Source organism: Geothermobacter ehrlichii (assembly GCF_008124615.1).
In the GTDB taxonomy this organism is placed as follows: domain Bacteria; phylum Desulfobacterota; class Desulfuromonadia; order Desulfuromonadales; family Geothermobacteraceae; genus Geothermobacter; species Geothermobacter ehrlichii.
The window spans coordinates 113613-170055 of record NZ_VNIB01000006.1 but is presented as its reverse complement, the minus strand read 5'-3'; the positions used below and the strand labels follow the sequence as shown (position 1 = coordinate 170055).

Annotated in this window: 50 protein-coding genes, 1 tRNA gene and 2 riboswitches (2 of these 53 only partly in view); of the genes, 26 read left to right on the top strand and 25 right to left on the bottom strand. The window is 63.3% G+C overall.

Annotated elements, in window-relative coordinates; all coding sequences use genetic code 11:
- The 4 genes from lspA to EDC39_RS08360 form a co-directional block, all read right to left on the bottom strand.
- A protein-coding gene (gene lspA, locus EDC39_RS08375; RefSeq protein ID WP_407925435.1) for a signal peptidase II crosses the window boundary here: on the bottom strand, positions 1-460 show its 5' portion. Its footprint begins 50 nt before the window's first position; only the first 460 of its 510 coding nucleotides appear in the window; the start codon lies at positions 458-460; its stop codon lies beyond the left edge, outside the window.
- The gene (gene ileS, locus EDC39_RS08370; protein ID WP_148895925.1) at positions 457-3240 is read right to left on the bottom strand and encodes an isoleucine--tRNA ligase; all 2784 of its coding nucleotides are present in this window, start codon (positions 3238-3240) and stop codon (positions 457-459) included. Before ileS ends, lspA begins: the two co-directional genes overlap by 4 nt.
- Before the next feature lie 253 nt (positions 3241-3493).
- Complete coding sequence (locus tag EDC39_RS08365) at positions 3494-3661, bottom strand: plasmid mobilization protein (protein WP_148895924.1); 168 nt, start codon at positions 3659-3661, stop codon at positions 3494-3496.
- Positions 3662-3950: 289 nt separating this feature from the next.
- Positions 3951-4664, bottom strand: a complete 714-nt coding sequence (locus EDC39_RS08360) for an endonuclease III domain-containing protein (protein ID WP_148895923.1) — start codon at positions 4662-4664, stop codon at positions 3951-3953.
- 226 nt (positions 4665-4890) lie between these two features.
- Here EDC39_RS08360 and EDC39_RS08355 point away from each other — a divergent pair, with 226 nt between their 5' ends.
- Together EDC39_RS08355 and EDC39_RS08350 are read left to right on the top strand one after the other, a co-directional pair.
- Positions 4891-6570, top strand: coding sequence for a methyl-accepting chemotaxis protein (locus EDC39_RS08355; protein WP_187426717.1), 1680 nt, complete (start codon positions 4891-4893; stop codon positions 6568-6570).
- A 96-nt stretch (positions 6571-6666) separates the two neighbouring features.
- Positions 6667-7620, top strand: coding sequence for a chemotaxis protein CheV (locus tag EDC39_RS08350; protein WP_148895921.1), 954 nt, complete (start codon positions 6667-6669; stop codon positions 7618-7620).
- 138 nt (positions 7621-7758) lie between these two features.
- Here EDC39_RS08350 and EDC39_RS08345 read toward each other — a convergent pair whose 3' ends face one another.
- From EDC39_RS08345 to EDC39_RS08330, 4 genes are all read right to left on the bottom strand, one after another.
- Positions 7759-10242 carry an EAL domain-containing protein gene (locus EDC39_RS08345; protein WP_148895920.1) on the bottom strand — a complete coding sequence of 828 codons (2484 nt, stop codon included), beginning with the start codon at positions 10240-10242 and terminating at the stop codon, positions 7759-7761.
- A 154-nt stretch (positions 10243-10396) separates the two neighbouring features.
- Entirely contained in the window at positions 10397-11293 is an 897-nt protein-coding gene (locus tag EDC39_RS08340; protein ID WP_148895919.1) for an SEL1-like repeat protein, read from the bottom strand.
- Between the two features lie 139 nt (positions 11294-11432).
- Positions 11433-11633 (bottom strand): DUF1059 domain-containing protein, encoded by a 201-nt coding sequence (locus EDC39_RS08335; RefSeq protein ID WP_148895918.1) that lies wholly within the window; start codon positions 11631-11633, stop codon positions 11433-11435.
- Positions 11634-11886: 253 nt separating this feature from the next.
- Positions 11887-11963: transfer RNA gene (locus tag EDC39_RS08330), tRNA-Met, on the bottom strand.
- Between the two features lie 190 nt (positions 11964-12153).
- Here EDC39_RS08330 and mnmH point away from each other — a divergent pair.
- Together mnmH and EDC39_RS15335 are read left to right on the top strand one after the other, a co-directional pair.
- Positions 12154-13245, top strand: a complete 1092-nt coding sequence (gene mnmH, locus EDC39_RS08325) for a tRNA 2-selenouridine(34) synthase MnmH (RefSeq protein WP_148895917.1) — start codon at positions 12154-12156, stop codon at positions 13243-13245.
- Positions 13246-13276: 31 nt separating this feature from the next.
- Positions 13277-13453, top strand: a complete 177-nt coding sequence (locus EDC39_RS15335; RefSeq protein ID WP_187426716.1) for a hypothetical protein — start codon at positions 13277-13279, stop codon at positions 13451-13453.
- Between the two features lie 17 nt (positions 13454-13470).
- Here the strand turns inward: EDC39_RS15335 and metX are convergent, their stop codons facing one another.
- Positions 13471-14619 carry a homoserine O-acetyltransferase MetX gene (gene metX / locus EDC39_RS08320; protein ID WP_148895916.1) on the bottom strand — a complete coding sequence of 383 codons (1149 nt, stop codon included), beginning with the start codon at positions 14617-14619 and terminating at the stop codon, positions 13471-13473.
- Between the two features lie 97 nt (positions 14620-14716).
- Positions 14717-14841, bottom strand: a riboswitch (SAM riboswitch).
- A 169-nt stretch (positions 14842-15010) separates the two neighbouring features.
- Between metX and EDC39_RS08315 the strand changes: the two genes are divergently transcribed.
- Together EDC39_RS08315 and EDC39_RS08310 are read left to right on the top strand one after the other, a co-directional pair.
- The gene (locus EDC39_RS08315) at positions 15011-15577 is read left to right on the top strand and encodes a TRAP transporter small permease subunit (protein WP_148895915.1); all 567 of its coding nucleotides are present in this window, start codon (positions 15011-15013) and stop codon (positions 15575-15577) included.
- On the top strand, positions 15570-16889 hold the full coding sequence (locus tag EDC39_RS08310) for a TRAP transporter large permease (RefSeq protein WP_148895914.1): 1320 nt from the start codon (positions 15570-15572) through the stop codon (positions 16887-16889). The genes EDC39_RS08315 and EDC39_RS08310 overlap by 8 nt, the downstream gene beginning before the upstream one ends.
- A 390-nt stretch (positions 16890-17279) precedes the next feature.
- Here EDC39_RS08310 and EDC39_RS08305 read toward each other — a convergent pair whose 3' ends face one another.
- The 13 genes from EDC39_RS08305 to EDC39_RS08245 form a co-directional block, all read right to left on the bottom strand.
- On the bottom strand, positions 17280-18371 hold the full coding sequence (locus tag EDC39_RS08305) for a TRAP transporter substrate-binding protein (RefSeq protein WP_148895913.1): 1092 nt from the start codon (positions 18369-18371) through the stop codon (positions 17280-17282).
- Between the two features lie 146 nt (positions 18372-18517).
- The gene (locus tag EDC39_RS08300; RefSeq protein WP_148895912.1) at positions 18518-19672 is read right to left on the bottom strand and encodes a trans-sulfuration enzyme family protein; all 1155 of its coding nucleotides are present in this window, start codon (positions 19670-19672) and stop codon (positions 18518-18520) included.
- 208 nt (positions 19673-19880) lie between these two features.
- Positions 19881-22256, bottom strand: coding sequence for a methyl-accepting chemotaxis protein (locus EDC39_RS08295; RefSeq protein WP_148895911.1), 2376 nt, complete (start codon positions 22254-22256; stop codon positions 19881-19883).
- Between the two features lie 42 nt (positions 22257-22298).
- Positions 22299-23258: an ABC transporter substrate-binding protein gene (locus tag EDC39_RS08290; RefSeq protein ID WP_148895910.1), complete on the bottom strand. Its 960-nt coding sequence runs from the start codon at positions 23256-23258 to the stop codon at positions 22299-22301.
- A 21-nt stretch (positions 23259-23279) separates the two neighbouring features.
- Positions 23280-25367 carry a porin family protein gene (locus tag EDC39_RS08285; protein WP_148895909.1) on the bottom strand — a complete coding sequence of 696 codons (2088 nt, stop codon included), beginning with the start codon at positions 25365-25367 and terminating at the stop codon, positions 23280-23282.
- Between the two features lie 35 nt (positions 25368-25402).
- Positions 25403-26395 (bottom strand): DmsE family decaheme c-type cytochrome, encoded by a 993-nt coding sequence (locus tag EDC39_RS08280; RefSeq protein WP_246140215.1) that lies wholly within the window; start codon positions 26393-26395, stop codon positions 25403-25405.
- 384 nt (positions 26396-26779) lie between these two features.
- Positions 26780-27928, bottom strand: a complete 1149-nt coding sequence (locus tag EDC39_RS08275; RefSeq protein WP_148895908.1) for a trans-sulfuration enzyme family protein — start codon at positions 27926-27928, stop codon at positions 26780-26782.
- Positions 27929-28034: 106 nt separating this feature from the next.
- Positions 28035-28144: riboswitch (SAM riboswitch) on the bottom strand.
- Positions 28145-28378: 234 nt separating this feature from the next.
- Positions 28379-29332, bottom strand: a complete 954-nt coding sequence (cysK, locus tag EDC39_RS08270) for a cysteine synthase A (protein WP_148895907.1) — start codon at positions 29330-29332, stop codon at positions 28379-28381.
- 73 nt (positions 29333-29405) lie between these two features.
- Positions 29406-30713, bottom strand: coding sequence for a nitrite/sulfite reductase (locus EDC39_RS08265; RefSeq protein WP_187426715.1), 1308 nt, complete (start codon positions 30711-30713; stop codon positions 29406-29408).
- A gap of 91 nt (positions 30714-30804) precedes the next feature.
- Positions 30805-32607: a sulfate adenylyltransferase subunit CysN gene (gene cysN / locus EDC39_RS08260; RefSeq protein ID WP_148895905.1), complete on the bottom strand. Its 1803-nt coding sequence runs from the start codon at positions 32605-32607 to the stop codon at positions 30805-30807.
- A gap of 55 nt (positions 32608-32662) precedes the next feature.
- Positions 32663-33556, bottom strand: coding sequence for a sulfate adenylyltransferase subunit CysD (gene cysD, locus EDC39_RS08255; protein WP_246140214.1), 894 nt, complete (start codon positions 33554-33556; stop codon positions 32663-32665).
- A gap of 98 nt (positions 33557-33654) precedes the next feature.
- On the bottom strand, positions 33655-34383 hold the full coding sequence (locus EDC39_RS08250; RefSeq protein WP_148895903.1) for a phosphoadenylyl-sulfate reductase: 729 nt from the start codon (positions 34381-34383) through the stop codon (positions 33655-33657).
- Positions 34384-34393: 10 nt separating this feature from the next.
- The gene (locus tag EDC39_RS08245) at positions 34394-34615 is read right to left on the bottom strand and encodes a DUF2061 domain-containing protein (protein ID WP_148895902.1); all 222 of its coding nucleotides are present in this window, start codon (positions 34613-34615) and stop codon (positions 34394-34396) included.
- 311 nt (positions 34616-34926) lie between these two features.
- Here EDC39_RS08245 and EDC39_RS08240 point away from each other — a divergent pair, with 311 nt between their 5' ends.
- Together EDC39_RS08240 and EDC39_RS15330 are read left to right on the top strand one after the other, a co-directional pair.
- Complete coding sequence (locus EDC39_RS08240) at positions 34927-36141, top strand: ammonium transporter (protein WP_148895901.1); 1215 nt, start codon at positions 34927-34929, stop codon at positions 36139-36141.
- Between the two features lie 476 nt (positions 36142-36617).
- Entirely contained in the window at positions 36618-37058 is a 441-nt protein-coding gene (locus tag EDC39_RS15330) for a DUF4019 domain-containing protein (protein ID WP_187426714.1), read from the top strand.
- 38 nt (positions 37059-37096) lie between these two features.
- Here EDC39_RS15330 and EDC39_RS08230 read toward each other — a convergent pair whose 3' ends face one another.
- Positions 37097-37555 (bottom strand): RrF2 family transcriptional regulator, encoded by a 459-nt coding sequence (locus EDC39_RS08230; protein WP_148895899.1) that lies wholly within the window; start codon positions 37553-37555, stop codon positions 37097-37099.
- A 413-nt stretch (positions 37556-37968) separates the two neighbouring features.
- The gene (locus tag EDC39_RS08225) at positions 37969-38742 is read right to left on the bottom strand and encodes a substrate-binding domain-containing protein (RefSeq protein ID WP_148895898.1); all 774 of its coding nucleotides are present in this window, start codon (positions 38740-38742) and stop codon (positions 37969-37971) included.
- 188 nt (positions 38743-38930) lie between these two features.
- Here EDC39_RS08225 and gluQRS point away from each other — a divergent pair, with 188 nt between their 5' ends.
- The gene (gene gluQRS, locus EDC39_RS08220) at positions 38931-39857 is read left to right on the top strand and encodes a tRNA glutamyl-Q(34) synthetase GluQRS (protein WP_148895897.1); all 927 of its coding nucleotides are present in this window, start codon (positions 38931-38933) and stop codon (positions 39855-39857) included.
- Here gluQRS and EDC39_RS08215 read toward each other — a convergent pair whose 3' ends face one another.
- Positions 39858-40661: a hypothetical protein gene (locus tag EDC39_RS08215; protein WP_148895896.1), complete on the bottom strand. Its 804-nt coding sequence runs from the start codon at positions 40659-40661 to the stop codon at positions 39858-39860. It lies immediately after the preceding gene.
- Between the two features lie 232 nt (positions 40662-40893).
- Between EDC39_RS08215 and EDC39_RS08210 the strand changes: the two genes are divergently transcribed.
- From EDC39_RS08210 to EDC39_RS08130, 17 genes are all read left to right on the top strand, one after another.
- Positions 40894-41667, top strand: a complete 774-nt coding sequence (locus EDC39_RS08210; RefSeq protein WP_148895895.1) for a hypothetical protein — start codon at positions 40894-40896, stop codon at positions 41665-41667.
- 456 nt (positions 41668-42123) lie between these two features.
- Positions 42124-43371: a transcription termination factor Rho gene (gene rho / locus EDC39_RS08205; RefSeq protein ID WP_148895894.1), complete on the top strand. Its 1248-nt coding sequence runs from the start codon at positions 42124-42126 to the stop codon at positions 43369-43371.
- A 107-nt stretch (positions 43372-43478) separates the two neighbouring features.
- The gene (gene rpmE / locus EDC39_RS08200) at positions 43479-43682 is read left to right on the top strand and encodes a 50S ribosomal protein L31 (RefSeq protein ID WP_148895893.1); all 204 of its coding nucleotides are present in this window, start codon (positions 43479-43481) and stop codon (positions 43680-43682) included.
- A gap of 109 nt (positions 43683-43791) precedes the next feature.
- Positions 43792-44478 (top strand): FAD-dependent thymidylate synthase, encoded by a 687-nt coding sequence (gene thyX, locus EDC39_RS08195; protein ID WP_148895892.1) that lies wholly within the window; start codon positions 43792-43794, stop codon positions 44476-44478.
- A gap of 7 nt (positions 44479-44485) precedes the next feature.
- Positions 44486-45553, top strand: coding sequence for a peptide chain release factor 1 (prfA, locus tag EDC39_RS08190; RefSeq protein WP_148895891.1), 1068 nt, complete (start codon positions 44486-44488; stop codon positions 45551-45553).
- A complete protein-coding gene (prmC, locus tag EDC39_RS08185; protein ID WP_148895890.1) occupies positions 45554-46414 on the top strand; it encodes a peptide chain release factor N(5)-glutamine methyltransferase in 861 nt (286 codons plus the stop codon).
- Between the two features lie 67 nt (positions 46415-46481).
- Positions 46482-47735, top strand: coding sequence for a UDP-N-acetylglucosamine 1-carboxyvinyltransferase (gene murA / locus EDC39_RS08180; RefSeq protein WP_148895889.1), 1254 nt, complete (start codon positions 46482-46484; stop codon positions 47733-47735).
- 94 nt (positions 47736-47829) lie between these two features.
- Entirely contained in the window at positions 47830-48492 is a 663-nt protein-coding gene (gene hisG, locus EDC39_RS08175; protein ID WP_148895888.1) for an ATP phosphoribosyltransferase, read from the top strand.
- Positions 48493-48520: 28 nt separating this feature from the next.
- A complete protein-coding gene (gene hisD, locus EDC39_RS08170) occupies positions 48521-49813 on the top strand; it encodes a histidinol dehydrogenase (protein WP_148895887.1) in 1293 nt (430 codons plus the stop codon).
- Positions 49814-49958: 145 nt separating this feature from the next.
- Positions 49959-50549 carry an imidazoleglycerol-phosphate dehydratase HisB gene (gene hisB / locus EDC39_RS08165; RefSeq protein ID WP_148895886.1) on the top strand — a complete coding sequence of 197 codons (591 nt, stop codon included), beginning with the start codon at positions 49959-49961 and terminating at the stop codon, positions 50547-50549.
- Positions 50550-50722: 173 nt separating this feature from the next.
- Complete coding sequence (hisH, locus tag EDC39_RS08160) at positions 50723-51346, top strand: imidazole glycerol phosphate synthase subunit HisH (RefSeq protein WP_148895885.1); 624 nt, start codon at positions 50723-50725, stop codon at positions 51344-51346.
- A 135-nt stretch (positions 51347-51481) separates the two neighbouring features.
- Positions 51482-52210, top strand: a complete 729-nt coding sequence (hisA, locus tag EDC39_RS08155) for a 1-(5-phosphoribosyl)-5-[(5-phosphoribosylamino)methylideneamino]imidazole-4-carboxamide isomerase (protein WP_148895884.1) — start codon at positions 51482-51484, stop codon at positions 52208-52210.
- A gap of 132 nt (positions 52211-52342) precedes the next feature.
- On the top strand, positions 52343-53122 hold the full coding sequence (gene hisF, locus EDC39_RS08150; RefSeq protein WP_148895883.1) for an imidazole glycerol phosphate synthase subunit HisF: 780 nt from the start codon (positions 52343-52345) through the stop codon (positions 53120-53122).
- Positions 53123-53125: 3 nt separating this feature from the next.
- Positions 53126-53458, top strand: coding sequence for a phosphoribosyl-ATP diphosphatase (locus tag EDC39_RS08145; RefSeq protein ID WP_148895882.1), 333 nt, complete (start codon positions 53126-53128; stop codon positions 53456-53458).
- A gap of 138 nt (positions 53459-53596) precedes the next feature.
- Positions 53597-54043: a GatB/YqeY domain-containing protein gene (locus EDC39_RS08140; protein WP_148895881.1), complete on the top strand. Its 447-nt coding sequence runs from the start codon at positions 53597-53599 to the stop codon at positions 54041-54043.
- A gap of 13 nt (positions 54044-54056) precedes the next feature.
- Entirely contained in the window at positions 54057-54545 is a 489-nt protein-coding gene (locus EDC39_RS08135; RefSeq protein WP_148895880.1) for a CvpA family protein, read from the top strand.
- Between the two features lie 15 nt (positions 54546-54560).
- Positions 54561-56443: the 5' portion of an endonuclease MutS2 gene (locus EDC39_RS08130; protein WP_246140213.1), read on the top strand. The gene runs 490 nt beyond the window's last position; the window shows 1883 of its 2373 coding nt (coding positions 1-1883); the start codon lies at positions 54561-54563; its stop codon lies beyond the right edge, outside the window.

Genomic DNA, 56443 nt, shown 5'->3' with positions numbered 1-56443 from the left:
ACATGTCGAGCAGCAGCAGGCCGACCCCGACGCAGATGGCCGAGTCGGCGATATTGAAGGCCGGCCAGTGGTGCTGGTACCAGTGTACGTCGATGAAATCGATCACCTCGCCGAGGCTGACACGGTCGATCAGGTTGCCGATGGCGCCGCCGAAGATGAGGGCCAGGGCCGTCGCCGCCAGTTTCCGGTCGTCCGCCAGCCGGTGCAGGTAGCCGACGATGATGCCGCAGGCGACCAGGGTGACGCCGATGAAAAATGGCACCCTGAGCGGGCTGTCGGCCAGCATGCCGAAGGCGGCTCCCCGGTTGCGGACATAGGTGATGTGGAAGAAGTTTTCCACCACCGTCAGTGACTGGTAGAGGTCGAAACTGCCGACGATGACCTGTTTGCTCCACTGGTCGAGCCCGACCACGAGCGCGCCGATGACGGCCAGGATGCGGTAGCGCAGGGGGGGCATCAGCCGGCCAGGGCCTCGGTGCAACGTTGGCAGATGCCCGGGTGGCTCTCATCCTGCCCGGTGCTCGGGCTGTAGTTCCAGCAGCGCTGGCACTTCTCGCCCTGCGCCCTGTCCACCCGGACCTTCAGCCCGGGGATGTCGCCGGCGGCTTCGGCGTCCTCCAGCCCTTCCGCCATCTCGACCTGGGAGACGATGCACAGGGTCGGGAGCTGGTCGAGATACCGCTCCACCAGCTCGCGCCACGGCCCTTCCGGCGCCTCGATCCGTACCCGGGCGTCGAGCGAGTGTCCGATCAGTTTGGCGTTGCGGGCCACCTCCAGGGCTTTGGAGACGGCGGAGCGCAGTTGCAGCAGACGCTCGTACCGCTCCTCGAGTTCGGGGTTGCGCAGGGCGGAAATCTCGTCGGGAAAGAGGGCCAGGTGCACGCTCTCTTCCCGCTGGCCCGGCATGTGCCGCCAGATCTCTTCGGCGGTGAAGGAGAGTACCGGCGCGATCAGCCGGGTGAGAGCGTCGAGGATACGGTAGATGGCCGTCTGTGCGCTGCGCCGCGCCGTCGAGGCCGCCGGCGCGGTGTAGAGGCGGTCCTTGAGGACGTCGAGGTAGAAGGCGCTCATGTCGACGGCGCAGAAGTTGTGCACCGCGTGGTAGAGGATGTGGAACTGGTAGTCGTCGTAGGCCTTGCGCACCCGCGCCTCCAGGTCGGCCAGGCGGGAGAGTGCCCAGCGGTCGAGCTCGAGCAGCTGATCAAGCGGCACGCTGTGGGCGGCCGGGTCGAAGCCGTGCAGGTTGCCGAGAATGTAGCGGGCGGTGTTGCGGATGCGCCGGTAGGCTTCGGAAACCTGGCGCAGGATGTCTTCGCCGCAACGGGTGTCGTTGCGGTAGTCCTGGGTGGCGACCCACAGTCGCAGGATTTCGGCCCCGTACTTGTCGATCACCTCGAGCGGCGAGACGACGTTGCCCAGGGACTTGGACATCGGCCGCCCCTTGGGGTCGAGGACGAAGCCGTGCGTCAGCACCGCCTTGTAGGGGGCGACGTCGCGGGTGCCGACCGCCGCCAGCAGCGAGCTGTGGAACCAGCCGCGGTGCTGGTCGCTTCCCTCGAGGTAGAGGTCGGCGGGGTAGCTCAGGCGCGGGTTCGGTTCGATCACCGCCGCCTGGGAGACGCCGGAGTCGAACCAGACGTCGAGGATGTCCATCTCCTTGCGGAAGCTGTCGCCACCGCATTTGGGGCAGACGGTACCCTCTGGCAGCAGTTCGCTGGCCTCCTTTTCGAACCAGATGTCCGAGCCGCCCTTTTCGAACAGGTCGGCGACATGGTGCATGGTCTTGCCGTCGGCCAGGGCGTGGCCGCACTTCTCGCAGTAGAAGACGGTGATCGGCACGCCCCAGGTGCGCTGGCGGCTGATGCACCAGTCGGGGCGGTTGGCGATCATGTTGTAGATCCGCTCCCGCCCCCAGTGGGGAATCCACTCGACGTCATTGATGTGCTCCAGCGCCTTGCGTCGCAGGTCGTTGGCTTCCATCGAAATGAACCACTGTTCGGTGGCGCGGAATATGACCGGCTTCTTGCAGCGCCAGCAGTGGGGATAGCTGTGCGAGACCTCGCCGGCCTGAAGCAGGGCGCCGACCTCGGCCAGCTTGTCGTTGACGGCGACGTTGGCCTCCTTCAGCTTCATGCCGCCGAAGAACTCGAGGTCCTGCAGGTAGCGGCCGTAGTCGTCGACCGGATTGTAGACTTCGAGGCCGTATTTCAGGCCGACCAGGTAGTCGTCGGTGCCGTGGCCGGGCGCGGTGTGGACGCAGCCGGTACCGGCCTCGAGGGTGACGTGGTCGCCGAGAATGATCAGCGAGTCGCGGTCGTAGAAGGGGTGGCGGCACTTCTTGCGCTCGAAGTCGGCCGCCCGGAAGCGGGCGATGATCCGGCCGTCTTCGCGTCCGATGGCCTGCATCACCTGCTGCCACAGCCCCTCGGCCATCACCAGCAGGTCGGCGCCGGTTTCGACGACGACGTAGTCGAGATCGGGATTGAGGCAGATGCCGAGGTTGGCCGGAATGGTCCAGGGAGTGGTGGTCCAGATGACGAAGTCGAGGGGGCGCTCGCCGACCGCCTCCTGCAGGCTTGCCGGCAGCTCGCCGTTGAAGCGGAAGCGGACATAGATGGAAGGTGAGGTGTGATCGGCGTACTCGACCTCGGCTTCGGCCAGGGCGGTGACGCAGGACGAGCACCAGTGTACCGGCTTCTTGCCCTTGAACAGGCCGCCCCGCTCGGCGAAGCGGGCCAGCTCGCGGGCTGTGGCCGCCTCGTAGTCGTCGGTCATGGTCAGGTAGGGATGCTGCCAGTCGCCGAGCACGCCGAGGCGGATGAATTCGCGGCGCTGGATGTCGATCCATTCCTCGGCGTAGCGGCGGCATTCCTTGCGGATCTGCGCCTTGGTCATCTCGCGCTTCTTCTTGCCCAGCTTCTGGTCGACCTTCAGTTCGATGGGCAGGCCGTGGCAGTCCCAGCCGGGGATGTAGGGCGCATAGTATCCCTGCATCCGCTTGCTCTTGACTATGATGTCCTTGAGGATCTTGTTTAGGGCGTGTCCGATGTGAATGTGGCCGTTGGCGTAGGGGGGGCCGTCGTGCAGGGTGAAATTCGGCCTGCCCCTGCCGGCCTCCTCGAGCTTTGCCTCGAGCCCGATCTCTTCCCAGTGCCTGAGGATTTCGGGTTCGCGCTTCGGCAGGTTGCCCCGCATGGGAAAGTCTGTCTGCGGCAGATTGAGAGTCTCTTTGTAGTCCATGGACCGCTCCTTGCTGACCGGTGGGATTCGATCGCCGACCGGGACGGAGCACGGTGTCCCGGCGGTGTGCCCCGGCTGGAAATCAAGTGCATTAAGGTAGCAGAACAGGCAGGTAACCGCAAGAAAAAGGCTTTGCTGACAGGGGTCTGAAGGTGGAGAGTCGAGGAGGGGGGGAGAAGGGGGACGAGCGCCAGCTCTCAGGCGGCCGTAGCCGCCTGGTGAGCTGTTTGCGCCCGTGTGTCGCCGCGCAGGCTCAGACGGCCTGGCGCTGGTTCATTCGGTCGATTTCGAGGCTGGCCCGCAGCAGGTTGGAGATGTTGGTGCCGGCCTCTCTTGCCCGTTTCTGCAGCAGCTTCATCTCTTCATCGTTGACGCGGCAGGAGATGATGAACCGTTTCGGATTCTTGACCGTTTTGCCCATTGCATCGACTCCTTGAAAGAAAAGATTTTCGTCCGCCCGAAAACGTGCGGCCATTTCATTGTATACGTTTGCAATGGGGTTGCCAAAAATCGAGTCAAACGATTGGGAATTGAAAACACAAATAAAATCAAAAAGTTGCGTCGGTGTTCGATCCGGATGAAAAAATTGCTCCACGAGCATCGAGGACAAAATGTCCCACAACTGGGCCAATTGGGTCAAATTGTCACATTTGTCGTGCCGTCTACGGCACAGATGGCAGAAGTCATGGGGTGCCTGCCTGTTGTTCGGGTCAACGTCGTTTTTTGCCTTCCGTCAACGGGTGGGCGGATTCGGGATAGCGGCAGAGCCCGATCAGCGGACAGCTTTGGCAGCGCGGGTTTCGTTTTCGGCAGTAATCCTTGCACAGAATCACGATCAGGGCGTGGTACTCGTTGAACAGGGCGGCGTCGACGGGCAGGTTGCGCATGAAGAAGGTACGTATCTCGTCGTAGGTCCCCCGGCCGGGGAGCAGGTCGAGCCGCTGCAGCAGGCGACGGGTGTAGGCGTCGACCACGAAGCTGGCGTGGTTGCCTCCATAGAGCAGGATCGAGTCGGCCGTTTCCGGGCCCACCCCTTTCAGTTCCAGCAGTTCGAGGCGTGCCACCGCCGTCGGCGCCGCCAGCAGGCGTTCGAGGTTGCCGTCGTGATGGTCCCGCAGGTGGCGGCAGAAAAGGTGCAATCGTTCGCTCTTCTGGCGGAAAAAACCGGCCGGCCGGATCATCTCTTCGAGCTGTTTTCGCGGCGTTTTCAGCAACGCTTCGCAACTCAGGGCATCGGCGCGACGCAAGTTGGCGATGGCCTTTTCCACGTTGGTCCAGGCGGTATTCTGGGTAAGGATGGCGCCGACGGCGGTTTCGAAGGGGCTGTCGGCGGGCCACCAGTTCTGTGGTCCGAAGTGATCGAACAGTCGCTGGTAGAGGGCGAGAAGCGTCGTGCCGGGATCGCGAGGCGGTGACTGGTGCATGGTGGCTGTTGTAGCACGCGATTCCGGGAAAAGACAAGATTGGCATGCGTAAAGGGCGCCGAAAAAGGTAAAGAATTGCTGCTGGCGGCCGATTTGAAGCTAAGAGGCTCTTTGCGGTCCGAATCTTCCCGGGAGGACGTTCATGTCTCTGCATGCCGGTAATGATAGTCGTCACATCGCTCTCGCACGCAGGCTGGTTCACAAACGCTGGAACACGAGCTGGAAAATGGCTGCCATCGGGACCATCGGCTTTGTCGGGCTGGTGATTCTTGGTGGTCTCGGTTACTGGGCCAGTCAGACCATGGCCCGTTCGGCTCAGGATGTTCTGGCACGGGAGCGGGTGGCCCGTTCCGTCGAGGTGCTGCGCCGGGACATGGCCGTTCTCAACCTGCAGATTACCGAAATTTTCGCTTTTCCCGAAAAGGGGGAGGGACACATCGCTTCGCTCAGGCGCCAGATCGGCGACCTGATCGCGCGGGGGCGGAGGCTCGAGCCCTACGCCGACAACGAGGAAAAGGCCCGGCTGATCAAGCAGACGGTCGGCAACCTGGAAGATCTCGGCATGTTTCTCGAGTATGACCTCCCCGAGGTGCTGACGCTCGATCCCAGTACGGCCGAAGGCAGGGCACGGCGTCAGGAGCTGAACAAAAGCCGCACTCTGTTCTACAGCTTCGCCGGTCGCACCATGAACCGGCTCGTCGAGCTGATCATCGCCGACGCCTCCAGGGCACAGGCTGCCATGGTCACCACGGGCCGTACCGTGCGGATGGCGCTGGTGGTCGCCTCGATCGTGACCGTGTTGATTCTCGGGCCTGTCTTCTATCTGTTTCGTCGTTCCATTGTTCATCCCCTGGCGGCAGTCGTCCGCATGGCCGACGAACTGCGCCGGGGCAAGGTCGACGCCCGGGTGGATGTCGGTTTCCGCAACGACGAGTTTGGCGACATGGCCGCCGCCCTGAACGACTTCGCCGACAGCCTGGAACACGAGGTGGTCGATTACCTGCAGAAACTCGCGGCGGGCGACCTGACGGAACAGATTGAGCCGGTTGCCGCCGACGATCGCCTGCGAAGCGCCCTGAAGAAAGTCGGTACCGATCTGCACCAGCTGCTGCAGGCCCTGCAGCAGACCGGCCTCAGCCTGGGCAGCAGCGCAGAGCTGGTCCGGGAGGGGAGCCAGGCGCTGTCGAGCCAGGCGGCGGCCCAGGCGGCCTCCCTGGAGGAAATTGCCGCTTCGATCAACGAGATGACCGGACGCATTCAGGCCAATGCCGAACATGCGGAAGAAGCCAATACCCTGTCCGACAAGGTGCAGGCGCAAGCCGTGGCCGGCAACGACCAGATGACCAGGTTGCTCGAGGCGATGGAGAAGATCAGTGCGGCCGGCCAGGACGTGTCGCGCATCATCAAGGTCATAGACGAGATCGCCTTCCAGACCAACCTGCTGGCCCTGAACGCCGCTGTCGAGGCGGCTCGTGCCGGCGAGCACGGCAAGGGTTTCGCCGTGGTCGCCGAGGAGGTTCGCAACCTGGCGGCCCGCAGTGCCAAGGCGGCCCGGGAGACGGCGGAACTGATCGAGAATTCCGTCGAACTGACCGGCCAGGGGAGCGAACTGGCGCGTCAGACCGCCGAGGGATTGCAGGAGGTGGTGGAAGGAATTACCCGGGTTTCCGGACTGGTGGGTGAGATATCCTCCGCCACCCGGGAGCAGAGCTTGGCCATCTCGCAGATCAAGCAGGGTCTGGCGCAGATCGATCAGGCGACCAAGACCAATGTCGCCGAGGCGCAGGCAAGCGCCGAGGCGGTGGCACAACTGACCCGCCTGGCCGAGGATGTCCGACAGCTGCTGCGCCGGTTCCGGCTGAAGGAAACGGCGGATGTAGCGGGGAGCCGAAAGGCAGGAGCATGAATGACTGGCCCGTGCATTCGGAAACAGGCGGGTCACGACAGACTTTGAAAAAGCGGAAGATCAACAATTCGAGAAAAGATAGAGACGGGGATTGCCATGGAAAACGTGAAACGCCAGGAAATACTGTTGGAAAGCGGCAGCAACGAGATGGAGATCATCGAGTTCTATCTCTGCGGCCAGTCTTTCGGCATCAATGTGCACAAGTTGCGCGAAATCATCACCTATGATCCGGAGGTGGTCACCCATCTGCCCGACACCCATCCCTCCGTCCTCGGCACCCTGCTGCTGCGCGGCCGCACCATTCCCCTGATCGATACCCGCAAGCACGTCGAGATCAAGCACCGGGACGAGAGCGATTCCAGCAATCGCCAGGTGGTGCTGGTCTGTGAATTCAACAACCTGGTCAACGGTTTTCTGGTCGACGGCGTCAACCAGATTCACCGCGTTTCCTGGGAGCAGGTGCAGCCGTTTTCCGTCTTTCTCGACCAGTTCAAGCCGCGTTTCACCGGCAGCATCCACATTGACGACCGGGAAATCCTGATCCTCGATCTCGAATACGTCATCGCCGAAATCAATCCCGAAGCGTCCATGGCCTACGATCGGTCGCCGGGCGCCACCGAATACGCCACGCCGGAGGCCCGCCGGCAGAAAAAGCTGATGCTGGCTGAGGATTCGGCCCTGATTCGCGCCGGCATCGCCAGGGTGCTGGCCGGTTCCGGTTACGAAAACCTCGAAATCTTCGACAACGGCAAAGACTGTTTCGACCGCATCTACGAGCTGTACAAGCAGTACGGTCCCTCACTGGGAGATGAGCTGCACCTGGTGATTTCCGATATCGAAATGCCCAAGATGGACGGCCTGACCGTCTGCCGCAAGGTGCGCGAGCAGCTCAACCTCAAGGACCTGAAGATGGTCATGTTTTCCTCCCTGATCAACAAACAGATGGCTGAAAAGTGCGATCTGGTCGGAGCGGACGGTTACGTCACCAAGCCGCAGATTCCGGAACTGGTCGAGATGCTCGATGGCATGCTCTTCCCCAAGAACGAGTGAATCCGGTTCGAGTTCTGTAGGCTGACGTCCGGTTTGTCAACAAGCAACGCCCCGCGGTGATGGCCGCGGGGCGTTGCTTGTTGAGTATCGCTCGGAAAGACGAAGGGCGCCGGCTGGCACCTGTCACTTGTCGCCGTTTCAGCCGATGCCGACCGCCTGCAGGCGGCGACCGAAGGTGAAGCGCGGAATCCAGTCCTGAGCCATCTCCGCCAGTCCGGCAGCCGGCAGCGGGCGGCTGAAGAGGAAGCCCTGACCGTGGTGGCAGCCGCGCTTCTTCAGGTAGCGGAGCTGATCCTTCGATTCGATCCCCTCGGCGACGACCTCCAGGCCGAGGCTGCGGGCCAGGGCGATGATCGCCTGGGTGATGGCGGCGTTTTCGCCGCCCAGGGTCAGGTCGCGGACGAAGCTGCGGTCGATTTTCAGCTTGGAGATGGGAAACTGCTTCAGGCAGCTCAGGCTGGAATAGCCGGAGCCGAAGTCGTCGATGGCCAGATGGACGCCCATCTCCCTCAGGGCGCGCATGGTGGCGATGGCCGAACCGACATCGTTCATGATCGAACTTTCGGTAATCTCCAGTTCCAGATACTCCGGCGGCAGGCCGGTTTCATCGAGAATGGCGCCGATCATCTCGATCAGATTGGCCTGGCGGAACTGGCGGCGCGAGAGGTTGACGGCCACGCGCATGGGGCGCATGCCCATCTTCAGCCATTCCCGGTGGTGGCGGCAGGCGGTGCGCAGCACCCACTCGCCGATGGGCACGATCAGGCCCGTCTCTTCGGCCAGGGGAATGAAGCGGTCGGGGGAGATCAGGCCGAGTTCCGGATGCTCCCAGCGTACCAGCGCCTCCAGCCCGACAGGTCTGCGCCGGGTCAGGCTGAACTGGGGCTGGAAGTGCAGGCAGAGCTGGTCACGTTCGATCGCCTTGCGCAGTGACGCCTCGAGGGTCAGCGTGTCATGCGCCCGCAAGTGCAGCTCCGGGGTGTAGAAGTGGAAGGTGTTGCGCCCCTTCTCCTTGGCCTGGTACATGGCGGCGTCGGCGCATTTCATCAGTTCTTCGGCGTTCTGGGCGTCTTCGGGGAAGAGGCTGATACCGATGCTGGCCGTGGGAAAGAGTTCGTGACCGTCGAGCGGGAAGCTGCGGGAGATGACCTGCAGAAAGTTCTGCGCCATGCGGGCCGCCGCTTCGCGCCCCTGGATGTTTTCCAGCAGCAGGACGAATTCGTCGCCGCCCAGCCGCGCCACCGTGTCGGAGGAGCGCACGCAGGAGCCGAGCCTGGCGGCGATTTCCTGCAGATAGCAGTCGCCACTCGAATGCCCCAGGGTGTCGTTGACGTTCTTGAACCGGTCGAGGTCGATGAACATCAGCGCCAGCGACCGTTTGTTGCGCCGCACCTTGGCCATTGCCTGCCGCAGTCGGTCGGCGAACAGGTTGCGATTGGGCAGGCTGGTGAGAGGATCGTACAGGGCCAGGTGTTCGAGGGTCTGCTGGTTCTCTTTAAGATGGTGCTCCGCCTTCAGCCGCTCGGTCACGTCGCGCGAGGCTTCGATCACCCCCTGCAGGCTGCCGTCGTCGGAGCGCAGGGGAGTGTATTCGACCTCGAAATGCCGCACCCCGCCGTCGGGCAGGCGGTACTCGACGATCCGGCGCTCGGACTGGCCGGTCTTGCGGACCCGCGCCAGGGTACATTCTTGTCCCGATTTGCAGGGCTGGGCCGGCCGGTCGGGCATGTGCTGGCAGCGCAACGGCCATTCCTCTTCCGGTGCGCAGCCGAGCAGGGCGGTGGCCGGCGCGTTGCGCAGGCGCACCCGGCAATCGAGGTCGGTGACCAGGATCGGATCGGGCACGCCGTCGATCACATGCTGCAGAAAGGAGCGTTCGGCGTTGATCTTGCGTTCGAGCTGCTTGCGGGTGGTGATGTTGCGCAGGGTGACCAGTCGTGCCGGGTGCCCGTCCCATTCGATGGTGGCGGACCGGCCCTCGACCACCACGGGAACTCCACCCTTGCCGAGAAATTCGATTTCGCTCGTTCCGTCCTTTTTCAGCGGATAGATGAAGGGGGTGCCGACCAGGTGTTCGGCGCGGGAGCCGAACAGCTCTTCGGCGGCCGGGTTGGCGAAGCAGATGGTGTCCTTTTCGTCGAGAACGATGATGGCGTCGACATTGTGCTGCACCACCGCATGCAGGCGGCTGCCGGTGGTCAGGGCTTCTTCGGTGCTCTGTTTCAGGGCCTCCAGCAGCTCCTGCCGTTCGATCGAATAACGGATGGTGGTGGCCAGGGTGGCGGGTTCGAAACGGCCCTTGACCAGATAGGCCTGGGCGCCGGTGCGGACCAGGCTGACGGCCAGTTCCCTGTCGTCCTGGCCGCTGAGAATGATGATCGGCAGATCGGGAGCGCGCTGGCGGATCCTGTCGAACGCCTCGTTGCCGTAGGCGTCGGGCAGGCCGAGGTCGAGCAGCACGGCGTCGAAGCGGTGGCGCCGGACCAGGGCGAGGGCGTTGGTCAGCCGGTCGGTCATGGTGAGATGAAAACGCAGGTCGTGGCAGCTCGCGAGCTGTCTTTGCACCAGCGCCGCCGCTTCGTGATCTTCGACCAGCAGGATCTTCAGTTCCCTGTTCTGCATCTGTTCTGCTCCCGGAGATGGTCGGATGCTACTCAATCACCGTATCGACCCGCAGCGGGAGATTCTTAAGCGAAAAGCAGGAGGGAAGCCGGGGGGAGGCGCGGGCGGACATCAGTCGGTGGTGCTGCGGCGCCAAAAAGGGAATTGTCTGAAATTACTGGATATTGGCGGGTGGTTGCTGCTCCAGCCGGCGCAGCAGGGTTGCGCGTTCGACCTTGCCCATGGCCAGTTCGGTGGCATCGAGAACGGCTTCCAGCTGTTTCAGCATGTCGGCGGCGTCGGGATAGCCGCTGTCGGCGGCGATGCTGAACCAGGCCCAGGCCATGGCGTTATTCTGCACCGTGCCTTCTCCCCGCAGGTACAGGACCGCCAGGTTGTTTTGACAGACGGCCTCGCCTGCAAGGGCTCCCGTCTGGTAGTACTCAAAGGCCTGGTACTGGTCGTGCAGGGGGCTTTCGGCATCGGCGTAGATGTTGCCGAGGTTGCACCAGGCGCCGGTTTCCCCCTTTTCGGCCGCCAGCCGGTAGAGGCGGACCGCTTCCAGGCTGTTCTTTTCGACGCCCCGGCCGCCGGCGTAGAGGTCCGCAAGGGAGAGCATGGCGGCGGCGTGCTGCCGGTCGGCCGCCTTTTTCAGCCAGGAGACGGCCCGGGCGGGATCAGCCGGCACTCCCTGGCCGTCGCGGTAGAGCAGTCCCAGGCTGTACTGCGCCTGCACCATGCCCTGCTGCGCCGCCTGGCGGAACCAGTCGGCGGCCCGGGCCGGGTCGGCCGGCACCCCTTCGCCCTTCAGGTAGAGCACGCCGAGGTTGTACTGTGCCTTGGCGTGGCCCTGTTCGGCGGCCTTGCGGTACCAGAGACTTGCGGCGGCGGGGTCCGGATCGATTCCCTTGCCGGTCTGCAGGGCCAGGGCGAGATTGAACTGGGCGGCGGGATTGCCTTCGGTCGCCAGTCGCTGCAGCGTCGCCACGTCCGCCGTGGCCAGGTCGATGGCCCTGGCCGGAGCGGCCGGAAGCAGAAACAGCGGAATCAGTACAAGCCAGACAGGTCGCACGAACGCCCCTCCTCGACGGGATGTGCTCTATTTTGAAGAAACACCGGGAAAAAGCAACGTTTTTTGCCGCCGGCGGTGAGCCTGGGGCACAAAAAAACGCCCGAAACATCTCCGGGCGTGTTGCAGGACGTTGCCGATGTCAGGAAGGCGGATTGCCTTCGCGGAAGCGGTTGCGAACTTCTTCGCGGTAGCTTTCGGTGTTGGCGTGACCGTGGACGTTGATGCCGTGGCGGACGGCCATTTCGAGCAGTTCGCGCTCGTCGTCGGCGCTGAAGACGGCTCCGCAAGCCGGAGCCTCATCCGTGGTGCGCTCATGGCAGATGACATATTTACGTCCCATGATGCTCCTCCTTTCTCCCCCTTCGGGGTTTGCGGCTTCGGTCTGCCTTCGGTAGCGGGCCGGACGGAAGATCACGGGTAGCCTTGCCGGCGGCAAGACCTTGCACTGAATAAATTATACCACCGCTGCGCAGCGGCGGGCGGGGAGCTGTCCCGTTTTTTTGGGGAGAGGATTCCCGGGATTTTGAAGGGGGAAGGATTTGTCGATAGAAAAACAGGGGATCCGCTTTGGCGGACCCCCTGGTCGTGTTCTTTGGTTGCGGGGGGAGGATTTGAACCTCCGACCTCCGGGTTATGAGCCCGACGAGCTACCAGACTGCTCTACCCCGCGGCAACGGAGGCAGACAATATACCTCTTTGCCCGTTCTGTCAAGGGGGTGACGGCGAATTAATTTCGCGCCGGCCTCTTTCTCCTTGTGGCGCTGTAGGTCTATCGGCTATAAACCAATCCGACAGGCCAGGCCGCCTGTCGCTGGCATTCCTTTTTTCTGTCACCCTGATTGAGGACGGTCACATCGGTCATGTCGGTTCCGGAAACCATCATATCCCTGGACAAGGCGCTGGAACTGCGGGAGCAGGGCTGTCTGCTGGTCGACGCCCGCTCGCCGTCGGAGTACGCCGAGGCGACCATTCCGGGGGCGGTCAGCGTGCCGCTGTTCGACGACGAGGAGCGGCACCGGGTGGGCCTCTGCTACAAGCAGCAGGGGCGGCGTCAGGCCCGCCGGCTGGGGGTGGAGCTGGTCAGTCCGAAGATTCCGGCGATGATCGCCGCGGTGGAGGCGGCGCTGCGCGACGCCCGGCCGCCGGTGGTCGTTTTCTGCTGGCGGGGCGGCATGCGCAGCCAGGCGCTGACCACCTTTCTCAATCTGGCGGGCATTCCCGCCCGGCAGCTCGCCGGGGGGCACAAGGCCTTTCGCAAGCATGTCTGCCGCTTTTTCGAGCAGGGTAGCTGGGGCCGGCTGCTGGTGCTGCGCGGCCTGACCGGGGTCGGCAAGACCCGGATGCTGAAGCGGCTGGCGGAGCAGGGCTATCCGGTTCTCGACCTGGAGGGACTGGCCAACCACCGGGGCAGCGCCTTCGGCGCACTCGGCCTGCCGAAGCAGCCGTCGCAGAAGATGTTCGAGTCGCTGCTCTGGGACCGGTTGCGGCGGATTCCGCCGGACGGCTATGTCCTGACCGAGGGGGAGAGCCGGCATATCGGACGGCTGATTCTGCCGGAGAGGCTCTTTCAGGCGTTGCAGGACGAGGTCAGCCTGTGGGTGGAGGCGCCGCTGGAGCGGCGGATCGACATCATTCTCGACGACTATCCGGCCCGCGACCAGCTGCGCGAAACCTTCGTGCCGCCGATTCTGGCGCTGAAGCCGGTGCTCGGCGGCAAACGGACGCAGGAGCTGCTTTCCTGGCTCGAACAGGGGCGCTGGCGCGAGCTGGTTGGCGCCCTGATGACCGAATACTACGATCCCCGCTATCTGCACACCCTGCCACAGCGGCGGCTGACCATCGAGGCGACAACGGAAGAAGCCGGTCTTGCCGCCCTGAAGCGGGCCATCGATTCGTTGCTGGCGTCGCCGCCCGGCGTCATGCCGCCGGTGCCGGCGGGCGAGGACGGATGATGGGAAGCGTTCACGGTTTGCAGGTGGTGCCATGCCCCGGCCGATTCCGCCAGAACTGAGCAACCGTCTCTGCCGCAGGTGCCTTCGCAGCTGTCGCCAGCCCGAGCATGTGCTGCTGCTCGAGTGCCCGCGCTTCGTCAGGCGCCCCTTCGACTCCCCCAGCTACAGCTTTCGTCAGCTGGAGCTGTTCGGCGACGAAGAGGAGTAGGAGCGCCCCCCGCCGCTTCACCCGTCACCCGTCACCGCCTTTTCCGCTTCCGCCAGCCGGCGTTCGAGAAAGTCGACCACTTTCGGCGTGAACTTTTCCGGTTCGACCAGGAAGGAGTCGTGGCCGTAGTCCGACGCGATCAGGTGGTACTCGACCGGTTTGCCGAGCTTCTGCAGGATGGCGATCACTTCTTCGGTCAGGTAGGGGGGGTAGAGCCAGTCGGAGGTGAAGGCGAACCAGAGGGAGGGGCAGTCGAGCCGTTCGAGGGCTTCTTCCCGGCTTTCGAATCCCCAGGCGAGATCGTACAGGTCGAGGGCCTTGGCCAGGTAGAGGAAACTGTTGGTGTCGAAGCGGTCGACGAAGCTGCTTCCGTTGTAGGCGAGATAGTTTTCCACCTCGAAACGGCCGAAAAAGTCGAACAGGCCGTCGCGGGCGGAAAAGCGCCGGCCGAACTTGAGCTGCATCGAGCGGTCGGAGAGGAAGGAGATGTGGCCGATGGCGCGGGCCAGGGCCAGTCCGTCCGCCGGCGGATGTTCCGGCTTGTAGTTTCCCTTTTTCCACAGCGGATCGTTGAAGATGGCCTGGCGGGCGACGGCGTTCAGGGCGATGGCCATCGGCGAGGTGCGGCCGCAGCCGGCGATGGGGACGATGCCGCGTACCCGCTCCGGAAAGTGGATGCCCCACTCGATTGCCTGCATGGCGCCCATTGACCCGCCGATGACGGCCAGCAGCCGGTCGATGCCGAGATGGTCGACGAGCAGCACCTGCGCCCGCACCATGTCGCGCACCATGATGACCGGAAAGCCGAGGTTGTACGGCTTGCCGGTACGCGGGTTGATGCTGGCCGGTCCGGTCGAGCCCTTGCAGGATCCGATGACGTTGGAGCAGACGATGAAGTAGCGGTCGGTGTCGAGCACCTTGCCCGGGCCGATCATGTCGTCCCACCAGCCCGGTTTGCGGTCGTCGGGGTGGTGGCGGCCTGCGGCGTGGGCGTCGCCGGTCCAGGCGTGGGTGACCAGGATGGCGTTGCTCCGGTCGCGGTTGAGGGTGCCGTAGGTTTCGTAGGCCAGAGTGATCGGCCCGAGCAGGCGTCCGCTTTCGAGCTGCAGTTCGAGGTCGAATTCGACGTATTCGGTTGTGACGATGCCGACCGAGGTATTTACCATGTCCTCACATCCTGGATGGCGGCTACGAAAAAGGCCCCTTCCCGGAGATGGGAAGGGGCCTGATGATACTCGCTGCGTCAGAGATTCATCGGCTCCGTCCTCATCTTTCCCGGCATGTGAATTCATGACGGGCAGGAATTAGCACCTGACACCCGCCGGCTTGCCGGCGGACCGGTTGCTGTGGCTTCACAGGGCCTGTCCCTCCACCACTCGCGATAAAGACGTCCGTTTCTGTTTCGGGCACTTTAGCCAATGGAATCATGACTGTCAATCGAATCCGCTCCGGTCGGCAGGGAGCGGGTGGCGGCAGGTGGCAAGTTTTTTCTTGTTAGACTTTGTTTGGCGAGGCAAAATAAGTCGACTTCGGTCCGAGGATCCAAGGAGGTATGTTGTGAATTTTCTCATCCGGGTGGTCCGCCTGATCGACGGGCTGAATGAACGGGTCGGACGCTTTGTCGCCTGGCTGACGACCTTTCTCGTTCTGGTCGTCTGTTTCGACGTCGTCACCCGCTACCTGCTCAACGAGAGCATGGTGGCGGTACAGGAACTCGAATGGCATGTTTTCGCCGTCATCTTTCTGCTTGGCGCCGCCTATACCCTGAAGGAAGACGGGCATGTGCGGGTAGACGTTTTTTACAGCCACTTGACACCAAAGAAGAAGGCGTTGATCGATCTGGTCGGCTGTCTCATCTTTCTCATCCCCTTTGCCATTCTGGTGGTGACGACCAGCAAGGCCTTCGTGCAGATGAGCTGGGCGGTGCATGAGGGCAGCCCCAACCCGGGCGGCCTGCCTGCCCGCTACCTGCTCAAGGCGGTGATTCCCGCTGGTTTCGTGCTGGTGCTGCTGCAGGGGATCGCCTTGGCTTTGCGCAGCTTTTTGACACTGGTCGGGCGGCCTGTCGATGCGGAGGATGTCGCTGCCGCCGATGCGGCCGGAAAGGAGGTGGACCATGCCTGAGTGGTTGCCTCTCGCCCTGTTCGGGGTGGTCTTCGCCATGCTGCTGTTCGGCTTTCCCGTTGCCTTCACCCTCGGCGGCGTGTCGCTGATCTTCGGCTATTTCACCTTCGGCCTCAATTTCTTCCAGCTGCTGCCGTTGCGCATCTGGGGCACGATGACCAACTACGTGCTGATCGCGGTTCCGCTGTTCGTCTACATGGGGCTGATGCTCGAAAAATCGGGACTGGCGGAGGAGTTGCTGGAAACCATGGCCCTGCTCTTCGGCCGGTTGCGCGGCGGTCTGGCGATCTCGGTGATCGTGGTCGGCGCGGTGCTGGCGGCCTCGACCGGCATTGTCGGTGCCACTGTCGTCACCATGGGGCTGCTTTCGCTGCCGACCATGCTCAAGCGTGGCTACAGTCCGGAAATGGCCACCGGCACCATCTGCGCCGCCGGCACCCTGGGACAGATCATCCCGCCGTCCATCGTGCTGGTCCTGCTCGGCTCGATCATGAACATCTCGATCGGGGACATGTTCATCGGGGCGGTGATCCCCGGCCTGGTGCTGGTTGGGCTCTACATGCTCTATATCGTGCTGATCGCCGTCTTCAGGGGGCAGTCGGCGCCGGCCATGCCGGCTGACGAGCTGGCGGCCTTCAAGGGCATGGTCATGGTCCGGCGGATCATACGGGCTTTTCTGCTCCCCTTCTTTCTCATCCTGGCCGTGCTAGGCTCCATCTTCGCCGGCATTGCCTCACCGACCGAAGCGGCGGCGGTCGGTGCTTTGGGCGCCACCCTGCTGACCCTGTGGCAGAAGAAGTTCAACCTGCAGACCCTGTACGAGGTGATGAAGGGGACCACCATCCTCACCTGTATGGTCTTCGTGCTGCTGGTCGGTGCCACGGCCTTCGGCCTGGTCTTTCGCGGCCTGTCGGGGGATCACTACATCACCCACCTGATTCTCGAGTCGAACATGGGGCCGCACATGTTCCTGTTCATTGTCATGCTGGTGATCTTCATCGCTGGCTTCTTCATCGACTTCATCGAGATCACGTTCATTATCGTGCCGGTGGTGGCGCCGATCTTCCAGCATCTCGGCGTCGATCTGCTCTGGATCGGCATCCTGATCGCCGTCAACCTGCAGACCTCCTTTCTGACGCCGCCCTTCGGCTTCTCCCTGTTCTACCTCAAGGGGGTGGCGCCGCCCGAGGTGACGACCGGCCACATCTACCGGGGGATCGTTCCCTTCATCATCATCCAGCTGATCGGCCTGCTGATGATCGTGCTCTTTCCGGAGATGGTGACCTGGCTGCCCAGGGTGATGAGCGGCTGAGTGGGCGGCCGATAAGGGGGCATCTGCTGCGTTACGCTCAGTCTTCAATCCTCGACGTAGCCTCCGGCTACGCCTGCGGTTTCATCTTTCGCAAGCCTTGCAGCTGTCCCCTTCTCGGCCGCCCTGGTGGCGGAGGCGGCCGAGACGCGCACATCTGCTGCGTTGCTCGCGTCCTCAGTCGCTGCGACGTAGCTGCCGCTACGCCTCACTCCTTCGGTCGCGAGACGCCTTGCATCTGTACACGTCTCGGCCGCCTTGTACCGTCTGTGCCGAGGTCGGCCGATACGTGCACATCTGCTGCGTTATTCATGTCTTGCGAGTCATTCAGCAGAAAAAGGGCGCCCCGGTTGCGGGGCGCCCTTTTTCGCATTCCGGTTTTCGGGACCGGGGTCAGCTGGTGATCTTGGCGAAGGCATTCTCCGAGATCTTCGCCCAGGCCCGGACGTTGTCCTGGAACTTGCGGAAGGACTCGTAGACCTTCTTGGCCTGCTTGTCCTTGCCGGCGATCTCCTCGATGACCTCGGCAGCGTACTTGCGCAGGGTCTTGACGACGTCGTCGGGGAACTGCTTGAGCTGCACGCCGTGCTCCTTGATCAGCTTCTGCAGGTAGGTGTTGTTCTTGGCCTCGAATTCGCTCAGCATCCAGATGTTGGAGCGCGCCGCGGCGGTGGTGACGATCTCCTGAAGATCTTTCGGCAATGATTCCCAGGCCTTTTTGTTGACGAAGGTCTCGAGTACGGTGCCCGGCTCGTGCCAGCCGGGATAGTAGTAGTACTTTGCGACCTTGTAGAAGCCCATCAGGTAGTCGTGGTAGGGGCCGACCCACTCGGTGGCGTCGATGACGCCGCGTTCGAGGTTGGTGTAGATTTCGCCGCCGGCGGAGAGGACGGCGGTGCCGCCGGCTTTGGCCAGCACCTTGCCGCCCAGGCCGGGGATGCGCATCTTCAGACCCTTGAAGTCCTTGATGGTATTGATTTCACGGTTGAACCAACCGCCCATCTGCACGCCGGTATTGCCGGCCGGCATCGGCTTCAGGTTGAAAGGAGCATAGACTTCGTCCCACAGTTCCTGGCCGCCGCCGGAGTAGAGCCAGGCGTTCATCTGCTGGGCATTCATGCCGAAGGGAACGGCGGCGAAGAACTGGGTGGCCGGGGATTTTCCGGCCCAGTAGTAGGACGCGCCGTGTCCCATTTCGACCATCCCCTGGCTGACGGCGTCGAAGGCCTGCAGCGGCGGAACCAGTTCGCCACCGCCGTAGACCTGGATTTTGAGTCGGCCGTCGGACATCTTTTCGACCCACTCGGCCAGCTTGTCGGCACCTTCGCCCAGAACGGGGAAGTGCGGCGGCCAAGTAGTGACCATCTTCCAGGTGTAGGTCTTCCTGGCATGGACGGCGGGAGCGCCGATGGTGGTCGCGGCCGCGGCCGCGGCGGTGGCCACCGTCGCTTTCTTGAGGAAATCACGTCGGTTCTGCTGACTCATCTGCATCCTCCTTTTCGGGGTGGGTGAAAGGTCTGCACTTGCCAGGCATGCGACCCGTCAACAATAAAACGCTGTTTTCGTCTTGTCAAACGCAGAATGCGAAATCCCCGGAACCCGAAGTACGATGAAAGAACAGGGTTTGTTGGCTAGGAGCAGGCCAGACCACCGGCAAGGTCTTCCCAGAGATCTTCCACGTCTTCGATGCCGGCGGAGATGCGCAGCAGGGTCGGACGGATTCCCATCTTCGTTTTCGCTTCGGCGGGGATGGCGGCGTGCGACATCGACCAGCAGTGGGTGAGGATGGTTTCGACGCCGCCCAGGCTGGGAGCGATGATGGGGAGGCGGACGCGTTCGAGCAGGGGGGCGAGGGCCGCTTTCTCCTTCAGTTCGAAGGAGAGAACGGCGCCGGCGCCGGTCGCCTGGGCGCTGTGAATCTTGCGCCCCGGAAAGTCGGCCAGTCCCGGATAGTGGACGCGGGCGACAGCCGGATGCCCGGCGAGCCGGGCAGCGAGGACACCGGCATTGCGCTCGGCGGCATCCAGCCGCAGCTTGAGGGTCTTGATGCCACGGGCGAGCAGAAAACAGTCAAAGGGGGCGAGCACGGCCCCGAAGGCGTTCTGGTGCCGTTTCAGCCGTTTGGCCAGTTCTGGGTCGGCGGTGGTGACCAGGCCGGCCAGCAGGTCGGAATGGCCGCCGAGAAACTTGGTGGCGCTGTGGATGCTGACATCGACGCCGAGTTCGAGCGGTTTCTGTCGCAGGGGGGTCATGAAGGTGTTGTCGATCAGGGTCAGCAGGCCGTGCCTGCGGGCAATGGTGACCAGGGCGCGGATGTCCGCCACCTTGAACAGGGGATTGGACGGTGTTTCCAGAAAAAGGGCCCGGGTATTGGGGCGCACGGCGTCCTCGACCTTTTGCGGATCGGACTGATCGACCAGACTGACCTCGATCTTCTGCTCGGCGAGGATCAGGGTGAGATAGCGGTAGGTGCCGCCGTACAGGTCGTCGGGAGCGATCAGGTGATCGCCCGGTTGCAGCAGCGACAGGGCCGAGGCGATGGCCGCCATGCCGGAGCTGTAGGCGAAGCCCTGAACGCCGCCCTCGAGCAGGGCGATGGCCTCCTCGACCTGCTGGCGGCTCGGGTTGCCGCTGCGGGCGTAGTCGTAGTCACCGGACCGGCCGCCGGGATGGTGGTAGGTCGAGGCCTGGTAGATGGGAATGGCTGCGGCGCCGGTGGCCGGGTCGCGGTCCATGCCCTGATGGACGAGCAGGGTTGCGGGACGATAGGTTTTTCTGGCTGACATGATGAACGAGGATCCTTCTGACAGTGATGGTGGGTGGACATGCACCCGGATGTTGGACGCAAGGGACGGAGACGGCCTGGCCGGTTTTGGCCGGGGTGGTCCTGGGGTCCTCCCTTGCGTCGGCACAACGCAACGGCAACTGCAGACGGCCGAATGCGTCGTGGACGGTCGAAGTTCGAAAGTGTCGCCACCTTCCCGGTGCGAAGCGTTATACCTTGAAGGCTCCGACCTCGTCCTCGAGGGTGTTGACATGGGTGGTCAGGTCGTCGACCACCTGATCAAGCTCGCGGGTGCGCAGCGCATTGTCCTCGGCGATCTGCCGGATGCGCGCCACCGCCTCGACCACCTGCCGGCTGCGTTCGGTTTGCGCCCGGGTCGCGCCGTCGATGCGCTCGATCATTTCCCGAATCTGTTCCATGCTGGCGGTGATCTGCCGGCTGCCCTTGGCCTGTTCGGCGGTCCCCAGTTTGCCCTGGTTGGCGATCTCCTTCATCGCTTCGGCCGCCCGTGCCAGCTGACGGATGCCTTCGTTCTGCTGTTTGACGGCGCCGGCGATCTGTCCCAGCATGCTGGCAACCTGGTTGATGCTGTCGGTGATCTGGCGGCTGCCGCGACTCTGTTCCTGGGTCGCCCGAACGATGGTGCGCACCTGCTCGTTCGCCTTCAGGGTACTGCCGCGGATCTGTTCCAGGGCCCGTCCGGCCTCTTCCGAGCGGCGCACCTCCTCGGCCACGCGCGCGGCGCCCGCTTCCATGGTGCGGACCGCTTCGCGCGTTCCATCCTGCAGGGTGGTGATGATCTGCCCGATCTCATTGGTGGAGACGGCCGTTCGTTCGGCCAGTTCGCGGATCTCGTCCGCCACTACGGCAAAGCCGCGACCGTGTTCGCCGGCCTGGGCGGCGATGATGGCGGCGTTGAGCGCCAGCAGTGAAGTCTGGTCGGCGATGTCGTCGATGACCGTCAGTATCCGGCCGATGGCCTGCGACTGTTTGCCCAGTTCCTGAATGGCGGCGCTGGCGTCGTCGACCGTCTGCTTGATGGCGTCGATACCGGCGATGGTCGCCTGGACCGTCCGTTTGCCCTGTTCGGCATCACGGGCGGCAGCCTCGGCCAGCTTGCCGGTCTGCTCGGCGTTCTCCTCGATCTCCTTGATCGAGGCGTCCAGCTCGATGATACTCGAGGCGGTGACTTCGGTCGAACTGTTGAGGATGTCGATGTTTTCCGCCACCTGCTGGCTGGAAACGCTCATCTGGCTGATGGAGCTGGAGACCGATTCGACAGTTTCGAACAGTTTTTCCATCTGCCCGGCGATCTCTTCGATGGTCGCGCCCAGCTCCAGGGTGGCGGACGAACTCTCCTCGACGGCGGAAACCAGGCTGCTGATCGATTCGGCGATCTGGCCGGTGGAATCGTCGATGTCGACCAGGGCGGCATGCGCCTGCTCGAGGGATTCGGACTGGGTGGCGGCTCCTTCGTTGACCTTGTCCGAGGCGGCATGGATCTTTTCGCTGGCGGCGACCAGATCGAAGGCAACCTTGCCGGTGCGGCTGACCATGTCGCGCAGCCGGAAAACAAAGCGGTTGAAGCTGGCCGCCAGCAGTCCGACCTCGTCGTTGCCGGTGACGGGCAGCTCGCGGGTCAGGTTGCCTTCGCCCTCGGCGATCTCCTGCAGGCTGTCGACCACGGCCTGCAGGGGGTGGACGATACTGCGGGAAAGGAAGGCGCCGAGAACGACGGCAATCAGGGCGACGATGGCGCCGACGGTAAAGAAGAGGTTGTGCATCTTCTGGTGGGTGGTGACCTCTTCGCTGCGGTCGATGGCCAGCAGCAGATTCAGCCCGCTCTGGTCAAGAGGTGCCGTGTAGAGTCCGTGCGGTATGCCGCCGATGGTCCAGGTGACCGCTCCCCTGTCGTTCAGTTGCTTGAGATTGATCTGCCGCAGTTCGTCGGTCGAGGCGGCGATGATGCGTTTGCCGTCGTGGAAGGCGGCCAGGGCGCCGCCGGTTTCCTCTATGGTGGTGGCGAATCTGTTGTCGATAAGGACGGCCGCGACCAGGTGTCCGACCGTCTGGTTCTGAAGCCTTATCGGGGTGGCGCCGGCCAGGGCGAAGCGATCGTCATAGCGGGTGAGCATGGTCGCAGCCTTCCCGTTGATACTGGTTGCCAGCAGGGGATGGTCCGCTTTTGTCGTTGCCGGAAAATCCAGCTTTTCGCCAAGGCGGCGAAAGAGCAGGGCGCCGTTCTTGTCCCGCACCTCGATCAGGTCGAAATCGAACTGGCGCAGAATGGCTGCCGTCTGGTCGGCCAGCATCTGATGGTCGCCGGTCAGTGAGGCGTAATAGACGGCGTTGATCAGATCGGCGCTGCTGCCGATCAGTCCGATTTCGTTGGTGATCCGTTTTTTGGTCAGGGTGATCGACTGCTCGACGAAGTTGACCGTCTTCAGCGACATGATTTCCATGTCGCTGCGGATGATGTCGCTGGTGAAACTGCCCATCAGGACGAGCAGGACCAGCAGCGGCAACAGTGCCAGGCCGGTGAGGCTGAGCTGGATTTTCCATTTCAGTTTCAGGCTGTTCAGCATGATCGCCTCCAGGGGGGCGGTTTCGGGATCGATTCCGGGCGGCTACCGGAGCACCTTGTCGAGATTTTTCGTTGCTTCCTCGGGCAAAGCCAGGCCGAGCCGGTCGGCAACCTGCAGGTTGAGGACGAGATAGGCCTTTTTCGGGGTACGAACCGGCAGCATGTAGGCCTTCTGTCCTGCCAGAACCTGCAGGGCGTGGACAGCGACCAGTTTGCCCTGGTCGTTCGGGTGTCCTGCGTAGGTGAACAGGGCTCCCTTCTGTCCGGCGCCGAACGTGGTGGCGATGACCGGCAGTTTCACTGCCGTTGCCGCGGCGATGATGTCGTCCAGATTCTGTTCTATGCTCACTGCGGTGGTCAACAGCAGAAAATCGACCTTGCCGGCGGCGTCGATCGCCGCCTGAACCGGATTTCTGCCCGCCTTGAGTGGAATGACGTGCATTCCCTGCCGCCGGGCAGCTTCCCTCAGATCGTTCAGCTGCCGGACCGAGTCGGTTTCCCGATCGTCGTACATCGCCAGGATGCGACAGGCCGATCTGATATTCTGCAGTTTTTCCAGCAGGGGATCAAGGGAAACCCGGGAACTGGCGCCGGACCGGTTGACGCCGGGAGCGAGCAGGTTCTGAACGAAACCCGGTTCGACCGGGTCATAGACATCGGCGAACAGGATGGGCAGGTCACCGGCTTCTTCGACGGCGGCGGCCGTGGCGAGGGCGCCGTAGGTGATCAGCAGTTCGGCGCCGGCGGCGACCGCCCGGCGGATACTGTTGCGCAGGGACATGGGGTCGGAGTTGGGGGTCTGGACGAAAATTTCCAGCCGGCCGGCCGGATAGCCGCCGGCGCGCAGAATCTGTTCGAGGGCGTGCTGCTCCTGCCGGTAGTGCGGCAGATCGGCGGTGACGATGGCCCCGATCATTCTGGTGGCGCCGGCACTGCCGGTCAGCAGAAGAATCAGCATCAGCGAAGAGACCAGGTGCCGTCCGAATGAAAGGATCAACCTCATGTTCGCTCTCCTTCCGGGCGCTTACCACGCATAACTGAGACTGACTTCACAGCTTTGGACATGACCGTCGAAAACATTTCCCGTTCTGTCTTCGTAGTCGTCGAAGCTGTATCGCGCCGCCCAGGAAAGGTTGTCGGTCACGGCCCAGGTCGTTCCGACGCTGAGGCCGAGTTGCCGCAGGTCGACCCGGCTGATGTCCTTCAGTCCTTCGGAGGTGGCGTCGAAAACGCCGGTAGGTGCGTAAAATCGCGAAAATCCGGGAGAGTAGGCAGCGTATGAGCGTACGTGGTATCCGCTCAGTTCGAGGAGCACCGGATCGGTAACGCGCCAGTTCAGGTGAACGGCGAGAGTGTGGGTGCGCTGGTCGTAGCGTACTCCGGAGTCTTCGATGGCATAGTCGGGTGGCGCGTTGCCGAAAAGCAGATCCTGCTCGATGGTGCTGGCGAGATAACCGTAAGTCATGCTTGCGGACAGGGATTCGGTCAGGTCGCCCCAAAAACCGGCACTCAGATGAAACTGGCGTTTGCTGCGGCCGAGATCGAAGCTGACAGGCAGCCCGGTCGTTTCGTCGAATTCTGTGATTTCGAACTGGTCGTTCTGTTGCCAGAGGCGGTCGAGCAGAAGGTTGGCGCCCCAGCGGCCCTGAGGGTGCTGATAGCTGGTGGAAAAGAAGAGACGGTGACTGTCCTCGAAGGACGTGCCGTAGGCCGGGTCGCTGCTTGTGCGGTATTCCCACCAGGTATTGATGCGCAGCCGCCTGTCGCCCAGAGGCCGGGTGTACAAGCTGAATCTGATCCGGTCGTTCCGTTCCTGTCGTGGCAGTTCCCAGACCGGGTCGAGCTCCTGGGGGACGCCGATGGTCGGTTTTGCGCTGGTGTAGGGCAGAGCCGGTCCGGTCTGGTCGCGGTGGATGATCTCGCGGTCGAACTGGCCTTTCAGCTTCAGCCGGGCATCGGGGCGGAAGCTGGCTGTGATCAGGTAGGAGTCGCGGCGCAGGTCAGGGTTGTTGCGGACGCCGACGGGACTGATGCCCGTCGTGACGCCGGTGATGCTGATGCTGTCGGTGTTGCTGTTGTCCAGGTCGAGCAGGCGGTAGCGGAAGTTGAAGGTCCAGCTCGGGTGCGGAATCCAGGTCAGGTCGCCGGCTCCCTTGGCGACGTCGGTGCTCGAGATGATGGGGGACACCTGTGCCGGTTCGAGGCCGTTTCTGTTCTCCCGTTTGCCGATGGAGGCGCTGGCGGCGCCGACCAGTCCGCCGGCGAGGTTGGTATGTACCTTGAGAGTGCTCTCCGTCATCCGGACGTCCGGGATGGTGTCGTGGGCGAGGTCAGTCGCCGTCGGACGGAAGAAGACGTTGGTTCCGTAGCTGTCGACGGGCGCGTTCTCCCTGTTGTCGAACTGGCGGTAGAGCTGTTCGAGAATGACATCGACCGGGCCGAGATGGGCGTCGAGGCCGGCCGTGACTTCCTGGGTCACCTGGTCGATCCGGACGCTGCGGCTCTGGACGTGACAGCCGGAGCACTGTTCGTCGACGAAGCGGAGCTGCCGGTCTCCCTTGCGTTCCATGCGCCAGTATCTGACGTTGAGGTGAGCCGGATAGCTCTTCAGCTTGCCGCGAAACCGGGCTTCGTAGATACCGGTGTCTAGCCGGTATTCGGCGGTCGGGTCGTGGTCGGTGAAGGTCGCCTTGTTCGGATTGATCACGGGCGGCGGCGGAGGGATGGGTGTTCCATTGTCCTGAGCGATCGCCGGCGGACGGTCGGAATAGGGGATGTGTTCGAGGTTGTGCACGAAGTTCTCGATTCGCAGGTCGAGTCTTACCTGTCCGTCCCGGTCGAAGTGCAGCTCGCTGCGGTAGTCCTTGTCGCTCAGCAGATAACCCTCGAGGCTGCCATGGAACCGGTCGTCGTAACCTGAAGCGAGAAACCTCAGCGTCGTACTCGGCTGCAGGTGATCGTATTCCCTGACCTTCGCGTCACCCTGGTCATCCACCAGCCGGTAACCGAGGCTGAGGGATGTTTCACGATCAGGCTGGGGCTGGGCCTTGGCCAGGGCAGGGAGGCTCAGAAAGATGAATGACAGAACAGCCAGGATTGTACAGTTTCTCATGGGGCGTTTCCTCCTGGATCATGCCGGTTCGCGCCTTAACGGGTGATGAAGGTGCCGCGGCCATGGGGCGAGGGGATGTCGGTGCCATGGATCGCCGAATGACAGTCTGTACAGCGATTGTAAAAGAGCTGTTTCATCGATGTTGACGAGAGGGCGCCCCCGTTCGAATGGAAATCCTGGCCGAGATGTCCGGGATGACATTGCAGACAGAGAAAAGGTTGGGCCTGGTTCAGCAGCGGATCGTTGGGCGAGCCGTGCGGCCGGTGGCAGTTGGTGCAGGTTTCTGTGACATCGGCATGCTCGTAGACGAATGGCCCCTGTTTGTCCATGTGGCAGCGGCTGCAGGTTTCGCGTACCGTGCTTCCCTTGAGCAGATGTTCCTGCAGGCTGCCGTGCGGGTCGTGGCAATCGATGCAGGCCACCTTCTGTTCCGGAACCGGGTGGTGGGAAGTCTGGGAGAAACGGCTGCGGATATCCTGATGGCAGCCGTAACAGAGTTCGGCGACTTCTTCGCGGCTGGCCTTTTGCGCCGGACCCCGGTGCAACCGGTGGCAGTCGAAACAGCTGACGTCACTGCTGGCGTGGGGGCTGGCGTTCCAGAACGTCAGGCTCGGGGTGGAAGCAGCCGAATGGCATTTCAGGCAGATCATGGACTGGGCCTGGGCCGGAAATTTCTCGATCGGCAGCAAATGGCCGGTATCGCACTTGCCGGTCTTTTCGGCATTTTTTACCGCCAGGCTGCCGGGGCCGTGGCAGGATTCGCAGTTGACCAGCGGCAAACCGGTGTCGGCGGCGATCTGTTCGCTGTGGATGGAATGGGCGAAATCCCTGGCGATCTGGTCGTGGACGTGGCATTTGGCCAGGCAGTTGTCGTTGCCGATATAGTCGGCATTCAGGTCGCCGACCATCAGTCGCTCATAATCGCGGATCGGCTGAATCGGATCGGAACGGCGCAGGGATTTCAGGTCGATGCAGGCGGTCAGAGCGACTGTGACGATGGCAAGAGCGACGAGAAGAACGCGGATCACGGAACACACCTCCTTGGCAACGGCATCCGGCGGAAAAAAGATGAACATGTCCTGAATCAGTGAGTTCATGCCGGATGGAGAGCGCAAGGCTTGGCCTGAATGGGTTTTCAAAAAATCTCAGGTGCACCCGTAGGTTCACCGGCGATTTTTGGGAAACGCAGGCAGGTCAATGACTTGTGCTATCCGTCGGTGATGTGCTCGCTGATTCAGGTATGAACTAAAAATACGGTGAAAAACGCTTAAAATGCAACTTTTTCATTGGAGAGGCCTTTTGTGGCAGGGGAGGGCGCGCATGTGTCCCGGTGGACCCCGATGGTGAAATCCGCCGGGATGTGGATAACGCGGAGGAAGTCAGGGCCGGTGGCGGGACCGGCCTGGAGAAGGTCAGTCGGCCAGGGCCCGCTCCAGGTCGGCGATCAGATCTTCGACCGCTTCGAGGCCGACCGAGAGTCGCAGCAACGTTTCGTCGATGCCGAGCCGCAGCCGTTCCTCTTCCGGGATGTCACCGTGGGTCTGCACCGCCGGCATGGTTATCAGCGACTCGACACCCCCGAGACTTTCGGCAAAAGAGATCAGGCGCAGTCTCTCGAGTACCCGGCGCGCCCGTTGCGGCGTATCGACCCGGAAGGAGAGCATGCCGCCGAAAGCGGTGGCCTGGCGTTTCATCAGCTCGTGCCCGGGATGGTCCGGCAGTCCTGGATAGTAGACCTGCCGGATCTGCGGCTGCTCGTTCAGCCAGCGGGCGAGCCGGTCGGCGGAGACGCAGTGGCGCTCCATGCGTACGGGCAGGGTTTTCAGCGAGCGCATCAGCAGCCAGCAGTCCTGTGGCGGCAGGATGCTGCCGGTCGAATTCTGCAGAAAGTAGAGTTCTTCACCGAGGTCGGGATCACGGGCGATCAGTGCCCCGGCGCAGAGGTCCGAGTGTCCGCCCAGGTACTTGGTGGCCGAATGCACTACAATGTCGGCCCCCCAGTCGAAGGGACGCTGCAGCAGTGGGGTGAGAAAGGTGTTGTCAACAATGAAGAGCAGGTCGTGCCGGCGGCAGAGGCGGCCGAGGGCTTCGAGATCGGCGATGCCGAGCAGGGGATTGCCGGGAGTTTCGACCAGCAGGGCGCGGGTCTGCCCGGTGATGGCGGCTGCTACTTTGTCGCAGTCGGTGGTGTCGACAAAGCTCGCCTGCAGGCCGAAACGGGCGAAGATCTGGTCGAGAACCCGGTAAGTGCCGCCGTAGAGATCCTCGGATAGGATCAGATGGTCTCCGCTGGAAAAGTGCAGAAAGAGTGTGGTCAGGGCCGCCATGCCGGAGGCGAAGGCCAGGCCGCGGGCGCCGCCTTCGAGGTCGGCCAGCGCCTCCTCGAGGATCTGCCGGGTCGGATTGCCGGAGCGGGTGTAGTCGAACCCGGTGCTCTGGCCGACGCCCGGATGGCGGTAGGTCGCGCTCGGATGGATGGGAAAACTGATCGCCCCGGTCTTGTCGTCCCGGCCGGTTCCGGTCTGCACCAGGCGGCTGGCGTGGCTCCATCTTTCGGACATGAGATCCCCCTTGTTGAAAGGTTGGCTTCAAGGGGCAAAAAGCCCCTTCTCGGGGATGAGAAGGGGCTTCGACAGTCGCCGCGGCGAAATCTTTTCTGAAGCGCCGTTCTCATCTTTCTCCGGATCATCCGGAGCAGGAATTGGCACCTTTCCGATCGGTATCGGCGGTTGCCGTGGCTTCGCAGGGCCTGTTCCCTCCGCCACTCTCGATGAGTATGTACTGCCAGGGCGCGGGGCTTTTACGCCAACTCTGCGTCAGCCTGCAACCTGCCTTCGCTCGACGTGGCGTTCCACGCCTCGTTTGTCAGGTCTTGGCTTCCTTGATTTGACGTAAAATCCCTCGCTTCCGGAACAGTCTAATTGTTAAGCAAAACCATAAAGAACAGATGACAGATTGTCAACCAGCTTCCGAGGTTTTGCTTCCTTCTTACAGCTTACAGCTGATACATTTTATACAATCCCCTCGTACAGCACACTGGTCAGGTAGCGCTCGCCGGAATCGGGGAGGATGACGACGAACTTCTTGCCGGCGAATTGCGGCAGTGCCGCCAGGCGGGCGGCGACGGCGACGGCGGCGCCGCTGGAGATGCCGGAGAGGATGCCTTCTTCTTTCGCCAGCCGGCGCGCGAAGTCGATCGCTTCGTCATTGCCGACCTGTTCCACCTGGTCGACAACGGAGAGATCGAGGGTGTCGGGAATGAAGCCGGCGCCGATCCCCTGGATCTTGTGCGGTCCGGGCTGCAGTTCGCGGCCGGCCAGCTTCTGGCTGATGACCGGCGAGTCGGTCGGTTCGACGGCGACCGAGTGCAGGGACCTGCCCCTGTCCTGCTCGAAAAACTGGCTGATGCCGCTGATGGTGCCGCCGGTGCCGACGCCGGAGATGAGGACATCGACGTCGCCGCCGGTCGCCTCCCAGATTTCCGGCCCGGTGGTCTGCCGGTGAATGGCCGGGTTGGCCGGGTTCTTGAACTGATGCAGCAGCACATAACGGTTCGGATCGGAAGCCGCCAGTTCCTCGGCGGCGCTGACGGCGCCGGCCATCCCCTTGGCGCCCGGGGTCAGCACCAGGTTGGCGCCGAAGGCCTTGAGCACCTTGCGTCGTTCCAGACTCATGGTTTCAGGCATGGTCAGGGTGATGGGGATATTGCGGGCGGCGGCGACGAAGGCGAGGGCGATGCCGGTGTTGCCGCTGGTTGGTTCGACGATCTCCTTGCCGGGGCCGAGCAGTCCCTTCTTTTCGGCGTCCCAGATCATCGAGGCGCCGATGCGGCACTTGACCGAATAGGCCGGATTGCGGCCTTCGATCTTGGCGTAGACTTCGGCTCCTTCCGGCACAATCCGGTTCAGTCGTACCAGGGGAGTGTGGCCGATGGAGAGGGAGTTGTCCTGAAAGATGTGCGCCATGGTTTTTGCTCCTTTGCTTAAAGTTGAGCCAAAAGCGTGAGAATAGCGTCGGCCCAGGCCTGAAAATCCCGAGTCAGTTGCTGGTATTAAATACCTCTTTGAGCCTTGTTTGCAAGTCCTGCAGGGACAAATTTTCCGCCACTGGCGTCGCCAGTCCGTCTTTTTCTCCCCGCAGCAGGTCGAACAGCGGTATCCGCCGTCCCTGTTCGTCCTTCGTCAGGCGGCGGGTGATGATGCCGTAGTCGGCCAGCTGCGGCTGGGAGCAGGCGTTGGGGCAGCCGGAAATGGCCAGGCTGGTGCCGGTGGCGGTTGCCGGCAGCCCGGCCAGGATGTCGCGGGCGATATCGCGGGTCGGGGCCAGTCCCATGCGGCAGTCGTGGCTGCCGGGGCAGACCCGGAAGCAGGGCGCGGGCGCGGTCAAAGATTCGCCGAGACCGGCCAGCACCAGGCGCTGCTGCAGGGCGGCGCGGTTCTTTTCGCTGGTTGGCAACAGGAGGATGTCCTGCTCGCCATCGAGCACCAGGCAGCCGCCTGTGTAGTCGCGGGCCAGGCGGGCCAGGCGGATCAGGCTGGTCGCCGGCAGTTCGCCGGCAAAGACCTGCACCCGCAGCGGTTCTTCGTCGGTCTGTAGGCTCAGGGTGGTGCCGAAGCCGCTGTTGGCGACCGGGGCGTAGGGCTCGGGGGTGAAGCGGCGCAGACGGTTGCGAAATTCTTCCTCGCCGACCTGGCGGATCAGGTGCTTGAGCCGTTTTCCTTTTTCGACTCCCTGGCGGTAGACGTGGAGGATGCCCTCGATCAGGGGGATGATGCGTTCTTCCGGCACCCGCCCGGCCAGCAGCAGAGCCGCCTGCGGCTCGCGGCCGAGACCGCCGCCGCACCAGACATCCCAGAGCGGCCGGCCGTCCTTTATGCCGGCGTGGACCAGGCCGACATCCTGGATGAGATGGCGCTTGCCGTCGCCGCTGCCCAGGATGCCGATCTTGAACTTTTTCGGAAGTCCCTCGAACCAGGGATTGCCGGTGAAGTGCCGGGTGAGGCGCCGCGCCAGGCTCTGGCAGCTGGCGAAGTTGGGGCCGAAGCTGCTGCCGCAGGCGATGCCGCGGACGGCGCCGCCGCAGGCGCCGCGGCCGGTCAGGCCGACGGTCGCGAGCTGCCGCTGGACTTCGCGCAGGTCGTGTCTGCGCAGATCGTGCAGTTCGACGCTGCCGCGGGTGGTCAGGTGCAGCCGGCCGCCGGCGTACTTCGATGCGATTTCGGCGATCTTTTCCGCCTGTTCGCTCGACAGGACGCCGCCTGGGATCTTGATGCGCTGCATCCAGCGATCGTCACCCGCCTGTTGATAGATGCCGTCAAGGCGCAGTTGCTGTGGATCGAAAGTCATGATGCGTGTTTCACCTCTGTCTGCTGTGGAATGGTCACCACCGGCAGCCGCCGATGGAAAAGCGCACAGCATAGCAAACTCGACCCTGACATCAAACCATGGAGAAAAGGCTGCGCAGGGCCTGGACGATCTGCCGGGCCCGCCGGCCACTGTCCGTTGTCGTCAGGGGGGACGTGGCCGACCGGTCCTGCCGCTGCAAACGAAGCTGTTTGCTTTCGACCACGGCCAGATCCTGTGCGCCGAGAATGTCCGGCTGCCGGGCCAGCCGGTTCAGGCTGTCGGCAGGGCCTGTGACCAGAACCTGCAGCCCGGCCTGCAGCAGGGGCCGCAGGGCCAGAGGCAACAGCGCCGCCGGGTCCGGTCCGACGTCGTTCGCCAGCAGATCCGCGCTCTGGCGCAAAAAGGCGTGGCCGTCGAACAGAATGGTGTGCCGTCCCTGCCGGTGAAGCAGGCTCTCGGTCATTTCTGCCAGTTCTCCGGCCGTTTCCGGCCGGTCGTCCGGGAAGAGCATCAGCAGCGGCTGCTGGCCGAGCGCGAAAGCACGGTCGGTGGTGGTAAGACGCAGCGGTTGTCCGTCGCCGGCCGTCGAGCTCAGCGGCTGGTGGATCATGCCGGCGCCGACAGTGGCGTTGGTCAGCCGGTCGATGAGGATGAAGCTGCCGGTGGCGCGGTTTTCCCGGTAGGAGTCGAAGCCGAGGGCTCCGGAAAGTTCGATGCGGGCGACGCCGACTTCGTTCAGGGCGAGGGCGCCGCCTTCCTCCTGGTCGAGGGTGTTGACGTTGACCCGGAAACGGAGCTGACGCACCCGGGCGGGCAGGGTGCGGTTGCCGGATTTCAGAAGGTATTCGGCGCCGATGCGCAGCGGTTGTTCGTGCAGCCATACCAGCTTGGCTTCCATGTGGTCGCTGACATGCGGCGCTTCATCCGGTCTGGCCAGCAGATCCCCCCGGCTGATGTCGATTTCGTCGGCCAGGCAGAGGGTGACCGCCTGACCGGCGCGGGCCTGCTCCAGGTCGCCGTCCATGGTGACGATGCGGCTGACGCGGCTGGTTTGCCCCGAGGCGGCCACTGCCACCTCGTCACCCACGGCGATCTGCCCCGAGGCGACGGTGCCGGAAAAGCCGCGAAAATCGAGGTTCGGACGGTTGACCCACTGCACGGCAAAGCGGAACGGCTTCTTCCGCGTCTCGTCCTCCACCTGAACCGTTTCCAGGTAGTTCATCAGGCTCGGTCCGTCATACCACTCGGTGTTCCCGCGCGCCTTGAGCACGTTGTCACCCTTCAGTGCCGAGATGGGGATGGCGACGATCTCGTCAAAACCGAGGTTGCCGGCGAACAGTTCGTAGTCGCGCCGGATCTGTTCGAACCGCTCCTGCCGGTAGTCGACCAGGTCCATCTTGTTCACCGCCAGCACCACGTGCCGGATGCCCACCAGCGACACCAGGTAGCTGTGCCGCCGGGTCTGGGTCAGCACGCCCTTGCGGGCGTCGACCAGGATCACCGCCACCTGCGCCGTGCTGGCCCCGGTCACCATGTTGCGGGTGTACTGCTCGTGGCCCGGGGTGTCGGCAACGATGAACTTGCGCCGGTCGGTGCTGAAGAAGCGGTAGGCGACGTCGATGGTGATCCCCTGTTCGCGCTCGGCCTGCAGACCGTCGAGCAGCAGGGCGTAGTCGATGTCGTCCCCCTGGGTGCCGATGCGGCGGCTGTCGGCCTGCAGCGCTGCCAGCTGGTCCTCGAAGATCAGCTTCGAGTCCCACAGCAGCCGGCCGATGAGGGTCGACTTGCCGTCATCGACGCTGCCGCAGGTGATGAAGCGCAGCAGGGACTTCTCTTCCTGTTCCTTCAGGTAGGCGTGAATGTCTTCGGCAATCAGTTCCGATTGGCTGTTCATACAAGCTCCAGATTCGGCGAAGGGCGAAGGGGGTTGCCTTCGCCGACACCGTTTTTCAAAAGTATCCTTCCGCCTTCTTCTTCTCCATGGAGCCGGCCTGGTCGTGGTCGATCAGCCTCCCCTGCCGCTCGGAAGTGCGGGTCAGCAGCATCTCGCGGATGATCTCCGGCAACGTGGTGGCCGTCGATTCGATGGCCCCGGTCAGCGGATAGCAGCCCAGGGTGCGGAAGCGCACCATCTTTTTCTGCACCTGCTCGCCGGGAAGCAGCTCGAGCCGGTCGTCGTCGACCATGATCAGCATGCCGTCGCGCTCGACCACCGGCCGCTCGGCGGCAAAGTAGAGCGGCACGATGGGAATGTTCTCCAGGTAGATGTACTGCCAGATGTCAAGCTCGGTCCAGTTGGACAGGGGGAAGACGCGGATGCTCTCTTTCGGCCGCACCCGGGTGTTGTACAGGTTCCACAGCTCGGGCCTCTGGTTCTTCGGATCCCAGCGGTGGTTGGCGCTGCGGAAGGAGAAGATGCGTTCCTTGGCCCGCGACTTCTCCTCGTCCCGGCGGGCGCCGCCGAAGGCGGCGTCGAAACCGTACCTGTCCAGCGCCTGCTTCAGCCCCTCGGTCTTCATCACGTCGGTGTACAGGGCGCTGCCGTGGGTGAAGGGATTGATCCCCTGGGCGACACCCTCCTCGTTGACATGCACGATCAGCTCGAAACCGTGCTCGGCCGCCATCCGGTCGCGAAAGGCGATCATGTCGCGGAACTTCCAGGTGGTGTCGACATGCAGCAGCGGAAAGGGGATCTTTCCCGGGTAGAAGGCCTTGCGGGCCAGGTGCAGCATCACCGAGGAGTCCTTGCCGATCGAGTAGAGCATCACCGGGTTCTCGAACTCGGCGGCGACTTCCCGCATGATGTGAATGCTTTCGGCTTCGAGTTGTTCCAGATGGGTCATGGTTTCTTTTCTCGGACGGTTCTTTTTCGCCCTTATCCAATGGATTGGCTGGTGGTTCGTTTCAGTCTGTTGCGGCCTTCGCTCCCTTGCCCCTTCTTTCACTCTTGGCCGCTTTTCGCCTCCTGACGATGCAGTCCGCATTCCTTGTGTTCCGGGCTTTCCCACCACCAGCGGCCGGCGCGGATATCCTCGCCCTTGGCCACCGCCCGAGTGCAGGGGGCGCAACCGATGCTCGGATAGCCTCGCCGGTGCAGGGGGTGGACGGGAATGCGCCTGCTTTCGGCGTAGTCCCGGACCTGGTCGTGGTTCCAGTCGCACAGCGGATTGATTTTCAGCAGCCCGCCATGGGCACGGTCGATTTCGATCGGATGCAGATCCTGCCGGGTCACGCTCTGCAAGCGGCGCAGCCCCGTCACCCAGCCTGACAGCTCCGCCAGGGCGCGCCGCAAAGGCTCGACCTTGCGCACGGCGCAGCACTGGTGGCGGTTTTCGAGGCTTTCGCGAAAGGAGAACAGCCCTTTGTCCCGCTGCAGCCGTTCGACGGCCTCGGCACGGGGGAAGTACCAGTCGATCTGCAGGTCGTAGCGCTGGGCCACCGATTCGGCGGCGATGTAGGTTTCCTCCGGCAAGCGTCCGGTGTCGATGGCGAAGACGCCGAGTTCAAGTCCGGCCCGGTGCGCCAGATCGATGACGGTGACATCTTCGATGCTGAAGGAACAGGCCAGGGCGACGCGCCCGCCGGCCCGTTCCAGGCCCTGGCGCAAAATCTTTTCGGCGCTGAGAATGTGGTCTTCGTCGATTCGGGCGGCCGTGCTGCTCATGTCCATTCGCCTCTCTTTAGATGTAGTATTCCGGCTGCTTTTCGCGTCCGAAGGGAATTCGGTTCCAGAGTCTTTCGTGGGCGACGTAGATGAAGATTTTCAGGGCGGTGTCCGCCAGGCCGATCTGGGCGGCGAAGGCCAGTTCGCCGGTCAGGGCGAAGGCCAGCGTACCGGTGATCGTGGTGGCGATGAGGCGCCAGGAGATGGCCTTGGCCAGGCTGCGTCGCGTCGATTCCATGGTTTCTGCTCGGGGTCCGATTTTCTTGCGGTTATTTACGATTAAGTTGGTCGGGAATGGAGACTATAAAAACACGCACAACAAGTCAAGAAAAAAATAGCCATCGCGCAAAATAAATAACGGTAATTTAGTGTAGAAAGTGGCTCGTGCCTTTTTTTTAGGCAGCACTGGTTAAAAATAAGGCTGGTGGTGTGTCGTCGCACGGGGAAAAGGCCCGGTTCGGGCCGGATGGACGGCTGGTATGCATATTGTAATGGCTGGTCGCGGTCGACAATGGAGTCGGCAGACAAATTCCGGGAGGTTCAGGACAAATGGAGTCCACTGTTGTTGCGCTTCGTCACGGTGGTGACGTCCTTTTTCTCATGCTGGGTGCGGTCATGGTTTTTGCCATGCACGCCGGCTTCGCCTTTCTCGAAATCGGTTCGGTTCGTCAGAAAAGCCAGGTCAACGGCCTGGTCAAGATTCTCACCGACTGGTCGGTTTCGACCGTTGTCTATTTTCTGATCGGCTATCCGCTCGCTTACGGGGTCAATTTCCTGGCGCCGGCGGGTTCCCTGCTGGGGGACAACAACGGCTACGAGCTGGTGCGCTTCTTCTTTCTGCTCTGCTTTGCCGCCTGCATCCCGGCGATCATCTCCGGCGGCATCGCCGAACGCGCCAAGTTCTGGCCGCAGGTGGCCGCCGGTGGTATCTTCGCCGCGGTTGTCTATCCCCTGTTCGAATCCCTGATCTGGGGGCAGAACAGCAGCGGCCTGCAGGGCTGGCTGGAAAAGACCTTCGGTGCCGGGTTCCACGATTTCGCTGGCAGCGTGGTGGTTCACTCCCTCGGCGGCTGGCTGGCGCTGCCGGCGGTGATCGTCCTCGGGCCGCGTCTCGGTCGCTGGGTGCGCGGCAAGAGCAAGGCGATTCCGATCTCCAACATTCCCTTCCTCTCCCTGGGCAGCTGGATTCTGGCGGTCGGCTGGTTCGGCTTCAATGTCATGAGCGCCCAGAGCCTGGAAGGCATCTCCGGACTGGTGGCGGTCAATTCGCTGTTGGCCATGGTCGGCGGCGTGCTGTTCGCCCTGGTCGCCGGCAAGAATGACCCGGGTTTCGTTCACAATGGCGCCCTGGCCGGGCTGATCGCCATCTGCGCCGGTTCCGATATCGTGCATCCGATCGCCGCGTTCTTCATCGGCGGCATCGGCGCCCTGATCTTCGTCTACGGTTTCGGCTTCGAACAGGAAAAGCTGAAGATCGACGACGTTCTCGGGGTTTGGCCCCTGCACGGCCTGATCGGCAGCTGGGGCGGCATCGCTGCCGGCATCTTCGGTTCGCCCCTCTTTCTCGGCATGGGCGGTGTCAGCTTCATCTCCCAGCTGATCGGCACGGTGATGGCGGCGGCCTACGCGCTGGTGGTCGGGTTCGTCGTCTACGGCGTCATCCAGAAGACGGTCGGGTTCCGGCTGGACGAGGAGGCGGAGTTCCGCGGTCCGGACCTCAGCATCCACCATGTCCATGCCTACCCGGAAGAGGTGGTCAAGTAACGGGGCGGCTGAAATGCCGCCATCTGCTGCGTTGCTCATCCCTTTCGTCATTCCGACGTAGCTGCTGCTACGTCTCATTCCCCAGGGGGTGAGACGCCTTGCATCTGACGACGTTTGAGCCGCCTCGAACCTGTTCAGGTTTGGGGCGGCTCTTTCTGGTGAAAAAATAAGATCTGTCCCTTTTCTTCTCTTGAAAAACGCCGCGCGAAAATGCGGCGTTTTTATATATGGGCCTGTTTGACCGGCACGGTAGGCGGCGGTATAATCTAGTTGAAACGCGCAAGGAACACAGACCTTCACGGAGGCGGGACGCCGCCTCCCTCTTCGCCCTGGATGACTCACCCTCCTGGTCTCCAGGGTGTTTTTTTGCCGGCGGCCGGCATCCCGCCGGGGAAATGGTTGCCCTCGGCCTTTCCAGCCCTTATAGTATCGGCTCGAACAGCGTTCGAAATTCAGTTCGCAACAGGGAGGACGGGATGTCGATTCGACGTCTGGCGATACATACGGTGCTGATTCTGGCGGGACTCGCCATCATTCTCTGGCCGCGGGTCGAGAACAAGATCGATCCGGCCAAGGCGGCGTCGGCGCGGGCCGCGACCGAGCGGTTTCTGGCGATGGTGGATGGCGATCAGTTCGCCGACAGCTGGAACATGAGCGCCGCTTTGATCCGGGACAAGATTCCGCAGGAGAAGTGGGCCGGCAAGCTGAAGCTCTTTCGTGTCCAGTACGGCAAGATGCTGGAGCGCAAGGAGAAGGAGATCCGCTACTCCACCGAGGCGAGCGGCAACAACAAGGGGGAATTCATAACCCTGATTTTCACGGCCGACTATGAACGGCGCAAGGGCGCCGAGGAGACGGTGACCGTCATGCTGGAGGATGACGGCAACTGGCGGGTCGGCGGCTTTTTCGTCGAATAGCCTGCTTTCCGGACTGTCAACCAGACGGACAGGCTTTTTCAGCAGCCTGCCTTTGAATGGCCGCTGGATCGCCCCAGCTTTTCGAGATTTCTGGCTTCGGTTGCGACCAGGTCGGCGAAGGTGTACTTGGCGAGGGTCTGCATCAGCTCGTTGCGGATGTCTTTCCAGGCGCCGTGGGTGGGGCAGAAGGCGTCTCTTTCACAGATTCCTTCCTGGGCGATACAGTGATTGAGATAGAGTGGCCCTTCTTCAGCCCTGACCACGTCGAGCAGGGTAATCTCTTCCGGAGCCTTGATCAGGTAGAAACCGCCACCGACGCCCCGCTGAGAGCCGACGATCCCTTCCTTGATCAGCGGTTGCAGGATCTTGGTCAGAAAGGCCGGGGTGATGTCCTGGGCGGCGCAGATGTCCTTCTTCAGAACGATCTGGCCGCGCGGCTGTTTCGACAGGTGGAGCAGGGCCCGGATGGCGTATTCGGTGGCGCGGGTGATGATCACGGTGAACTCCTTGATGCCTGAATCCGTGAACTCATGCCGGATAGAGAGTGCAAGTGCTTGGCTTGAATGAGCTTGCAAAAATCTGAGGTGCACCCATAGTTCACCGGCGATTTTTGGGAAGCTCAGGCAGGACAATAACTTGTGCTGTCTGCCGGTAATGGAGTTTACGGATTCAGGTTGGTAAACAACCAAAATGACAAATGCGGTTATAAATACTTTTTCCTTGCGGTTTTGTCAATAAGCCGAATCCGGCTCCGGATTTTACTGCCGCAGGGGAGGCTGGATCCTGGTTCGTCCGGGCATGGCTGCCGAGACGGATGGCGGGATTCGGGCAGCAAAAAGGCGGCGCCGTGCGATCGGGCACGGCGCCGCCTTTTTGCTTGATAAGCTGAACAAGAGAGGTTGCGGCAGTCTCAGCCGGCAGGCAGCAGCCCGGCCTGGCGGACCAGCCGCTTCCATTCGTCGCTGGCGGCGTAGGCGCGGGCGGCCCTGACGACGGGATGGTCGGCGTTTTTCAGGTCGTAGGCCAGGCCGAGGCTGACGCCGGAGGAGAACCCTTCCACCCGGAGCTGGTTGTGCTTGCGGAAATTGGGTTGGGCGCCGAAGCCGATGGCCAGCCTGCCGGCCGGGGACATGAGAAATTTGACCACCTGCGGGTCGCGGCGGAAAATCCGGTCGAAGGTCACCTCCCTGAAAAAGGGGAAGTCCCGCTTCAGGGTCGAAAAGAGGGCCTCCGTCGCTTCCCGGCCGACCAGCAGGATCTGGCCGTCGTTGCCGCCGACCTCTTTCCAGTTGGTAATCCGACGGGTGAAGATCTGTTCGATCTGTTTCAGGGTCAGCTGTTGAACGCCGGTCTCCAGTCCGACGGCGAAGGTGATCGGCACCTTGGCCAGAAAGATCTCTTCTTTGCCAATGCCGCGTTCCTTGGTGTTCAGGGGTCTGCCGGTGCGGCCGAAGAGGTAGGTGTCGGACGCCTGGATGCCGCCCCGGTGCTTGATGGACGGGGCGGGGACGGTGAAGCTGTAGTTCCTGCAGGCCGGATCTTTGCCGAAATGCTCGAAGAAGAGCTGCACGATCTTGGTCGAGGGGCCGGCGCCGGAGACAAGTTGTGCTTCGACGGCGCGACCGGCGGTTGGCAGTGCGGTCATAACGAGACCGAGAATCCAGGCTGCAAAGAGTTTTCGCATGATTCCGTCCTCCCTTTCCCGACATCCGGCAATACTTCGTTACCGGTCAGGCGACTCGAGGTTTTGAATCGAGCCATTATACCCGGCTTTACCGCGAAGGCAAAGCCGGGGGGGGGGCGGTGGCATCCGGTTTCAGGCCGTATCCTTCTTGACAGCTGTCGGCGTCGGCGGCATGTTCAATACCCGTTATGACTCGGGAAGACAGAACGACGGAATATGTCGGCCGTTTCGCGCCCAGCCCGACCGGGCCGCTCCATTTCGGTTCCCTGGTGGCGGCGGTGGGCAGTTATTGCCTGGCACGCCAGGCTGGCGGGCGCTGGCTGCTGCGCATGGAGGATCTCGACCGGCCTCGGGTGGTGCCCGGTGCGGCGGACGAGATCCTGCGCGGGCTGGAGACGTGCGGTCTGGAATGGGACGGAGAGGTTCTCTGGCAGAGCCGGCGGGACGAGCGTTACCGCGCGGTGATCGAAGCCCTGCGGCGAAGGGGGCTGGTTTTCGACTGTGGCTGTTCGCGACGCGAGATCCTGGCCAGCGCGCCGCATCCGGGCGAGGAAGGGCCGGTCTATCCCGGAACCTGCCGCTTTGGTCTGCCCGCGGGCCGCAAGCCGCGGGCCCTGCGGCTGCGGGTGCCGGACGAGGTGGTCGGTTTTTGCGACGGTCTGTTCGGACCGCAGGAGCAGCACCTGCTGACGGCGGTGGGCGATTTTGTCCTGAAACGCGCCGACGGCCTGTTCGCCTATCAGCTGGCGGTGGTCGTCGACGACCACGACAGCGGGGTGAACCAGGTGGTGCGCGGCGCCGACCTGCTCGGCTCGACACCCCGGCAGATCTACTTGCATCAGTGCCTGGGGTGGCCGCATCCGCGCTACCTGCATCTGCCGCTGGCGCTGGCGGCGGACGGGCAGAAGCTGAGCAAGCGGCATGGCGCGTTGCCCCTGCGCCCTCGGGCGGCCGGGCGCTGGCTGGCGGCGGCGCTGGAATTTCTCGGCCAGAAGGTGCCGGCGGAGCTGAGGGGAGCTCCGCCGGCCGAGATCCTCGCCTGGGGGGTGGCGCATTTCGCCCGCGAAAGACTGCCCCGCGAGGCGGCGGTGCCCGATCTGCCGGCGGAGGACTGATTACCAGCCGGCCGGCAGGTCGAACAGGGTGGTCAGGCCGGCGCGGACGCCCCAGTCCTCGCTGCGGCTGCGATAGCCGTTGCTGACCCCGAAGTCGAACAGGGCCTGGCCGAAATCGTACTGCAGGCCGACCGTCAGGCTGCCGCGATCGTTGAGGGAATCGTTCAGGTCAAGTCCCTCGATTCCGGCCAGCACCGTGATGCCGCTGGCCTTGAAGGGGACGCTGACGCCCGCCGCATAGTGGAGCTTCTCTTCCTGCTTGCCGGCCGGATTGCCGAGCACGGCGAGGCCGAGGTTGCCGTAGGCGCTGAACAGGGGGAAGTTGCGGGTCGCCAGCAGGTCGACGAAAACGTCGGTTTCGCCGGTGCCAAGGCCGTCATTTTCGCTGGCGGCGGGCAGTTTGGTGGCGAAGCGCAGGCCGATGGCGGGCAGCTGCAGGTCTTCCGGCAGCAGGTTGACCTTGGTGCCGAGCAGCAGGTCGCCGCTGCCGAACTCGCCGTCCTGCCCGGTCTGGTTGACGTGCAGCAGATCGTAGCGGGCCATGACCTCCGCCCGCTTGCCGAGGCCGAGGCGCAGTTCCATTTCGGGAACCGAGATCTGGGTGCGGTCGGTTCCTTCCCGCTGGAAGAGAAGGGGAGCGTCCTCGAGATAGGCGACACCGAGCCGGAAACTTCCCTTGCCGGCGCCGAGGGTGACGGCGTCTTCGAGGCCGGTCGGCTGCAGGCTGGCGGCAGCGGCCTGGCCTGTCCACAGGGTCGAGAAGATGAACATGGCGATGAGAATGATGAGTCGTTTCGGTAGCATGGGATCCTCCCTGAATCGATTGAGATGGATGACAGTCGCGCTGACGGTCGCGACCTAGCATCGGTTCTTGCCGGCGGTCTGTCAAGGGGGTGGTCCGCCCTGTTCCGAAAAGAGCTGGGCCGATCCGTCGGTTGCGGGTTATAATCGACGAACACGTGGGAAAACCCTCGCGTCCGGCACGGTTCTGAACGGGCGAGAAGTCGTCCGCCCACAACCTTTTCGGAGGGCTGTCATGCGTCTGTTGCTGGTTTCTCTGCTGCTTCTTGCCGTCACTGCCTGCAGCGGCGGCCGTTTCCATCTGGCCAGGGACGAGTACAGCGCCCGGGTCAAGACCCTGGGCGTGGTTCCGATTCTGGTCGACGCCGGATCCTTCAGCCATCCGCAGAGCGCTGAGCTGGTGGCGCTGCTGCAAAAACACAACCGCGGCAAGGCGGCCGTTCTGGTCGAAAAGCTGCGCAGCAAAGAGCGCTATTTCGACGTGCGGCTGGTCGAGGGCGATCCGGCCTCCCTTTTCCGCCGTCTTGTCGCCGGTAGCCGTCTGACCGGGGACGGAGGACGGTTCTACCGTGACTATTCTTTCAGCGCGCAGGGCGTGTCCGAGGTGGCGGCCGATTATGTGGTCGACGGTCTGCTGGTGGTGATTCAGAGCGGCATCGAGCGGGTGGAAACCCGTCGCGACCGCATCCCGGTCAACTATCTTGAGGCTCCCTACCAGTCGGTGCAGGTTCGGGCGGTGGTGGTGCTGCCGGACGGGACCCTCGCCTGGGACTACCCGGCGCAAGGAAGCGCGACCTTTCTCGATCTGCAATACCCCGATTTCGACGAGGCCTACTACAATCGGACCGACCGGGTGAAGATCAAATTCGTCACTCTGGACGGTCTCGATCGGGCTCTCGGAGAGGTCGATGCCGGAGTCTTCGGGTCGCAGAAACTGCCGAAGCCTTACGCCGATCTCTTTGACAGCCTGACCGGCGGGTTGGCGCCGCTGCTCGGCGGTCTGCTCTAGCGACCGTCCGTTCGGACGGTGTTTTTCTCCGTTATGCGGAGGGGGAAAGCTATTTTTCGTTGACATCGGTGGGAGGGCGGAGTAAATAGGCTCTGTTGTCTGCGGTTGTCCTGCCGGCCCGACATTTCCGAATTCCGACTTGTTGAAACACGCGAAAACAAGGCATACATCGTTGTCTGAATATAATTGATCCCCGTGACTTGTCTGATGCGGGACGGTTGCTATACTGGAACGGCACGTGTCCGCGGCGACCTCCCTGCCTGTTGAGCTGCTGAAAAAATCTTATACCTTTCCCAGAACAAAGCCGAATAGCCGAATAGAAGATACTGACGATTCCGGAGTGGATATCAGTCCCATCAATCAATGCATGACCTGCCAGAAATGTTCCCTGGCGCCGGCTGTCTTTGCGGCCGGTTCCGTGGGGATCAGTGCTGACCGACGGCTGTGAGGAGCCCCATGAATCTCAAGGAACTGAAAGAAAAGAAAATCACCGAACTCAATGCCATCGCCAAGGAGCTGAAGATCGAGGGCGCTTCCGGCATGCGCAAGCAGGATCTGATCTTCGCCATCCTCAATTCGACAGCGGAGAAGAACGGAGCCATCTATGGCGAAGGGGTCCTGGAAATTCTGCCGGATGGATTCGGCTTTCTTCGCGCTCCGGATGCCAACTACCTGCCCGGCCCGGATGACATCTACGTCTCGCCCTCGCAGATCCGCCGCTTCAACCTTCGTACCGGCGATACCGTCTCCGGCCAGATCCGCCCCCCCAAGGAAGGGGAGCGCTATTTCGCCCTGCTCAAGGTCTCGGAAGTCAATTTCGAGGATCCGCAGGTCGCCCGCGACAAGACCCTGTTCGACAACCTGACCCCCCTCTATCCGGAGGATCGGATCATCCTGGAAACCACCAGCGACAACATGTCGGCCCGGGTCATCGATCTGGTTTCGCCCATCGGCAAGGGGCAGCGCGGTCTCATCGTCGCTCCTCCGCGCACCGGCAAGACCATGCTGCTGCAGAACATCGCCAATTCGATCACCAGCAACCATCCGGAGGTCTACCTCATCGTGCTGCTGATCGATGAGCGCCCGGAAGAGGTGACCGACATGCAGCGCAGCGTCAATGGAGAGGTCATCTCCTCGACTTTCGACGAGCCGGCCACCCGCCACGTGCAGGTTGCCGAAATGGTCATCGAGAAGGCCCGGCGCCTGGTCGAGCACAAGCGCGACGTGGTGATCCTGCTCGATTCGATCACCCGCCTGGCGCGGGCCTACAACACGGTGCAGCCGCCGTCCGGCAAGATTCTCTCCGGCGGGGTCGACTCCAACGCCCTGCACAAGCCGAAGCGGTTTTTCGGCGCCGCCCGCAACATCGAGGAGGGCGGCAGCCTGACCATCATCGCCACCGCGCTGATTGATACCGGCAGCAAGATGGACGAGGTCATCTTCGAGGAGTTCAAGGGAACCGGCAACATGGAGCTGCACCTTGACCGGCGGCTGATGGACAAGCGTACCTTCCCCTGCATCGACATCAACAAGTCCGGCACCCGCCGCGAGGAGCTGCTGGTGGACCAGGCGACCCTGCAGCGCGTCTGGCTGCTGCGCAAGGTGCTCTCGACCATGAACGTGGTCGACAGCATGGAGTTTCTGCTCGACAAGCTCGGCGAAACCGACAGCAACCAGGAGTTTCTCGACAACATGAACCAGTAACGGCAACGAGGGGCTTGCAAATCGGCGGCAAAAGTGCTAGTTACTTCCTTTCGCCCGTAGCGGCGTGAATCTCGGCCTGTAACAGGACCAGGCGCAAGGAGTCAGACATGAAAGAAGGTATCCATCCCAAATACGAACCGGTGACCGTCAAGTGTCACTGCGGCAACACCTTCGAGACCCGGTCGACCAAGGGGGGCGACATCACCACCGAAATCTGCTCGGCCTGTCATCCCTTCTTCACCGGCAAGCAGAAGCTGGTCGACACCGCCGGCCGGATCGAGCGGTTCCGCAAGAAGTACGGCCAGAAATAAGCAACGAGAAACGGCCCGGCGGGCCGTTTCTTTTTTTCGGCATCCCGGCGTGTCCATGTCGGTCCGTAGTCGAGTCCGGTGGGCGTGCCGACACGGAGCCCCGCTTTTTATGCGTGTTCAGTTGTTGACCTATACCCCGTATCCTGAACGGGCCTGTGCTGCCGCCGCCCGCCTCTGCTATTCGGCCGCGGACATCGACCAGCTGATGGCCCGCGACGAGGCCGAGCAGGCGGCACTGCTGCGCAAGATTGTCGGCCTCGGGCATTTTTCCGTTCTCGAGCACGCATCCTTCACCTTTGGCATCGAGGGGATCAGCCGGGCCTGTTCGCACCAGCTGGTGCGGCACCGCATCGCCTCTTTTTCTCAGCAGAGCCAGCGCTACGTCGCCAGCCACGAAGGATTCGAGCGGGTGATTCCCGAATCGGTCGCCGCCGATCCCGAATGCCGGGCGCTGTTCGAGGATTTCATGGCCGAGGCCGGCCGGGTCTATGCCCGCCTGCTGGAGCGCGGCATCCCCGCCGAGGATGCCCGCTTCGTGCTGCCCAACGCCGCCGCCACCAAGCTGCTGTTGACCATGAACGCGCGCGAGCTGCGGCATTTCTTTCATCTGCGCTGCTGCCGGCGGGCCCAGTGGGAAATCCGCGCCCTGGCCACCGAGATGCTGCGGCTGGTCCGCCGGGTGGCGCCGGTCATTTTCGGTGACGCCGGCCCCGGCTGCCTGACCGGCCCCTGTCCGGAAGGGGCCATGACCTGTGGCGCGATCAAGGATGTGCGCGACGAATTCGCCAAACTCTAGGTAGGGCATGTTTCAAAAGCTGGACGAAGTCGAAGACCGTTTTCGCGAGGTCGAGGGACTGCTGGCCGATCCCGGAGTGATGGCCGATCAGAAGCGCTACCTGGCACTGACCCGGGAACACGCCGAGCTGGCCGAGATCGTCGCCGCCTACGCTCGCTACAAGAAGGTTCTGGAAGAGCTGGAAGGAAACCGCGAGCTGCTGCGGGACGAGGACCCCGATCTGCGGGAGATGGCCCGCGAGGAGATCCCGGCTCTCGAGGCCGAGAAGGAGTCGTTGGCCGAACGGCTGAAGCTGCTGCTGCTGCCCAAGGACCCCAACGACGACAAGAATGTCATCCTGGAGATCCGGGCCGGCACCGGCGGCGACGAGGCCGCCCTGTTCGCCGGCGATCTGTTCCGGATGTACAGCCGCTACGCAGAGCGCATGGGCTGGAAGGTCGAGCTGCTGAGCGCCTCGGAGTCGGATATCGGTGGCTTCAAGGAAGTGGTGGCGCTGATCAGTGGCGACCGGGTCTTCTCCCGGCTCAAGTTCGAGCGGGGAACCCATCGGGTGCAGCGGGTTCCCGAAACCGAGGCTCAGGGACGCATTCATACCTCGGCCTGCACCGTCGCCGTGCTGCCGGAGGCGGAGGACGTCGACATCGAGATCAATCCCGCCGATCTGCGCATCGACCTGTTCCGCGCTTCGGGCGCCGGCGGCCAGCACGTCAACAAGACCGAATCGGCGGTTCGCATCACTCACCTGCCCACCGGCCTGGTCGTCTCCTGCCAGGACGAGAAATCCCAGCACAAGAACCGGGCCAAGGCGATGAAAGTGCTGCAGGCGCGGCTCTACGACCAGATGCAGGCCGAACAGCAGGCCAGGCAGGCGGCAGACCGCAAGTCGCAGGTCGGCAGCGGCGACCGCAGCGAACGGATCCGGACCTACAATTTTCCCCAGGGGCGATGCACCGACCACCGCATCGGCCTGACCCTCTACAAGCTCGACCAGATCATGCAGGGGGAGCTGGACGAGGTGATCGACGCCCTGGTCACCCATCACCAGGCCGAGCTGCTGGCCGGGCAGGAGGGCTGATTGGCCGAGGTCTGGACCCTGTTGCGTGTGCTGCAGTGGACCGCGGAGCACCTGCGGAGCAAGGGCGTCGACAACGGCCGTCTCGACGCCGAACTGATGCTGGCCGATCTGCTCGATCTCGACCGGGTCGGGCTCTACCTCAACTTCGACCGGCCGCTGCAGGCGGACGAGCTGGCCCGGTTTCGCGAGCGGGTGAAACGGCGGGCGGCGCGCGAGCCGCTGCAGTACATCCTCGGTCGGGCCGAATTCTGGTCGCTGACCCTCCATGTCGAACCGGGTGTACTGATACCGCGGCCCGACACCGAGGTGCTGGTCGAGGAGGCCCTGAAGCGGATGCCGCAAGAAGCGGCCGCGCTGCTCGATGTCGGCACCGGCAGCGGCTGCATCGCCCTGGCCCTGCTGCATGAGCGGAGCGACTGGCGGGCGCTGGGTGTCGACCTGTCGCCGGCGGCCCTCCGGGTCGCCCGGTGCAATGCCGAGGAGCTCGGGCTGTCGGAGCGTTTCGAGCTTCGGCGGGGACGTCTCGAAGAACTGCCGGCCGGACCCTGGCCGCTGATTGTCAGCAATCCGCCCTACATTCCGCGGGCTGATCTGGCCGGGTTGATGCCCGAAGTCAGGGATTTCGAACCGGTCGGAGCCCTCGACGGCGGTCCCGACGGTCTTGACGCCTACCGGGCCCTGACCCGGCAGACCGACCGGCTGACTGCCGGCGGCTGGCTGCTGGTTGAGGTCGGCATCGGCCAGGCCGAAGCGGTGCGAGAGCTGTTCGCCGAAGCCGGCCTGACTGAGCTGTTCATCCGCGACGACTATGCCGGCGTGCCGCGCGTCGTCGGCGGGCGGCACGCCGGATCGGCAGATTGAGGAACTGAGAGAAGGAAGGCGGTTATGTCCGGTGCCCGGTGCCCGGCGCCCAACGCCTGATTTGTTTATGGACCAGATCGAAATCAGGGGTGGACAGAGGCTGTGCGGCGAGATCGACGTCAGCGGTGCCAAGAACGCGGCGCTGCCGTTGCTCTTTGCCACCCTGCTGGCTTCGGGGGAGAGCCGCCTGGACAACGTGCCGCGGCTGCGCGACTGCGATACCGTCGAGCGGCTGCTCGCCATCTTCGGCGCCCGCGTCGACCGCAATAACGGCACCTTTCGCGTCGACACCCGCGACCTGGCCTCGATCGAGGCCCCCTACGAGCTGGTGCGCACCATGCGCGCCTCGGTTCTGGCTCTTGGACCGCTGACCGCCCGCTTCGGCCGGGCGCGGGTCTCCCTGCCGGGGGGATGCGCCATCGGCGCCCGCCCCATCGATTTGCACCTGAAGGGTCTTGCGGCCATGGGCGCCGAGATAGACCTCGACCAGGGGTATGTCGAAACCCGCGCCAAGCGGTTGGTTGGCGCCCGCATCTATCTCGATCTGCCGACGGTGACCGGTACCGAAAACCTGATGATGGCTGCCGCGCTGGCCCGGGGGGAAACAGTGCTGGAGAACGCCGCCCGCGAACCGGAGATCGTCGACCTGGCCGAAGCGCTCAACAAGATGGGAGCCCTGGTCGAGGGGGCCGGCAGCGACACCATCCATATCCAGGGGGCGGACGATCTGGCTCCCTACGAGCACGCCACCATGCCCGACCGCATCGAGGCCGGCACCTTTCTGGTCGCCGGCGCCATCACCGGCGGCGACGTGCTGGTGCGCGGGGCGCGGCCGGAACATCTCGAGGCCCTGCTGGCCAAGCTGCGCGAGGCCGGGGCGCGGATCACCGAGGAGGAATCGGGCATCCGCGTCCGGGGACCGAAGCGACCGCGGCCGGTTTCGATCGTCACCAGTCCCCACCCGGGATTCCCGACCGACATGCAGGCCCAGTTCATGGCCCTGATGTGCCTGGCCGACGGCAGCAGCCTGATCAGCGAGCATGTCTTCGAAAACCGCTTCATGCATGTCTGCGAACTGCAGCGCATGGGCGCCGACATCAGCATCGCCGGCCACACGGCGACGGTGCGGGGAGTCAATGCCCTCAAGGGGGCGCCGGTGATGGCCACCGACCTGCGGGCCAGCGCCTCGCTGGTGCTGGCCGGCCTGGCGGCCGAGGGGGTGACGACCATCTCCCGCATCTACCATCTTGACCGCGGCTACGAGCATATCGAGGAGAAGCTGGCCGGACTGGGGGCGCAGATCCGCCGGCTGCGGGAGTAGTCCGGGCGGCTTGCCGCCGTCCCGTTTGCCAACACGACCGCTTTCGCGTTAGATTAGGCACCCTGGTACGAGAGTCCGGCCCGAACGGAGGAACATGAGCGACTGGATCACCTTTGCCCTGCCCAAGGGACGCATCATGCAGGACAGCATGGAGCTGTTCGCCCGCATCGGCATTACCTGTCCGGAGATGGAGGGCGAAAGCCGCAAGCTGGTCTTCGAAAACCCGGAGCAGAAGTACCGCTTCATGGCGGTGCGGGCCACCGACGTGCCGACCTACGTCGAGTACGGCTGCGCCGATCTGGGGGTGGTCGGCAAGGACACCCTGCTGGAGCAGGGGAAGGACCTGTACGAGCCGCTCGACCTGAAGTTCGGCTATTGCCGGTTGGTGGTCGCCGAGCCCAAGGCCCTGCGCCGGGACGACGATCCGGCCTGCTGGTCGAACATCCGGGTCGCCACCAAGTATCCGAACATCACCGAGCGTTATTTCGCCGCCCGTGGCATCCAGGTCGAGATCATCAAGCTCTACGGATCGATTGAGCTGGCACCCCTGGTCGGGCTTGCCGAGCGGATTGTCGATCTGGTTTCGACCGGGGGCACCCTCAGAGCCAACGACATGGTCGAGGTGGAAACCATCGCCGAAATCACCAGCCGGCTCATCGTCAACCGGGCCAGCCTGAAGACCAAGCACCGGCGGATCAGCCGGATCCTCGCCGATCTGGAGCAGGTGATCGACGACGAGGTTCGCATTTCCCGTTAGCGTTCGCATTACGGACAGGAGCCGACGTATGCGCATACTGACATTGTCCGACAGCGATTTTGCAGCCACCTTCGCCGCCATCGAAAACCGGGGGGACGAGGTCCCCGTCGGGGTCGAGGAGACGGTCCGTTCGATCCTCGATGAGGTGCGCAAACGGGGCGATGCCGCCCTGTCGGAGCTGACTGAGCGTTTCGACCGGGTGCGCCTCGATGAGGTCGGCATCGAGGTGACGGCGCAGGAGATCGAGCGGGCTTGCGCGCAGGTCGATGCCATCGCCATGGCCGATCTGGAGCTGGCCGCCGAACGGATTGCCAACTATCACCGCAAGCAGAAACAGGAAACCTGGCTTTCGACCGACGAGACCGACATCATGGTCGGCCAGATGGTGCGACCGCTCGACCGGGTAGGCATCTATGTTCCCGGCGGCAAGGCGGCCTATCCCTCGTCGGTGCTGATGAACGCGGTGCCGGCGAAGGTGGCCGGCGTCGGCGAGGTGATCATGACCGTGCCGATGCCGGACGGCGTAGCCAATCCGCATGTGCTTGCGGCGGCGAAAATCGCCGGCGTCGACCGCATCTTCCGCATCGGCGGCGCCCAGGCGGTGGCGGCGTTGGCCTACGGAACCGAGAGTGTTCCCCGCGTCGACAAGATCACCGGTCCTGGCAATATCTATGTCGCCACCGCCAAGAAACTGGTGTTCGGCCAGGTCGATATCGACATGATCGCCGGGCCGAGCGAGATCCTGGTGATCAACGACGGCAGTGGCGAAGCCGCCCATATAGCCGCCGACCTGCTCAGCCAGGCCGAGCACGACGAACTGGCGTCGGCGGTGCTGGTGACCACCAGCCGCATGATGGCCGAGGCGGTGGCCGCCGAGGTGGAACGGCAGCTGGTGCAGCTGTCGCGGCAGGTGATCGCCCGACAATCGATCGACAATTACGGCGCCATCATCCTCGCCCGCGATCTGGCCGAGGCGGCTGAATTCTCCAACCGCATTGCGCCGGAGCACCTGGAACTGGCGGTGGCCGACCCCTTCGGCCTGCTGCCGCTGATTCGCCATGCCGGCGCCATCTTCCTCGGCCACCATACGCCGGAGGCGGCCGGCGATTATCTGGCCGGACCGAACCACACCCTGCCGACCGGCGGCACGGCGCGTTTCTTCTCGCCGCTGTCGCTGGACGATTTCGTCAAGAAATCGAGCATCATCTCCTTCTCGAAAGCGGGGCTGGAACGCCTCGGCGGTGCCATCGAGCGGCTCGCCACCCTCGAGGGGCTGGAGGCGCACGCGAAATCGGTGTCGAAACGGCTGGAGAAGAGCTAGGACCGTCTCGCGCCCGCTCGCGTTGCTCGCTCAAGACGCAGAGGCGCAGAGAAGGCATGCGATTCCTTTATTTTGCTCTGCGTCTTTGTGTCTCTGCGCGAGGCGCCTATGATCATTGGCTGTTGGCTGTCCAGGAGACTTGACCATGTCACGGACCGCGAAAATCGACCGCAAGACCCTTGAGACCGAAATTCGCATCGAGCTTGTTCTCGACGGCCGGGGTGAACATGCCGTCGACACCGGGGTGCCCTTTTTCGACCACATGCTGGTGCAGATTGCCCGTCACGGCTTTTTCGATCTGCAGGTGGCGGCCAGGGGCGACCTGGAGATCGACGCCCACCACACGGTGGAGGATGTCGGCATCGCCCTGGGCGAGGCCTTCAAGCAGGCGCTCGGCAACAAGGCCGGTATCCGTCGCTACGGGCGCGGCACCATGCCGATGCATGAGGCGCTGGCCTCGGTGATCCTCGACTTTTCCGGACGGCCGCACCTGGTGTTCAATGTCGCCATCCCCAAGGCGCAGATCGGCAATTTTGAAACCGAACTGGTCGAGGAGTTCTTTACGGCTTTCTGCAACCACGGCGGGGTCAATGTGCATGTCAATCTTGCCTACGGCGACAACCTGCATCACATCATCGAGGCGATCTTCAAGGCCTTCGCCCGAGCCCTGGACGAGGCCTGCAGCCTCGACCCGCGCATCGACGGGGTGCTGTCGAGCAAGGGAAAACTTGAATAGGGAGTTCCGACTTCCTGGGTGGAAAAATTTCGCGAACGTTGAGAGGTGAGGCGGAGCAAAAAGTTCAGCTGCAAGGCTTGCGCAGGGTTGAGGTCTGAGGCGCTGTAAACTGCGTCAAAGATCGAAACCCAAGCGTAAAGCAGATGGGCCTTTTTCATCCGCCGTCGGACTGAATGATTACCATTATCGACTATGAAGTAGGCAACCTGCGCAGCGTCGCCAAGGCCTTTGAAAAGCTCGGTTTCGCGGCGCGGGTCAGCGCCGATCCCCGGGATATCGAAAACGCCGACAAGGTGGTGCTGCCGGGAGTCGGGGCCTTTCGCGACTGTATCGACCGGCTGCGTGACGGCGGTTTTGTCGAGCCGTTGCTGGCGCACGTCGCCGCTGGCAGGCCGCTGCTCGGCATCTGCGTCGGCATGCAGCTGCTGTTCGACGAAAGCGAGGAGTTCGGCCGCCACCGGGGGCTGGGCCTGATTCCGGGCAAGGTGCTGCGCTTTCCGGCCGGCATGGAGGAAGGCGGCGAGCGTCTCAAGGTGCCGCACATGGGCTGGAACGCCGTGAGCCTGAAACGTCCGTCGCCCCTGTGGCACGGCATCGAGGATGGCAGCTACCTCTATTTCGTTCACTCCTACTACTGCGATGCGGACAGCGACGCCGACGTGGCGGCGACCTGCCGCTACGGCGATATCGAGTTCTGCGCCTCCGTCTGGCGGGACAACATCTTTGCCACCCAGTTTCATCCGGAGAAGAGCCAGACCGTGGGATTGCGGATTTTCCGGAATTTCGGGGAGCTTTGATGGGGCTGCCATAAAGGCGCCGGAAACACCAGGAAACCTGTTTTGCCGCAGAGGGGCAGAGTCCGCTGAGAAAAACGAATTTCCAGAGGTCGACATTTCTCCTCTGCGTTGAGAATTTAAATAGAAAGGTCAACCATGCTGGTCATACCCGCCATCGATCTGAAGGAAGGCCGCTGCGTCCGTCTGGAGCAGGGGCTGATGGAGAAGGATACGGTCTACAGCGACGATCCCGCCGCCCAGGCGCGTACCTGGCAGGAGCAGGGGGGGGAGCTGCTGCACATCGTCGATCTCGACGGCGCCTTCGCCGGAAAGCCGAAGAACCGGACGGCGATCGAGGCGATCGTGGCGGCGATCGACATTCCGACCGAACTCGGCGGCGGCATCCGCGACCTGGCGACCATCGAGGCCTATCTCGAACTCGGCATCGACCGGGTGATTCTCGGCACCGTCGCCAAGGAGAACCCGGCGCTGGTCGCCGAGGCCTGCCGGAAGTTTCCCGGCCACATTGTGGTCGGCATCGATGCCAAGGACGGTCTGGTGGCGGTGCGCGGCTGGGCCGATGTGACCGAAAAAAAAGCCACTGAGATGGCCAAGGAGATGGAGGGTTTCGGGGTCGAGGCAATCATCTACACTGACATCGCCCGCGACGGCATGATGCAGGGTCCGAACATCGAAGCGACCCGGGCTCTGGCCGAGGCGATCAGCATCCCGGTCATCGCTTCCGGCGGGCTCTCCAGTCTCGACGACATCCGCCGGCTGATGGCCATCGAAGTCTCCGGGGTGACCGGCGTGATCACCGGCAAGGCGATCTATTCCGGGGCGATCGACCTGCGCGAGGCGGTGGCGTTGACCAAACAGAATTAAATTAGCCACCAAGACACGAAGGACACCAAGAGAAACCTTCGAACAAGATTTTTTTAAGTGTCCAAAACCAGAACTGGCTTTTGAATTTCTTGGAGTTCTTGGTGTCTTGGTGGCCCAGAAGGTTTTAGACTTATGCTGACCAAACGCATCATTCCCTGTCTCGACGTCAAGGACGGCCGGGTGGTCAAGGGGGTTCAGTTCGTCGGCCTGCGCGACGCCGGTGATCCGGTGGAGGCGGCCGAGGCCTACGACGCCCAGGGGGCGGACGAGCTGACCTTCCTCGATATCACCGCCTCGTCGGACAATCGCAGCATCATTCTCGACGTGGTCCGGCGCACCGCCGAGCGGGTTTTCATGCCACTGACCGTCGGCGGCGGGGTGCGGACCTGCGAAGACATCCGCAACCTGCTCAACGCCGGGGCGGACAAGGTTTCGATCAATACCGCGGCGGTGTTCAATCCCGATTTTGTGCGCGAGGCGGCCGAGCGCTTCGGCTCCCAGTGCACGGTGGTGGCCATCGATGCCCGCCGGGTACCGGACTCCGATCCGCAGCGCTGGGAGGTCTACACCCACGGTGGCCGCAAGCCGACCGGCATCGACGCCGTCGAGTGGGCGGTGAAGATGGAGGAGTACGGCAGCGGCGAAATCCTGCTCACCTCGATGGACTGCGACGGCACCAAAGACGGTTACGACATCGCCCTGACCCGGGCGGTCAGTGACGCGGTCGACATTCCGGTGATCGCCTCGGGCGGAGTCGGCAACCTGGAGCATATCCGCGAAGGTCTGGTCGAGGGCGGCGCTTCGGCGGCCTTGGCGGCGAGCATCTTCCATTTTCGCGAATACACCATCGGCGAGTGCAAGGAATATCTGCGCCGGCACGGCGTGCCGGTGCGTCCCCACAGCGGAGTTTGAACCATGCGGAATCCCTCCGAAACCGACATCCTGACAGCCATCTACCAGGTCATCCAGGATCGCAAGCGCAACCCCTCGGAAAAATCCTACGTTGCTTCCCTCTACGCCAAGGGGCTCGACAAGATTCTCGGCAAGATCGGCGAAGAGGCGACGGAAACGGCCGTCGCCGGCAAGGGGGGAGATCGGGACGAGATCGTCTATGAAGTGGCCGATCTTTTTTTTCATGTCCTGGTCCTGTTGGGGCATTACGACATCGAGCCCGAGCGGGTCTATGCCGAACTGCGGCGCCGGTTTGGCGTCTCCGGACTGGAGGAGAAGGCGAGTCGCTCTTCCTGAGGCGGCAGGCGGCAAAAAAGTTCTTGCCGGTTTTTTCATTTGGTCATAACATGTAATATTCATTACGATGGGCGCCTGATGTTCAGGACGCCCTCTTTGCGTTTCTAGCTTCTGTTTACGCTGGAAAGGATTCATGCCATGAACTTGCAAGACAGACTGACCCAGGCGATGAAAGAGGCCATGAAGGCCAAGGACAGCCTGCGGCTGAATACCATTCGCGGCGTTCGCACCGCGATCAAAAACAAGGAGATAGAGACGGGCAACCCCCTCGATGACGACGCCGTTATCGGGGTGATTTCGTCCCTGGCCAAGCAGCGGCGGGAGTCGGCCGCCGCCTATGCCGAGGGGGGGCGGCCGGAACTGGCGGCCAAGGAGGAGGCCGAGCTGCAGGTGCTGCAGGAATTTCTTCCCGCCCAGCTGAGCGAGGAGGAGCTTAAGGCACTGATCGCCGAGACGGCGGCGGCTGTCGGCGCCCAGGGACCGAAGGACATGGGGCGGGTGATGAAGGAGCTGACGCCGAAAACCCGCGGCCGAGCCGACGGCAAGCTGGTCAGCGAACTGGTCCGGGCGCATCTGGCCGGCTGAGGTTTGGGGCCGGATGAACCTGGTCGATATCCTCATCCTGGTCGTTCTGCTGTTTTTTCTGGTCAAGGGCGCCTTGCGCGGGCTGCTGCGAGAGGTCTGTTCGTTGATCGGGCTGCTGCTGGGCGGCTTTCTCGCCTTTCGCTACCAGGGGCCGCTGGCCGAGACGATCATGGATGTTCTCGACTGGCCGGCCCAGGTTTGCGTGGTCATAGCCTTTCTGCTGTTGTTCTTCTCCTGCGTCGCCCTGTTTGCGGTGCTGGGATTTCTGCTCTCACGGTTCGTCAAGATGGTTTTTCTCGGCGGACTGAACCGGGTGACGGGGGCTTTTTTCGGGCTGGTGCAGGGGGTGTTGCTGCTGGCGATCATCATGTTCGCGCTCAGCCTGCGGCCCCTGCCGTGGGGATTGACGCCGGTGTTCAAGGCCTCCCAGCTGGCCCCGCCGCTGGTGACGCTCGGCGAGGCTACCATGCGCGGCAGCCGGGCCCTGCTGCAGAAGGGGTAGGATCCCGGACCGGTGATGTTGCAGAACAACAAAGAGCGTTCTCTGACAGAACAGGCGCTGCGGCTTCTCGAATTCGAACGGATTCGCCAGCTGCTGCAGGCCAGAACCCGGACCGAGCCCGGACGAATACTGGCCGGCCAGCTGGCCCCGCTCGGAGATCGCCGCCAGGCGCTGCAGGCGCTGGCGGAGGTCGGCGAGGCCAGGCGGCTGCTGGCGGAGGCCGGCGAGGCGCCGCTGGCGGGCGTCGCCGATTTGCGGCCGCTCCTGGCACGGGTTCAGGCCGAGGATGCCTGGCTGGAAGCCGAAGCGCTTTTGCGGGTGGCCGAAGCTGTTGCGGCCGCCGGTGAATGCCGCTCCTGGTTCCGACAGGAGACGGCTCCCGGTCTGGCGGCCCATGCCGCGGCCCTCGAGCCGCTGCGCGGCCTTCTCGGAGCCCTCCGGGAGAGTATCGGTTCCCGGGGGGAGGTTCTCGACTCGGCGTCTTTCGAGCTGGCGGAAATCCGCGGCCGTATCCGCGAGTTGCGCGACGTCATCCGGCAGCGACTGGAGCGGATGCTGCATGACGAGCAGCTGGCGCCCGCGTTTCAGGAAAAGCTGATCACCCTGCGCGGCGAACGCTATGTGCTGCCGGTGCGCGCCGACCGCCGCGGGCTGGTGCGCGGCTTCGTACATGACGAATCGGGAAGCGGCCAGACCCTCTATGTCGAGCCGGCCGCCATTCTCGAGGCCAACAACGAACTGGTCCACCTGCTGCGGGCGGAGCAGCGGGAGGTGTTGCGGATACTCAGGCGCCTGAGCAGTGCGGTGCGGAGGGCGACGACGGAACTGCAGCGCAACCAGGAGCTGCTGGCCTTGCTCGATCTGCGGCTGGCCGCCGGCAGGTTGTCGAGCGACATGGACGGTTGTGCGCCGCGGTTCAGCGAACAGCCGGAAATCGCCCTGAAACAGGCTCGGCATCCGCTGTTGCTGTTCGACGCGGCAGGCAAACCGGCGTCCGGGCGGGCGGTAGCGGTCGACCTGGAACTCGATGCCCGGACCCGGGTTCTGGTAATCAGCGGGCCCAATACCGGCGGCAAGACCGTTGCCCTGAAGAGTTTCGGCCTGCTGCAGCTGATGCTGGCCGCGGGGTTGCACATTCCCTGTCATCCCGACAGTCGCACCTGGCTGTTCGGGCGGGTACTGGCCGATATCGGGGACGAACAGAGCATCGCCGAGGGCCTTTCGACCTTCTCGGCGCATCTGCTGAGGTTGCGGCAGATTCTCGAGCAGGCAGGCGAGGACGTGCTGGTGCTGCTCGACGAGATCGGCACCGGCACCGACCCCGCCGAGGGAAGCGCCCTGGCCATGGCGCTGCTCGACCATTTGCGGCGGCAGGAAGCGCGGGTGGTGGCGACTACCCATCTGCATCTGGTGAAGGCCTTCGCCCAGCTCGAGCCGGACATGAGCAACGCGGCGGTCGCATTCGATCCCGCCGATTTTCGGCCGACCTACCGGCTGAACTATGGCATTCCCGGGGCCAGTGGTGCTTTGAGCATCGCCGCCGGTCTCGGCTTTCCGCCGGCAGTGCTCGAGCGGGCGCGCGGCTATCTCGAGCCGGGGGAACAAGCCGGCAAGGAGCTGCTCGAGGAACTCAACCGGCAGTTGCAGACGGCCCGCGCGAAAGCGGCCGAAGCCGAGGAATTGCTGCGGCGGGCGCGACAGGAGCGGGACAAGCGCACCCGGCTGCTGCACCAGTTGGAACAGCAGCGGCAGGAGCTGCTTGACCGGGCGCGCCGGGAAGCGAAAAAGCTGGTCCGCCAGGCGGAAAGGCGCCTGCAGGAGATTGTCGACGCGGCCGAAGGCGGCCTGTCGACGCCGCAGCGGGCCGAGCGGGCGGCGCAGATTCGGCAGCTGGAAGA

What these genes read in the sequence shown, in the direction of transcription:
- ileS (WP_148895925.1), bottom strand. Translation starts at nt 3,240, where the DNA reads ATGGACTACAAAGAGACTCTCAATCTGCCGCAGACAGACTTTCCCATG.
- EDC39_RS08365 (WP_148895924.1), bottom strand. Translation starts at nt 3,661, where the DNA reads ATGGGCAAAACGGTCAAGAATCCGAAACGGTTCATCATCTCCTGCCGC.
- EDC39_RS08360 (WP_148895923.1), bottom strand. Translation starts at nt 4,664, where the DNA reads ATGCACCAGTCACCGCCTCGCGATCCCGGCACGACGCTTCTCGCCCTC.
- EDC39_RS08355 (WP_187426717.1), top strand. Translation starts at nt 4,891, where the DNA reads ATGGCTGCCATCGGGACCATCGGCTTTGTCGGGCTGGTGATTCTTGGT.
- EDC39_RS08350 (WP_148895921.1), top strand. Translation starts at nt 6,667, where the DNA reads ATGGAAAACGTGAAACGCCAGGAAATACTGTTGGAAAGCGGCAGCAAC.
- EDC39_RS08345 (WP_148895920.1), bottom strand. Translation starts at nt 10,242, where the DNA reads ATGCAGAACAGGGAACTGAAGATCCTGCTGGTCGAAGATCACGAAGCG.
- EDC39_RS08335 (WP_148895918.1), bottom strand. Translation starts at nt 11,633, where the DNA reads ATGGGACGTAAATATGTCATCTGCCATGAGCGCACCACGGATGAGGCT.
- mnmH (WP_148895917.1), top strand. Translation starts at nt 12,154, where the DNA reads ATGTCGGTTCCGGAAACCATCATATCCCTGGACAAGGCGCTGGAACTG.
- EDC39_RS15335 (WP_187426716.1), top strand. Translation starts at nt 13,277, where the DNA reads ATGCCCCGGCCGATTCCGCCAGAACTGAGCAACCGTCTCTGCCGCAGG.
- metX (WP_148895916.1), bottom strand. Translation starts at nt 14,619, where the DNA reads ATGGTAAATACCTCGGTCGGCATCGTCACAACCGAATACGTCGAATTC.
- EDC39_RS08310 (WP_148895914.1), top strand. Translation starts at nt 15,570, where the DNA reads ATGCCTGAGTGGTTGCCTCTCGCCCTGTTCGGGGTGGTCTTCGCCATG.
- EDC39_RS08305 (WP_148895913.1), bottom strand. Translation starts at nt 18,371, where the DNA reads ATGAGTCAGCAGAACCGACGTGATTTCCTCAAGAAAGCGACGGTGGCC.
- EDC39_RS08300 (WP_148895912.1), bottom strand. Translation starts at nt 19,672, where the DNA reads ATGTCAGCCAGAAAAACCTATCGTCCCGCAACCCTGCTCGTCCATCAG.
- EDC39_RS08295 (WP_148895911.1), bottom strand. Translation starts at nt 22,256, where the DNA reads ATGCTGAACAGCCTGAAACTGAAATGGAAAATCCAGCTCAGCCTCACC.
- EDC39_RS08290 (WP_148895910.1), bottom strand. Translation starts at nt 23,258, where the DNA reads ATGAGGTTGATCCTTTCATTCGGACGGCACCTGGTCTCTTCGCTGATG.
- EDC39_RS08285 (WP_148895909.1), bottom strand. Translation starts at nt 25,367, where the DNA reads ATGAGAAACTGTACAATCCTGGCTGTTCTGTCATTCATCTTTCTGAGC.
- EDC39_RS08275 (WP_148895908.1), bottom strand. Translation starts at nt 27,928, where the DNA reads ATGTCCGAAAGATGGAGCCACGCCAGCCGCCTGGTGCAGACCGGAACC.
- cysK (WP_148895907.1), bottom strand. Translation starts at nt 29,332, where the DNA reads ATGGCGCACATCTTTCAGGACAACTCCCTCTCCATCGGCCACACTCCC.
- EDC39_RS08265 (WP_187426715.1), bottom strand. Translation starts at nt 30,713, where the DNA reads ATGACTTTCGATCCACAGCAACTGCGCCTTGACGGCATCTATCAACAG.
- cysN (WP_148895905.1), bottom strand. Translation starts at nt 32,607, where the DNA reads ATGAACAGCCAATCGGAACTGATTGCCGAAGACATTCACGCCTACCTG.
- cysD (WP_246140214.1), bottom strand. Translation starts at nt 33,556, where the DNA reads ATGACCCATCTGGAACAACTCGAAGCCGAAAGCATTCACATCATGCGG.
- EDC39_RS08250 (WP_148895903.1), bottom strand. Translation starts at nt 34,383, where the DNA reads ATGGACATGAGCAGCACGGCCGCCCGAATCGACGAAGACCACATTCTC.
- EDC39_RS08245 (WP_148895902.1), bottom strand. Translation starts at nt 34,615, where the DNA reads ATGGAATCGACGCGACGCAGCCTGGCCAAGGCCATCTCCTGGCGCCTC.
- EDC39_RS08240 (WP_148895901.1), top strand. Translation starts at nt 34,927, where the DNA reads ATGGAGTCCACTGTTGTTGCGCTTCGTCACGGTGGTGACGTCCTTTTT.
- EDC39_RS15330 (WP_187426714.1), top strand. Translation starts at nt 36,618, where the DNA reads ATGTCGATTCGACGTCTGGCGATACATACGGTGCTGATTCTGGCGGGA.
- EDC39_RS08225 (WP_148895898.1), bottom strand. Translation starts at nt 38,742, where the DNA reads ATGCGAAAACTCTTTGCAGCCTGGATTCTCGGTCTCGTTATGACCGCA.
- gluQRS (WP_148895897.1), top strand. Translation starts at nt 38,931, where the DNA reads ATGACTCGGGAAGACAGAACGACGGAATATGTCGGCCGTTTCGCGCCC.
- EDC39_RS08215 (WP_148895896.1), bottom strand. Translation starts at nt 40,661, where the DNA reads ATGCTACCGAAACGACTCATCATTCTCATCGCCATGTTCATCTTCTCG.
- EDC39_RS08210 (WP_148895895.1), top strand. Translation starts at nt 40,894, where the DNA reads ATGCGTCTGTTGCTGGTTTCTCTGCTGCTTCTTGCCGTCACTGCCTGC.
- rho (WP_148895894.1), top strand. Translation starts at nt 42,124, where the DNA reads ATGAATCTCAAGGAACTGAAAGAAAAGAAAATCACCGAACTCAATGCC.
- rpmE (WP_148895893.1), top strand. Translation starts at nt 43,479, where the DNA reads ATGAAAGAAGGTATCCATCCCAAATACGAACCGGTGACCGTCAAGTGT.
- thyX (WP_148895892.1), top strand. Translation starts at nt 43,792, where the DNA reads ATGCGTGTTCAGTTGTTGACCTATACCCCGTATCCTGAACGGGCCTGT.
- prfA (WP_148895891.1), top strand. Translation starts at nt 44,486, where the DNA reads ATGTTTCAAAAGCTGGACGAAGTCGAAGACCGTTTTCGCGAGGTCGAG.
- murA (WP_148895889.1), top strand. Translation starts at nt 46,482, where the DNA reads ATGGACCAGATCGAAATCAGGGGTGGACAGAGGCTGTGCGGCGAGATC.
- hisG (WP_148895888.1), top strand. Translation starts at nt 47,830, where the DNA reads ATGAGCGACTGGATCACCTTTGCCCTGCCCAAGGGACGCATCATGCAG.
- hisD (WP_148895887.1), top strand. Translation starts at nt 48,521, where the DNA reads ATGCGCATACTGACATTGTCCGACAGCGATTTTGCAGCCACCTTCGCC.
- hisB (WP_148895886.1), top strand. Translation starts at nt 49,959, where the DNA reads ATGTCACGGACCGCGAAAATCGACCGCAAGACCCTTGAGACCGAAATT.
- hisH (WP_148895885.1), top strand. Translation starts at nt 50,723, where the DNA reads ATGATTACCATTATCGACTATGAAGTAGGCAACCTGCGCAGCGTCGCC.
- hisA (WP_148895884.1), top strand. Translation starts at nt 51,482, where the DNA reads ATGCTGGTCATACCCGCCATCGATCTGAAGGAAGGCCGCTGCGTCCGT.
- hisF (WP_148895883.1), top strand. Translation starts at nt 52,343, where the DNA reads ATGCTGACCAAACGCATCATTCCCTGTCTCGACGTCAAGGACGGCCGG.
- EDC39_RS08145 (WP_148895882.1), top strand. Translation starts at nt 53,126, where the DNA reads ATGCGGAATCCCTCCGAAACCGACATCCTGACAGCCATCTACCAGGTC.
- EDC39_RS08140 (WP_148895881.1), top strand. Translation starts at nt 53,597, where the DNA reads ATGAACTTGCAAGACAGACTGACCCAGGCGATGAAAGAGGCCATGAAG.
- EDC39_RS08135 (WP_148895880.1), top strand. Translation starts at nt 54,057, where the DNA reads ATGAACCTGGTCGATATCCTCATCCTGGTCGTTCTGCTGTTTTTTCTG.